Source organism: uncultured Kocuria sp., assembly GCF_947500125.1.
Lineage (GTDB): Bacteria > Actinomycetota > Actinomycetes > Actinomycetales > Micrococcaceae > Kocuria.
Genome location: NZ_CANMRA010000022.1, coordinates 1 through 56,710, shown reverse-complemented (window position 1 = coordinate 56,710; position 56,710 = coordinate 1). Strand labels below are relative to the sequence as shown.

Genomic DNA, 56,710 nt, shown 5'->3' with positions numbered 1-56,710 from the left:
CTGATCAGCTGCTACACCCAGGACGCGGTCGGCAAGAACGTCGTCGTCACCGCGTCACCGGCACCGTGAGGCGGAGGCGCCGCCCCCGCGCCGTGCCGCGGCTCAGCGCAGCCCCACCGGCCGTTCCAGGGCGAGGCCCAGGAGCTCGTCGATCAGCTCGGCGTAGCCGAGTCCCGAGGCCGCCCACATCCGCGGGTACATCGAGATGGGCGTGAACCCGGGCATGGTGTTGATCTCGTTGATGACCACCCGGCCGTCCGGGGTGTAGAAGAAGTCGGCCCGGCACAGACCTTCCCCGTCCAGCGCCTCGAAGGCGATCACGGCGCCGCGGCGGATCGTCTCGATCGCCTCCTCCGGCAGGTCCGCGGGGCAGCTGAGCCGCGCGGAGGCCTGCGAGACGTACTTCGCCTCGAAGTCGTAGAACGCGTGCTCGTCGACGATCTCGATCTCGCCCGGCATGGAGGTCCGGGTGGCGCCGGTGCCGCGGCCCTGGAGCACGGCGCACTCGATCTCCCGCCCCACGATCCCCGCCTCGACGACCAGCTTGCGGTCGTGCTCGCGGGCGGTCCCGATCGCGGCGTCCAGCTCCTCGGCACCGTCCACCTTCGTGATGCCGAAGGAGGACCCGGCGCGGGCCGGCTTGACGAACACGGGAAAGCCCAGCTCGGCGATGCGCTCGCGCACGGCGTGGGGGTCCGTCGTCCACTGCCGGTCGGTCACCACGGTGTAGGGCCCCACCTCCATGCCCGCCGCCTCGAAGGCGAGCTTCATGAAGTGCTTGTCCATCCCCACCGCGGAGGCCGTGACGCCACAGCCCACGTAGCGCAGGTCGGCGAGCTCGAGCAGGCCCTGCAGGGTGCCGTCCTCGCCGAACGGGCCGTGCAACAGGGGCAGGACCACGTCGATGTGCCGGTCCCGGCTGACGGTCTGCCCGCAGGGACCGTCCTGGCGCACGATGAGCTCGCTCTCCCCGACCTTCAGCGGCAGGCTCACGAGCTCGTCGCCCACGGGCAGCTCGGCGATCGGGTTCGCGTCCAGCAGGGCCTCGAGCTCCTCCTGCGGGCAGAGGAACCACTCGCCGGAGGTGGCGATGCCGACGGTCACCACGTCCCACTTCTCGCGGTCGATGGCGCGCAGGACGCCACGGGCCGTGATGAGGGAGATGGAGTGCTCGCTGGAGCGCCCGCCGAACAGCACGGCGACGCAGGGGCGGGGGGTCATGGGGCGGTCCCTTCGGATTTGATCTCTCGGCCCAGCAGCAGCTGAGCCACGTCGTCGATGGTGATCTCCTCGCGGAGGATGGCCACGACGGCCTCGGTGATGGGCATGTCCACGCCGTGGCGGCGGGCCAGGGCGAGCACGGCCGGGGCGGACTTGATGCCCTCGGCCGTCTGGGTCATCTCCTCCTGCACCTCCTCGGGGGTCAGGCCCAGGCCGAGGAGCCGGCCCGCGGTGCGGTTGCGGGACAGCGGCGAGGAGCAGGTGGCCACGAGGTCCCCCAGCCCGGCGAGCCCGGAGAGGGTCTCCAGCCTCCCGCCCAGGGCGAGCGCGAGCCGGGTGGTCTCGGCGAGACCGCGGGTGATGATGGAGGCCTTGGAGTTCTCCCCGAAGTGGCGGCCGTCGGCGATGCCCACGCCGAGGGCGATGACGTTCTTGACGACGCCGCCGATCTCGGTGCCCACCACGTCCGTGTTCGTGTAGGGCCGGAAGTAGCGGGTCCGGCAGGCGTGGGCCACCCAGCTGGCCAGCTCCGTGGCGGGCGCCGCCACGACGGAGGCCGTGGGCTGCTCCTCCGCGATCTCCATGGCCAGGTTGGGCCCGGAGAGCACGCACGTGCGCTCCCGCCAGTGCTCGGGGCCCAGGCCGGTGGCCCGTCCCAGCTCCTCGGCGACCACCTCGCTCATCCGCAGCCCCGTGTCCCGCTCGAGCCCCTTGGCGAGGGACAGCACCACGGCGTCCCGCCCGAGGTGCCCGGCCACGGCGGCCAGCTGGGCGCGCAGGGACTGGGCGGGCACGGCGAGGACCACGAGGTCCGCCCCGTGCACCGCGGCGGCGAGGTCGGCGGTGATCTCCAGGCGCTCGGGCAGCCGGATGCCCGGGACGTAGCGGTCGTTGACGCGGGTGCGCGCGGTGTGGTCCATCGCCGTGCCGCTGCGGCCCCACAGCGCCACGGTCCGCCCGAGCGGCTCGTGACGGTCGTGGGCGGCCTCCCGGGCGCTGTCGGCGAGGATCTTGGCGAAGGTCGTGCCCCACGACCCGGCGCCGAGGACGGCGATCCTCCGCGGCCCGGCGGCGGGCAGCGCGCCGGGGGACGGAGCGGTGGTCTCGGGCTTCGTCACGGGCGGCCTCCTCGGCGGCGGTCCCAGAGGGCGGCCGGCGCGTCCGTCCCGCGCAGCACCGCGAGCTCCCGGGCCACGGCGCGCATGACGGCGTCGGTGGCGTCCTCGAGCCGTGCCGCGTCGCGGCCCACCGGACGGGTCAGGTCGGGGACGTCGTCCCGCCACGGCGCGAGGTCCACGGGCGGCCCGATCCGCACGCGCACGTCCTTCCGGGGGAAGAGGCGGACGGTGCGCCGGCCGGTGGAGCGGTCGTGGTCGAGGACCTCCTGGTCCCCCCAGTGCGCCACCGGGACCACGGGGGCCCCGGTGGCGAGGGCCAGGCGTGCGGCCCCCGTGTGCCCGGTCATCGGCCACCGGTCGGGGTCACGGGTGAGGGTCCCCTCGGGGTAGATCACCACCGCGCCGCCGGAGGCCAGTTCGGCGCGGGCGGCCGTGAGCGCCGCCGCGGCGTCCGCCGTGCCGCGCAGCACGGGGACCTGGCCCGTGGCCCGGAGCACCGCCCCCACGCCGGGGGCGCGGAACAGCGACTCCTTCGCCAGGAAGCGCGGCATGATCCCGTTGTCGTAGAGCGTGATGGCGACCGTCAGGGGATCGAGCTCGGTGAGGTGGTTGGGCACCACGATGAACCCTCCCGCGGCGGGCAGGTGCTCCTCCCCCGTCCAGCGCAGCCGCGCCACCAGCCCGTAGGCGGGTTTCACGACGCCCGCGAGCACGCGGAAGAGGCGGCGGTTCGAGGTGCGGCTCATCGGCGGGCCCGGCTCACTCGCCGTCGAGCTCGAACGACGCCCCGAGCCCCGCCAGCTTGTGGGTGAAGTGCTCGTAGCCGCGCTCGATGAGCTCCACCCCCGTGACGTGGGACGTGCCCTCGGCGGCCATGGCCGCGATGAGGTGGGAGAAGCCGCCGCGCAGGTCGGGGATGTTGATCTCCGACGCCTGCAGCGGGGTCGGCCCGGAGATGACGGCCGAGTGCACGAAGTTGCGCTGCCCGAAGCGGCACGGCACGGAGCCCAGGCACTCGCGGTGCAGCTGGATCGTGGCCCCCATCCGGTTGAGCGCGGCCGTGAAGCCGAAGCGGTTCTCGTACACGGTCTCGTGCACGATGGACACGCCCGAGGCCTGGGTCAGGGCGACCACCAGCGGCTGCTGCCAGTCGGTCATGAACCCGGGGTGCACGTCGGTCTCGACGATGAGCGGGTTGAGGTTCCCGCCGGGGTGGTAGAAGCGGATGCCGTCCTCGGTGATGTCGAGGCCGCCGCCGATCTTGCGGAAGGTGTTGAGGAAGGTCATCATGTCGGACTGCCGGGCGCCGGCCACGAAGATGTCGCCGCCGGTGGCGAGGGCGGCGGAGCCCCAGGACGCCGCCTCGATGCGGTCGGGCATGGCCCGGTGCCGGTAGCCGGTGAGCTCGGGGACGCCCTCGATGCGGATCACCCGGTCGGTCTGGACCGTGATGATGGCGCCCATCTTCTGCAGGATCGCGATGAGGTCCATGATCTCGGGCTCGGTGGCGGCGCCGCGCAGCTCGGTGTGGCCGTCGGCGCGGGTGGCGGTGAGCAGCACCTGCTCGGTCGCGCCGACCGAGGGGTAGGGCAGCTCGACCTTGGCGCCGTGCAGGCCGTGCGGCGCGCTCATCCGGATCCCGGACTCCAGCTTCTCGACGCGGGCGCCGAAGTGGCGCAGCACGTCGAGGTGGTAGTTGATCGGCCGGTCGCCGATCTTGCACCCGCCGAGGTCGGGGATGAACGCCTCGCCGATGGCGTGCAGCAGGGGCCCGCACAGCAGGATCGGGATCCGGGAGTCCCCGGCGTGGGCGTCGATGTCCGCGTGCCGCGCCGTGGTGACGTTGCAGGGGTCCAGGGAGAGTCGGCCGTCCTCGCGCCCCACGTCGACCCCGTGCAGCGCCAGCAGGTTCGTGACGACCTGGACGTCCTTGATCTCGGGCACGTTCGCCAGGACGGACGGCGTGGAGCCCAGGAGGGCGGCCACCATGGCCTTGGGGACGAGGTTCTTGGCACCTCGCACGGTGACCTGCCCGGACAGGGGGACCCCGCCCGTGATGTGCAGTGCGCTGCTCATGACCTTCCGATCTGCTGTTGCCGGGCCACCCCCGAGCGGGAGCGGCACCCGTACAGTGTAGGTTCCCCGGCGCGGGCCCCCGCACAAGGGCGGACGTCGTGCGTGTCCGGGACAGCACGACGGCCCGGCGGGGCCGTGGAGGGCTCCGCCGGGCCGTGCAGGCCGTGGCGAGGTCAGGTGCGGGCGGGCAGCGTGGTCGGCTTGAACGCGGGGCGCCCGGCCTCGAACGCGACGATGTCCTCCTCGCGCTGGAGGGTGAGACCGATGTCGTCCAGGCCCTCCATGAGGCGCCAGCGCGTGTAGTCGTCGATGGTGAACGGGACGGTGACCGTGTCGCACGTCACGGTGCGCGACTCGAGATCCACCTCGATCTCGGTGCCCGGGTGCTCCTCGATCAGCTTCCACAGCAGCTCGACGTCCGCCTGGTCCACCTGCGCGGCCAGCAGGCCCTGCTTGCCCGAGTTGCCGCGGAAGATGTCCGCGAACCGGGAGGAGATCACGGCCTTGAAGCCGTAGTCGCGCAGCGCCCACACCGCGTGCTCGCGGGAGGAGCCGGTGCCGAAGTCGGGCCCGGCCACCAGCACGGAGCCGTGCCGGTACGGCTCCCGGTTGAGCACGAAGTCCTCGTTCTTGCGCCAGGCGGCGAACAGGGCGTCCTCGAAGCCGGTCTTGGTGATCCGCTTGAGGTAGACGGCCGGGATGATCTGGTCGGTGTCCACGTTGGACTGGCGCAGCGGGACGCCGACTCCCCGGTGGGTGGTGAACTTCTCCATGGCAGGGCCTTTCTGGGCTTCGGGTCGAGGGCTCAGGCGCCGGCGGACGCGAGGTCGGACGGGGAGGACAGCGTGCCGCGCACCGCGGTGGCCGCGGCCACCACGGGCGAGACGAGGTGGGTGCGCCCCCCCTTGCCCTGCCGGCCCTCGAAGTTGCGGTTCGACGTCGAGGCGCACCGCTCGCCGGGGGCGAGCTGGTCCGGGTTCATGCCCAGGCACATCGAGCAGCCCGCGAAGCGCCAGTCGGCGCCGAACTCCTTGAACACCCGGTCCAGGCCCTCGGCCTCGGCCTGCAGCCGCACCTTGGCGGAGCCGGGCACCACCATCATCCGGACGTTCTCGGCCTTGGTGCGGCCCTTGACGATCTCCGCCGCGGCCCGCAGGTCCTCGATCCGGGAGTTGGTGCAGGAGCCCAGGAAGACGGTGTCCACCGGGATCTCTTTCATCGGGGTGCCGGCGGCCAGGCCCATGTACTCCAGGGCCCGGCGGGCGTTGGCCTTGTCGTTCTCGTCCCCGATGTCCTCGGGGTCGGGGACGGACTGGGACAGCGGGACGCCCTGGCCGGGGTTGGTGCCCCAGGTGACGAACGGCTCGAGCTCGTCCGCGTCGAGGAAGACCTCGGCGTCGAAGACGGCGTCCTCGTCGGTGCGCAGGGTCCGCCAGTACTCGACGGCCGCGTCCCAGTCGGCGCCCTGCGGCGCGTGCGGGCGGTCCCGGACGTAGTCGAACGTGGTGTCGTCGGGGGCGATCATGCCCGCGCGGGCGCCGGCCTCGATCGACATGTTGCAGATGGTCATCCGGGCCTCCATGGACAGGGCGCGGATGGCCGAGCCCCGGTACTCCAGGACGTAGCCCTGTCCGCCGCCGGTGCCGATCTTCGCGATCACGGCCAGGATGATGTCCTTGGCGGACACCCCCGGGCGCAGCGTGCCCTCGACGGTGATGGCCATGGTCCGGAAGGGGGCCAGCGGCAGCGTCTGGGTGGCCATCACGTGCTCGACCTCGGAGGTGCCGATGCCGAAGGCCAGGGCGCCGAACGCCCCGTGGGTGGAGGTGTGGGAGTCGCCGCAGACCACGGTCATCCCCGGCTGGGTGAGGCCCAGCTGGGGGCCCACCACGTGCACGATGCCCTGCTCGGCGTCCCCGAGCGGGTGCAGGCGCACGCCGAACTCGGCGCAGTTGGCCCGCAGGGTCTCGATCTGCTTGCGGGACGTGTCGTCGGCGATGCGGGAGAAGATGTCCTGCGTGGGCGTGTTGTGGTCCTCCGTGGCGATCGTCAGATCGGGACGGCGCAGCGGGCGGCCCGCCAGCCGCAGGCCTTCGAAGGCCTGCGGCGAGGTGACCTCGTGGAGCAGGTGGAGGTCGATGTAGAGCAGATCCGGCCGGCCGTCCTCGCCCTTGCGCACGAGGTGGTCCGCCCACACCTTCTCGGCGAGGGTGCGTCCGCCCGCGGCTCCGGAGGCGGTGGCCGACGTCGCGGCGGAGGTCGTGGTGGGGGTCGAGGACTGGTAGTCCGGCATGGCGGATCCTTCCGTGCTGCCTGTGCAACGTGTTTCCTCCATGGTCGGCGCACGGCTCGCGCCGGGCCAGCTTTCCGGCTTGCTTCTCACATTCTGAGACGGCAGTATCAGTGCATGGACACATCTGGACACATGGACCCGTCCGGCGCCCCGCTCGGCACTCCGCTCGGCGGGCAGGGCACCGGAGAGGCCCTGGCGCTGGCCGCGGCCACCGCGCCCAGCGGGGTGGGGGTGGTCGACAAGGCCGCGATGATCCTCGACGCCCTCGAGGCCGGGCCGGCGACGCTCGCCCAGCTGGTGAGCGCCACGGGGCTCGCCCGCCCCACCGTGCACCGGCTGGCCGTGGCGCTGGCCCACCACCGGTTCGTGGGCCGGGACATCCAGGGCCGGTTCGTGCTCGGCTCCCGGCTCGTGGAACTGGCCTCCGCGGCCGGCGAGGACCGTCTCATCGCCGCCGCCGGCCCCGTGCTGGTGAACCTGCGCGACGCCACCGGGGAGTCCGCGCAGATCTTCCGCCGCCAGGGCGACTGGCGCGTGTGCGTGGCCTCGGCCGAGCGGCCGATCGGGCTGCGGGACACGATCCCCGTGGGCACGCAGCTGTCGATGAAGGCGGGCTCCGCCGCGCAGGTGCTCGTCGCGTGGGAGGACCACGACCGGCTCCTCGAGGGCCTGCGCCACGCACGCTTCTCCGCGACGGTGCTGGCGGGGGTGCGCCGCCGAGGCTGGGCACAGTCGCTGGGCGAGCGGGAACCGGGCATCGCCTCCGTCTCGGCGCCGGTGCGCGGGCCCTCGGGCCGGGTGATCGCCGCGGTGTCGATCTCCGGGCCGATCGAACGGCTCACCCGGCAGCCGGGGCGGCTGCACGCCGAGGTCGTGGTGCAGGCCGCGCGCCAGCTCACGGAGGCCGTCCGGGCCACCGCCCCGTAGCCGGCCTCCGGCGGCCGCCGCCCAGCCGGGCACGGCGGCCGCGCGGTGGGACCCGCCGTGCCCGGGGGCCGGGACGGTGCCCGGGGCCGCAGCCCCGGGAGGGACCGGTCCTGCGGGCGCGGACGACGGCGGAGGACGTGAGCGCCCTCCCGGCGCGCTCCGTGCCCCTCGGCCCGGGGAAGACCCCCTTGTCCCCGGATACCCGCGCGAGTACCGTGAGCGCCATCCGGCCGATGATCCACCAGGAGGTGGTGGCCATGGAGGGCTCGGTCCCGGTCCTGCTGATCGCGACCGACGACCCGATCTCCCGGGAGATCCTGGGGGACGAGCTGCGCCGACGCTACGGCGCCGACTACGAGGTCGTGGTCTGCGGCTCCCACGCCCACGCCCGGGCGGTGCTCCAGGGGCTGCGGCACTGGGGCCGCACGGTGGCTCTCATCGTCGGGTGCTACGGTCCGGCCGACCGCGGCGGCCTGGATCTCCTGCGGCGCGCCTACGCCGACCACCCCGCCGCCAAACGCGCCGTCGCGGTCATCTGGGGCGACTTCGCCAGCGGTCCCGCCGTGTTCAGGGCGCTCGCCCAGGGCCACGCCGACCTGCTCGTCCTGCGTCCCGAACGACCCCGCGACGAGGAGTTCCACGGCGCGATCACCGACGCTCTCGACGACTGGCACCTGGCCCAGGGCGCCGGGTTCGTGGCCGTCCGGATGATCGGGGAGCAGCGCGACGACCGGGCCCGCTCGCTGCGCGACACCCTCGTGCGCAACCACATCCCGGTGGGCTTCGATGCGGCAGACTCCCCGGCGGGGCAGCGGATGCTGGCGGGGCTGGGCCTGCACGACCCCGAGCTGCCGGTCCTGGTGCTGGAGTTCACCTCGCCGCCGACCGTCCTCGAGAACCCCAGCGACCCGGAGATCGTCGAGGCGTTCGGGCTGAGCCGACCGCTCCCGTCGGACACGGTCTTCGACGTCGTCATCGTCGGGGCCGGCCCCGCCGGCCTCGCGGCGGCGGTGTACGCCTCGTCCGAGGGCCTCTCCACGATGGTGGTGGAGAAGCAGGCCGTGGGCGGCCAGGCCGGCACCAGTTCGCTGATCCGCAACTACCCCGGCTTCTCCCGCGGCGTGAGCGGTGCCCACCTGGCCTTCCGGTCCTTCCAGCAGGCCTGGGTCTTCGGGACCGAGTTCCTGTTCATGCGGCAGGCGGAGAGCCTCGGGGTCGACGGGTCCGTGCGCACGGTGACGACGTCCGACGGCGGGGTCGTGCGGGGCCGCACGGTCGTGGTGGCCACCGGCGTGGACTACCGCCGCCTCGGCGTGCCGCAGCTCGAGGAGCTGGTGGGCCGGGGCGTCTTCTACGGCGCCGCGGTCTCCGAGGCGCCGTCGCTGGCCGGTCAGCGCGCCTGCGTGGTGGGCGGCGGCAACTCGGCCGGGCAGGCGGCCCTGCACGTCGCGCGCTACGCGAAGCACGTCACGCTGCTGGTGCGGGGACCCTCGCTGGCGGCCAGCATGTCGGACTACCTGATCGCCCAGCTCGAGGCGACCCGGAACGTGAGCATCCGCTACGGCACCGCGGTCGTGGGCGCCCGCGAGCTGGACGGGTGCCTCGCCGCCGTCGAGGTCGCCGCCACCGGGGGCGCCGAGGGCGGGTCCACCGAGGAGCTCGAGGCGGCGGCGCTGTTCGTGCTGATCGGCTCGGCGCCGCGGACGGCGTGGCTGCCCGGGGCGGTGGAGCGCGACAGCGCCGGCTTCCTGCGCACGGGCGGCACCCGGGCGGACGGGGACGCCGTGTCCAGGGAACCGGCCGTGCCGCCGCTGCTCCTGGAGACGACCATGCCGGGCGTCTTCGCGATCGGCGACGTCCGGGCCGGCTCGATCAAGAGGGTGGCGACCGCCGTCGGGGACGGCGCCACCGTGATCGCGCTCCTGCACGGCTACCTGGCCGAGCACCCGCCGGCCGGCCCCGAGGCTGCCCCCGAGCAGGCGGCCGGCGATGCCCTCCCGGGCTGACGCCGCGCCGCTGCTCCCGGCGATGCGGAGGCTGCTCCTCGTCGCCGCGTTCCTGGTGTTCCTCGCGGGGCTGCTGCTGTTCGTGTTCCCGCTGCGCACGGCGGACTGGTTCGCCTGGACGGTCGACCCGCCCATGACCGCGGTCTTCCTGGGCGCGGCGTACTGGTCGAGCGCGGTCCTCGAGGTGGCGGGCGCCCGCTCCGCCGCCTGGGACCGGGCGAAGCTGGCCGTCTGGCCGGTGTTCGTCTTCACGGCACTGACCCTCGGCGTGACCCTGCTCCACCTCGAGCGCTTCCACCTGTCCCCGGACCACCCGTTCCTCGCCCGGTTCGCCACCTGGGCGTGGTTGGCCATCTACGCCGCCGTGCCCGTCGCGATGCTCGTCATCGGCCGGGTCCAGACGCGGTCCAGGCTGCCGGCCGCCGCGTCCGTGGCGGAGGCCCGGGCGCCGCTGCCGCCCGGTCTGCGGCTGCTGCTGGCGGGGATCGCCGCCGTCCTGCTGCTGACCGGTGTCGCGCTCCTGGTCCTGCCCGCGCAGAGCGCCGCGCTGTGGCCGTGGCCCCTGACCGCGCTGACGGCGCGGGCGGTCGGGGCCTGGCTGGTCGGTCTCGGCTGGGCGGCCGCGTACGCCCTGGCGGGCGGCGACGTGCGCACCGTCCGCCCGCTCGGACTGAGCGCCCTCGTCTTCGCGCTCCTGCAGGGCGTCGCCCTGCTGAGACACGGCGACGCCCTGGCGTGGACGGGCGCGCCCGCCATCGGCTACGCGGCCGTCCTGCTCGCCGTCGGCGCCGCGGGCGGATGGATCCTGGCGCTCCGCCCGGCGGCCGCTGAGAGCGGCGTGCCCGCGGGGCGGGCGCCGTCCCGGTGATCCGCGGGGCGGGTCGCGGTCGGCGGCCGCGCCCGGGGCTCAGCGGCGCAGGACGGCCAGGGCCTCCCGGAAGGCGGCGAAGGCGGCCAGCTCGGCCCGCACGGGGTCGACGACGGTGCGCCGGCCCGCCTCGGCCACCGACGCGCGCAGCCGGCGCCGCACCGATCGCTCCCGCATCCGGGCGCCGAAGCCCGCGAGGATCCGGCCGGTCAGGGCCGTGAAGATCCCGAGCACCACCCCGGCGAGGACGAGCAGCGTGGGCACGGGCAGCGGGAAGCCCTCGACGTACGGGGGCGGCGGGACGGGGATCTGGAACCACTCGAGCAGGAACAGGCCCAGGAGCCACACCAGGCCCGCCACCACCGCGAGCATCGCGAGCCACTGGACGACGTCGAGGACGATCCACCACCAGGAGATCCGCCCGGCCCGGAAGTCCGTGCGGGCGACAGCCTGGTCGATTGCGTCCGGCAGCCTCTGCTCGTGGGTGCGGGCGGCCTGGCGGACCGACCGGGTCCACGGCTCGGCGGCCCCGTCCGCGGCGTCGTGGGCGAACGTGCGCACCGCGGAGTCGGCCGCCGCCCGCTGGGCGGCGCCCATGGGCGGCAGGGACGTGCGGTTGACCTCCGGGTTCACGGTCCCGCCCCGGTCCAGGTTCAGCCGCCGCATCGGGTCCTTGCGGAACTTCAGCAGCCAGCGGGTCGCGATCCACCCGGTGTGGCCCGCGGCGTGCAGGGCGTAGGACCTCCCGGCGGCCCGGGCGATGCCGGGCACGTTGGCGGCCTGGGCCAGGCCGTCGGTGAGCCGCTCCTGCGCCGCCTCGGTGATCCCGGCCGGCGCCCCCTCCCCGGAGGCCTCGGCCAGGCGCGCGGCGGCGTCGTCGACGTCGGCGTCGAGCCGGGCGCCGGCGGCGGCCTTGGAGTCGGCCACCTGGCGGATCCGGGCGCGCAGGGCCTCGACGCCCTCCCCGGTCACCGCGGAGACGGCCACCGGCTTCGACAGTCCCGTGCTGGGCAGCCCGTCCCGGGCCACGAGCTCCTCCAGGGAGGCCATCACGGCGGGGACCTCCGCGGGCGGCAGCCGGTCCACCTGGTTCATCACCACCATGGTCACGGCCCCGTGGCGGGCCAGCGGGGCGATGAAGTCCTGGTGGATGACCGCGTCGGCGTACTTCTGCGGGTCCACGACCCACACCACGACGTCCACCATGCCGACCAGGCGCTGGACGATGGTGCGGTGGTGCAGGCTCACGGAGTCGAAGTCCGGCAGGTCGAGGAGGATCAGCCCGCCGGGCCCCTCCGCCGCGGGCCCGCCCGTGAACCGCTCCTTGACGCGCGTCCACCGGCCGGAGTCCCCGTGCGCCGTGGGCAGGGGCGTGTCGACGTGGTGGCGCTGGGAGACGTCGAGCCAGTCGAGCAGGGCCTCGCTGCCCGGCTCCCCCCAGACGGCGGCCAGCGGTTCCGAGGTGGTGGGGCGGCGGGCTGCGGCCCGGGCGATGTCCCGTCCCACGACCGCGTTGAACAGGGTGGACTTCCCGGACCCGGTCGCCCCGAAGAAGCCCACCACGGTGTGGTCGGCCGACAGGGAGCGCCGTTCGGCGGCGAGGTCCAGGACCGTCCGGGAGGCCCCCACGGCCTCCTCGTCGAGTCGTCCGGAGGCCAGCTCCGTGGCGCGCGCGAGCGCCGTGAGCCGCTCGGAGAGGGTCGGGGCCGCCTGCCGGGCGGGGCTCACCGGCTCTCCCCCAGCGTCCGGCCGGCGGTGCGGATGCGCTCTGCCACGGCGGCGAGCTCGTCGGCCTCCGGGTGCCCGTCCAGGACGTCGAGGCGCCGCAGGAACACGGACGCCTGCTGGTCCATGAGCGTGGAAATCCGGGACTCGAGGTTCTGGCGGGCGTCCTCGGCCATCCGCCGCACGGCGTCCTCCCCGAAGACCGCCTCGAGCAGCTTGGTGCCCACCACACCGGAGCCGCCGGCGATGCCGACCTCCAGACCGGTGAGCCCGCCCGTCATGGAGAACACACCGATCATGAGGACCACGGTCAGCGCGTTGACGCCCAGGGACATGGCCCGCGCCTTGGTCCGCTTGTCCGCCCCCTCGCGCTGGATCAGCGCCATGAGGTCGCCCTGCCAGGCGCGCACCTGCTCGGCCGTGCGCTCGCGGAAGTCGGCGGGCAGGGAGCCGAGATCCGACCCGCCGAGCAGCACACGGCCCGCGGGCTCGTCCTGCCAACGGCGCTCGACGGTCTCGGAGGCGCGCGCGGCCTCCTCGACGATCACGGTCTGCAGCCCGGTCTCGATGGCCTCCTCGACCTCGACCTCGGGCGCCGGCCTCCCGCTGAAGAAGGCGGTGATCCGGTCCCGCATCCGGCCGATCCCGGCCTCGAGGTTGCGGAAGAACTCGCCGGTGCCCACGAAGTCCTGCCAGCGGGCGAGGACCTCTCCGCGCAGCAGGGTCCCGTCGCGGGTCGACTCGATGACGGCGGCCAGCGCCTCGTCGAAGGCGCGGGCCACGTCGTTGCGCAGCCGCGCCTCGACGCGCTGCTGGGAGAGCACCGCGGTGCCGGCCGCGCCGGTGCGCTCGGCGATGGAGCGCACCGCGCCGCCGAGGGTCCGGCGGGCGATCTCCGAGCGGGAGGCCGCGTTGTGCCCCAGCTCGGCGAGGAAGTCCGCGACGGGGGCGACGACGTGGGGCGGGAGCATGCCCGTCTCGTTGAGGGGCGACTCCGGGACCGTGAAGACCGGGGCGTCCCCCAGGCCCTGCTCCGCGAGCATCCGCCGGAGGTCCTCCTCGATCTCGGCCTCGAGCCCGTGCGGCACCCGGTCGAGGACCACGGCCACCGTGATGTCCCGCTGGGCGGCCTCGACGAGCAGCCGCCACGGGACGGCGTCGGCGTAGCGGTTCGCGGTGGTCACGAACAGCCACAGGTCGGCGGCGGCGAGCAGCTGGCCCGCGAGCCGGCGGTTCTCGTCGGAGATCGAGTCGACGTCCGGGGCGTCGAGCAGGGCGACGCCCTCGGGGATGCGCGGCTCGGCCAGCAGCACGAGCGCCTGGCCGTCCGCGGTGCCGGGCAGCGCGGACGGGGAGGCGGTGTCCGCGGCGGTCGAGCCCGCGGGGGTGACCTTCTGCGCGTGGATCCGGCTCAGGTGCGGGAGCACCCGCTGGGTCGAGAACGCCTCGGCGTCGCGCGGGTGGTGGATCAGGATGGGCTGCCGGGTGGTCGGGCGGATGGCGCCGGAACGGGTCACGGGGTGCCCCACGAGCGCGTTGACCAGGGTCGACTTGCCGGCGCCCGTGGACCCGCCGACCACCGCGAGCAACGGCGCGTCGAGGGAGCGCACCCGGGGCAGGACGTAGTCGTCGAGCTGGGCCACGGCGCGGTCGATGTCCTCGCGCTCGCGCAGCACGTCGCTCGTGGACAGCGGGAGGCTCGACGCCGCGAGCAGCGCCCGCGCGTCCTCGAGGGCGCTCAGGATCTCTGTCTGGTCGGTCACAGGGCCATTGTGCCAGTCAGCCTGCTGTGCACCTACGCGCCGCCGGGCGCCGGGGCTCACGCCATGCGGACGGCGATCTTGCCGCGGACGTGCCCCTCCTGGCTGAGCCGGTAGGCCTCCACGGCCTCGGCCAGCGGCACGCTGCGGGCGAGCTCGATCCGGAGCGCGCCCCGGTCCACCAGCCGGCCCAGCTCGGTGAGGTCCTCGGCGGAGGGACGCACCCACATCCACGTCCCGCCGTGGGCCTCGACGGCGTCGTCGGCCACGGAGGCGTGCCGTCCGCCGTCCTTCAGGACGGCGAGCGTCTGCTCGACGACCCCGCCCACGAGGTCGGCCACGACGTCCACGCCGTCGGGGGCCAGCTCCCGGACCCGCTCGGGCAGCCCGTCCCCGTAGGCCACGGGCTCCGCGCCGAGACCGCGCAGGTAGTCGTGGTTGGCCTCCGACGCCGTGCCGATCACGCGGGCGCCGCGGGCCACGGCGAGCTGCACGGCGTAGCCGCCCACGCCCCCGGAGGCGTTGTGCACGAGCACGGTGTCCCCCGCGGCGACCTCCAGACGGCCGAGGAGCTGGTAGGCCGTGAGCCCGGCCAGCGGCAGAGCGGCCGCCCGGTCCCAGTCCACGGCGGCGGGCTTCGGCGCGAGCAGCCGGGAGGGCAGGGCGACGTACTCGGCCATCGTGCCGCCGTGCACCCAGTCCGTGCGGGCGTAGGAGATCACCTCGTCGCCGGGGGCCCACTCGGGCACGTCGATGCCGACGGCCTCCACGACCCCGGACACGTCCCACCCGGGCACCACCGGGAACTGGACCTCCATGAGCGGATCGAGGCCGCCGGACATGATGATCCGGTCCACGGGGTTGATCGCGGCGCTGCGCACCTTCACGAGCACCCAGCCCGGGGGGACCTTGGGCTCGGGGAGGTCGGTGAGCTCGAGAACTTCGGGGCCGCCGTAGCGGGCGTACGTCAATGCCTTCATGCTCGGCGCAACCGGCGGCACCGGGGGCGTATTCCCCGTGCGGTCTCAGCGGCGGGGCTCGCGCCCGTGGTCCTCGGCGTACGCGGCGAAGACCTCCTCGGGGGTCTCCCCCGTGCTGAGGAAGTCCTCCCGCAGCTTCTGCCCCAGCTGATCCAGGGCCAGTCCCAGCCGGCGGGCGCTCGTGCGCACCCGCGGCGCGGAGCACGCGGCGGCGCGGTCGCGCAGCTCGAGCGCGTAGGTCAGGTGCCGGGCCAGGGAGAGGTCCGGGTCCTCCTCCTGGAAGTAGTACGTCTCACCGTGCTGCGTGAAGTCGATCCGGGCCTTGGTCACCTCGGCGGCCAGGCCGTCCAGCACGCGGGTCGCCGTCACCGGGTCCTCGTCCGCGAGGCCCTCCGCGTAGTCCACGTCGGCGAGGGACTTCAGCTCGAGCGCGAGGGACCGCCGGCGGGACAGGGGCGGGTAGATCTGGGTGAACCACGTCAGGGCCGCGGTGAGCAGGGCGAACCCGGTCAGCGCCTCCAGCGGGGACGCCATCCGGATCCAGGGGTCGGTGGCCACGACGTCCCCGAAGCCCAGCGTCGCCAGCGTCACCAGGGAGATGTAGAGCGCGTCCAGGACGTCGGGGTAGGCGGCCGGGTCCACCCCGGGCGAGTACGCGAAGCCGCCGGGGACGTGCGGCAGGTAGACCAGGGCCCAGCCGACCCCCTGCAGGAGCACCCACAGGAGCACCACCGTGATCATCGAGCCCGGGCCCACGGCCGAGCCGAAGCGGTGCCCGGTGCGCCGCGAGAGCCACCAGACGGCGGCCTGCACCCTGCTGCCGATGGCCCCCGAACCGCTGGGGTGCAGCAGGCTGTGGTAGATGTCCCACAGGCCGACCAGGACGATCGCGATCCCGGTCACTGTCATCAGCACGTCCACGTCGTCGCTCCGTTCCCCTTGGCGCGTGTCCTCGTCCGGTGACCCTACCCGGTGCCCCGCGCCCGGGGCCGCTCTTGCTCCGTCCACCATCAGCAGGGTTACGGTGGACGTCCCGGGTCCCTGCCCGGTCCGTGACGGCGGCGGAAGGAGCCACATGGACATCAACCTGGTGCTGGCGCTCTTCGCCGGCGCCGTTCTGCTGCTCTCGGCGTTCTCGACGCTGCTGCAGCGGATCAGCCTCCCCGGCCCCGTGCTGGCCCTCGCGTTCGGCGCGCTGATCGGCCCCTTCGCCCTCGACCTCGTGCGGATCGAGGACTTCGGCCTGCCCCCGGGCACGCTGCTCGAGCAGGCGGCGCGGATCACCCTGGCCGTGGGTCTGGCGGGGGTCGCGCTGCGCCTGCCGCACGGGTACTGGCGGCGGGACGCGCGCTGGATCGCGGTCGTCATCGGTCTCGGCATGGTCCTCATGCTCGCCGTGGCCACCGGCGTGCTGTGGGCGGGCCTCGGCGTGCCGTTCCTCGTGGCGCTGCTGCTGGGAGCCGTGCTCACCCCGACCGATCCGGTGGTCACCACTCCCATCGTCACGGGGTCCCTGGCCGAGGACAGGATCCCGGAGCGGGTCCGGCACAACCTCTCGGCGGAGAGCGGGATCAACGACGGCCTGGCCTACCTCTTCGTGCTCCTCCCGGTGCTGCTGCTGAGCGAGCCGGACCGGGCCTGGCACGAGCTCCTGACCACGGTCCTGCTGTGGGAGGTGCTCGGCGCCGCCGCCTTCGGAGCCCTGCTCGGGTTCCTGCTGGGGCGGCTGTTCGTCCTCGTCCGCCGGCACGGGCTCATGGAGGAGAGCTCCTACCTGGCCTTCGTCGTGCCGCTGGCGCTCCTCGTGCTGGGGACCGGCAGGCTGCTGGGCACCGACGCCCTGCTGGCCGTCTTCGTGGCCGTCGCCGTCTTCGGCCAGGTGATCCCGCAGCGCGACGAGGCGCAGGAGGACAAGGTCCAGGACGCCGTCGCCCGGCTGTTCCTGCTGCCGGTGTTCATCCTGCTGGGCCTGGCGCTGCCGGTCGACGAGTGGGCGCGGCTGGGCTGGGCGGCCCCCGTGGTCCTCGGCGCCGCGGTGCTGCTGCGCCGGCTCGTCGCCCTGTGGGCGCTGCGGCCCCTGCTGCGGGGCGTGCACGACCGCTCCGAGACGTTCTTCCTGAGCTGGTTCGGGCCCATCGGGATCTCCGCCCTGTTCTACGCCACCCTGGCCGAGCGGCACACGGGCCACCGCGAGATCTTCGTGTACACGACCCTGGCCATCACCCTGTCCGTGCTGGTCCACGGGCTGTCCACGGCCCCGCTGAGCGCCTGGCTCCAGCACCGGGAGCCGGAGCGGAGACAAGAGAAGGAGACCGCCGCATGAGTCCCCCGCAGCGCTGCCCCGGGACGGCCACGACGGAGCGGGGGTTCCCCCGTGTGGTTTGACTCCTGGTCCGCCATCCTCCGCATCCTCCTCGTGGGCGCCGCGTCCTACACGACGCTCGTCGTGATCCTGCGCCTGTCCGGCAAGCGCACCCTCGCCCAGCTCAACGTCTTCGACTTCGTGGTCACGGTCGCCCTCGGCTCGACCCTCGCCACGATCTTCCTCAGCACGGACGTCTCCTGGGCCGAGGGGATCACCGCCCTCGCCCTGCTCGCCGCCCTCCAGCTGCTGGTGGCCTGGATCTCCGCGCGCTGGCCGCGGGTGCGCGGTGTCTTCACCGCCGAACCCGCGCTGCTGCTGGCCGGGGGACGGTTCCGCCACGACGCGATGCGGCGGAACCGGCTCACCGAGTCGGAGCTGCGCCAGGCCGTGCGGATGCAGGGCACCGGTGACCTCTCCCAGGTCGAGGCGGTCGTGCTCGAGACCAACGGCAAGCTCAGCGTCATCACGTCGAGCTCCTACGGGGACGGGTCCGCCCTCGAGGACGTCCGCGGGACCGAGGCCCTGGGCGACGACGACCGGCGGGGACCGGCACGACCGGAGGCATGAACGGCACCGTGCGAGGGGTCCGCCGGCCGGACGGACCCGGGGCGCTCACGGGCCGGGGCGGCCCTCCTGCTCGAGCAGCCGCAGCCGCTCCCGGTACTCGTCCTCGGTGAGTTCACCGGCCGCGTGGCGCTCCAGCAGTCCGTCGCGGGCCCGGCGCAGACCGAGCCGGGTGCGCGACCTGCGTCCCCAGCGGGTGTTCTGCCCGTAGCGGCCCACGACCCAGCGGAGGCCCCGCGCCGCGGTCCAGACCGCGGCGGCGAGCAGCAGCGCCCAGGACATCACCTCCCAGCCCTGGAAGGGCGTCAGTCCCATCACGACCACGGTCCCACCCGTCCCTCCGGCGTCGTCCGTCGCTCCCGCCCCCCGGCGTCCCGCTGCCGGTGCGCTCGGTGGCGGAAGCGTAGCAGTCGCCTCCGACGCCGGGCCGGTCCCGGCCGGGACCGGCCCGGCACGGTGCCGTCGGCGGGGTCAGCGGCCGAGCGCGCCGATCCCCTCGACGATCGCCCGGTGCACGCGGGGGTCACTCAGGGGCAGGAAGTGCCCGCGGGTGCCGAGCCGGACGTTGCGCGCCCCCTCGAGCCGGCTGCCGCCCGGGATGTGGGGGTCGAACCGGCCGTAGACGGACACGATGTGCCGGTTGACCTCCCGGCTGGTGGTCAGTGCGGTGAGCTCAGGGGAGTGGGGCAGGAACACCCGGATCGTCGGGAGGGGCAGCAGACGGGCGAGCACCGAACCGGAGAACGGCGTGTTGACCGCCACGAGGCCCTGGATCACGGTGCGCTCGTTGTGGTGGACCAGGAGGTGCTTGCCGATCAGCCCGCCCTTGCTGTGCGCCACCAGCACGCAGCGCTCGAGCCCCTCGCGCCGGATGTGCTCGTCGACCAGCGCCGCCATCTCCTCGAGGGTCCCGGTGTTGTACCTCAGGTCCTCCACCACGTGGACGTCGTGGCCGTGCTCCCGCAGGAATCCGGCCACCGGGAGCATGAAGGTCCACGACTCGTAGATGCCGGGGATCAGCACCACGGGGAGCTTTCCGGGCTCCCCCGGAGCCCGGTAGTGGGCGGGGTCCCAGCGGCCGAGGAGGCCGGCGGCCTGCCACCGGAGGGCGTAGGCGTAGTCCCGGGCCCAGGCCGCGAGATCCGCGCCCGCCCCGCCCAGCCGCCGCGCGGTCACGACGGACCGGCCGGACGGGGACCGGGGCGGCAGGCGGCGAGGAAGGGCGCGCACGCCGCGGCGAGCTGCCCGGGGTCGGTGTGCTGGACGTTGTGCGGGGCGCCGGGGATCTCGAGGAGGCGGGCGTCGGGGGCGGCCCGGGCCAGCCGGCGCGCCCAGTCCCGCCGGGCGATGGGGTCGCGGGCCCCGCGCACGACCAGTCCGGGGGGCGTGCAGCCCCGGATGTCCTCCTCGATCCGGTCGCGGAGCATGTGCCGGGCGGTGCGCAGGTAGCGGAGCGGTCCCATCCGGAGGTAGTCGCGGACGATGAGGGCGTTGGTCCGCGGCGGTTCGCGCAGGGTGTCCCGCAGCAGCCGCCACGCCTGGCGGAGCAGGGTGCGGGCGGTGGCGTCCACGGTCGGTCCCACCAGCACGTAGCCGGAGCACAGCCCGGCATGGTCCTTGACGGCGTCCACGACGATCTGGCAGCCCATGGAGTGGCCGACGACGACGGGGGCCTCCAGCCCCAGCGCCGCGACCGCTCCTGCGACGACCCGGCCGAGCTCGGGCACCGACAGGGCCCGGTCCGGTCGCGGCGCGGACCCGTAGCCCGGCAGGTCGAGGGCGTAGACGTCGTGCGTGGCCGCGAGCGCCTCCGCCAGGCCCAGGAAGTAGGAGCCCGAGACCCCGATGCCGTGCACGAGGACGACCGGGGGCAGCCCCCGGTGGAAGCTCCCCCGCACGACCACCGTGCAGGCTCCCACGTCGAGACGACGCCGCTCGAGCACGGGGTGCCGCCGGGCCCTCACCGGTGGGTCGCCTCGAGTGCCGTGCGCACGACGTCGTGCGGGTCCTGCCGCGCCGCGAAGGCCGCGCGCTGCCGCCGGGCCCCGGACCCGTCCCGCAGGACGCCGGCCACCACCGCCTCCACCTGCTCCGCCTCGCCCCACTCCGCGAGCACGGGGTGCACGAGGTCGAGCAGCTCGGCCACGACCTCCGCGGCGGGCGCGGGCGCGCCGGAGACCGGGCTGACCAGCGCGCCGCCGACCCCGGCGGCGCCGGCCTGCCAGGACCACGCGCGCAGCTGTCCCACGCCGGTCCGCGGAGCAGTGGCACCGCGCCGCCACTGCCGGGCGGTCGTCTCGACCAGGGCACGGGCCAGGGCCGCCAGCACCGCGGCGTGCTCGGCATCGAGGCACACGTCCGCGACCCGGATCTCCACGGTGGGGTACCGGGCGGAGAGCCTGGCGTCGAAGTACAGCATGCCGCGGTCCAGGGCCACCCCGGAGCGCAGCAGGGCCTCGCACCGGCGGTCGTACTCCTGGGGCGTGCCCAGCAGCTCGTCGGGCCCGGCCGTGGGCCAGCGGGTCCACGTCTGGTACCGGTAGCTGCTGTACCCGGTGTCCTGGCCGTACCAGAAGGGCGAGTTCGCGCTCAGCGCCAGGAGCACCGGGAGCCAGCCGCGGATCCGGTCCAGCACGGCCACGCCCTCGCCCCGGTCGGAGATCCCCACGTGGACGTGCAGCCCGCACGTCAGCTGCTCGTCGGCGACCAGGCCGAAGCGCTCGCGGAGCCACTCGTAGCGGGGATGCGGCACGAGGTGCGGTCGGGTCGGGAACACCGGTGAGGCCAGGGCCACGACCCGGGCGCCGGCGCGGCGCGCGGCGGCGTCCAGCAGTGCCCGGCCTGCGCGGATGGCCGCGAGCTGGTCCGCGAGACCGGTCACCGGTGGGCTCGCGACCTCGATCTGCTCCTGCTGGAGCTCGGTGAAGACCCGGTGCCCGGACCGCGCGGGGTGCTCGTCCTGGTCGCGGACCACGCTGCGGCTCACCGCCGCGGGCTCGAGGGTCCCGGCGTCCACGAGGAGCAGCTCCTCCTCCACGCCGAAGGTGCGGGTGGGGCCGGTGGGCCCTGCGGGGGACGGGTGCGGGATAACGGTGATCACCACCATCCGGGACGGGCTGGAGCGGTGCGGTCGGGCACGGTGGGAGTGCCCGCCGTCGTCGCCGGGGAACTCCCGGCTCACTCCGGAGCGTAGCACCGGGCGCCGGTCGGGCGGCCCGGCGCACGGCGGCCGTGGCCGCCTCTTGACGCGGAGGACGCGGCGAGGTTCGCTGGAGGCTCCAGGAGGGGAGTATCCCCCCGCGCAGCGTCGTCACGACGGTCCCTTCGCAGGATCCGGCGCGCGGGCCCGGAACGGGCCGGGAGAGACCTCCGGTCCGGAACCGGAGGGTGGCTGGTGTCGATGGACGTCCCGTTCTGGGGGTGGGCCGCGGTGGTCGGCGGCATCGTGGCGCTGCTGGCCGTGGACCTGCTCGCCCACCGGCGCCCGCACGCGATCGGGCTGCGCGAGGCCGCGGTGTGGACCGCGATGTGGGTGGCCTGCGGGACGGGATTCGGGGTCATCGTCTGGGTCCTGTTCGGGGCGCAGGCGGGACAGCAGTACTTCGCGGGGTACCTGATCGAGAAGTCCCTCTCCGTGGACAACGTCTTCGTCTGGGCCGTCCTCCTCAGCTACTTCGCCGTCCCCCGCGCCTACCAGCACCAGGTGCTGTTCCTGGGCGTCTTCGGCGCGCTGGTGCTGCGCGCCGGCTTCATCGCCGCGGGCGCGGCGCTGATCCACGCCTTCGAGGGCGTGCTCTACCTCTTCGCCGCGTTCCTCCTCTACACCGGGTGGCGGATGCTCCGGCAGCGCAACGCGCGCCTGAACCCGGATCAGTCGAGGGTGCTGCGGCTCTTCCGCCGGTGCGTGCCGATGACGGAGGTCTTCTACGGGCAGCGGCTGGTGGTGCGCGTCGGCGGGGCGCTGCGGGCCACGCCGCTGCTGGCGGTCCTGGTGCTGATCGAGGCGACCGACGTGGTCTTCGCCGTCGACTCCATCCCGGCCGTCTTCGCGGTCACCGACGACGTGTTCATCGTCTTCACCGCCAACTCCTTCGCGGTCCTGGGGCTGCGGGCCATGTACTTCCTGCTGGCGGACCTGATGCACCGGTTCGTCCACCTCCGCGCCGGGCTGGCCCTGGTCCTGGTGTGGGTGGGCGTCAAGATGACGCTCAAGGTCGACCTGGTCGACATCCCCACGGGTCTCTCGCTCGCGGTGATCACGGTGATTCTCGGCGTGTCGGTCGGGACGAGCCTGCGCGCCACCCGCGGCCAGGGGCGGCGGGCGCCGGAGTGCGCGCAGGCCCCGCCGTTCCGGACCGCGACCGCCGCGGAGCTCGCGGCCCTCCAGCCCCTCCGGGCGTCCCGCCCCGCTCCGCCGGACCGGGGCGAGGACGGCCGGGGCGACCGCTGACACCCCGCGCCGGACGCGGGCGAGCTGCTGCACTGCGCGGTGCCGGGCCGCCCGGCCCGGCACCGGGCACGGCCCGGTGAGCCTCCCGGCGCAACGTTGCCGCGACCACGGGCACGGGTGCGAAGATTGGCGGCAGTGCACACGACATCCTTCAGCGCGGCCCACCGTGGGGCCGGGGATGAGGAACAGGACGGCGGGACCCATGAACGACCACCCCACGCGAGACCGGCCCGCGGCGGCCACCGGCGGGCTCGACCCCCGCCGGTCGGCCGGGCGCCTGGTCGCCGTGGACGCCGCGCGGGGACTGGCTCTCGTCGGGCTGACGGCCGTCCACTTCCTGCCGCAGTCCTACCCCGACAACGACCGGCCGACGCTGTCCTGGCTGCTGTTCGCCGGGGACTCCGCGGCGCTGTTCGCCCTGCTCGCCGGGGTCAGCCTCGCCTTCTCCACCGGCGGGCGCAGGCCCCGCCGGGGCCGGGACCTCACCGCCGCCCGCGCCGGGATGGCGGTGCGCGCGCTGCTGATCATGACGGTCGGCCTGACCGTGGCCTACCTGATGCCGGAGGACCCGCCGGCCGTCAGCATCCTGGTCCACTACGGGCTCTTCTTCCTGCTCGCGCTGCCCTTCCTCGGCCTGCGCGCGCGGACCCTGTTCCTGTGCTCCGGGGCCTTCCTGCTCCTCGGGCCCTTCCTGATCCACTGGCTGGGCGATCTGGTCCCCGAGCACAGCGCCGTCAACCCGACCTTCGCGCAGGTGGTCACCGAACCGGCCGGGCTGTTCTGGCAGCTGACGCTGACCGGCACGTACCCGGCCGTGACGTACATGGCGTACCTGCTGGCCGGACTGGCGCTCGGCCGGCTCAACCTCAAGAGCCTGCGCCTGCAGTCCCGGCTGCTGGCGGTGGGGCTGGGCCTCGGGGCCCTCGCCAAGCTCGTCTCCTGGGTGCTCCTCTACGGCATGGACGGCTACAACGTCCTGCTCTACAGCATCGTCTCCCTGACCCGGGCGGACCTGGACCACATCATCGTGTTCGGCGGCGACGGACCGCTGCCGACCTCCTCCCTGTGGTGGCAGGCGCTCTCCGCCCCGCACGCCAACACGCCCCTCTCGGTGGCGTGGAGCCTCGGCGTGAGCATGGCCGTGCTCGGCGCCCTCCTGCTCGTCGGGCGCGAGTTCGGCAAGTGGCTGCTGCCGCTCACGGCCATGGGAGCGATGACCCTGACCCTGTACACGGCCCAGCTGGTCCTGCTCTCCACCGAGGTCCACTACAGCAGTCCCCTGCTCTGGTTCCTCGCCTGCCTCGTCGTCTCCGCTCTCGTGGCGCTCGCCTGGCGGCACGCGTTCGGGAGGGGCCCGCTGGAGCGGGTGGTGTCCGCGGCAGCGCACGCGACCACCCGCGCCGTCGCCGACCGCGGGACCCCCCGCGGCCCGGACACCCCGCGGAAGCCCCTCGGGTAGCGCTTGCGGTGGTCCTCCGCGGCGCACTGAGCACCGCAACACGGCCCCGGCCGGTCCTACGCCGCGCCGGATCCGTTAGCGTGACAGCAGCGCCGCCCGGCGCCGGCAGGCGGAGCGCCTGCCTGCCGTGGACCTCAGGAGGAACTATGCCGAAACCCGTCGTCAGCAAGGCCAGCACCGTCTGGACCGGCGATCTCTTCAACGGCTCGGGCACCACCAGCCTGGGCGGCTCGGGCCTGGGCCCCTTCGAGGTGGACTGGGACACGCGCGCGGAGAGCGGCGCCGGGCCCCGGACGAGCCCCGAGGAGCTCCTGGCCTCCGCGCACGCCACCTGCTACGCCATGGCGTTCTCCAACATGCTCGCCCAGAACGACACCCCGCCCACCCGCCTGGACTCCTCCGCCGAGGTCACCTTCGTGGCGGGCGAGGGCATCAAGGGGGTCAGGCTGATCGTCGAGGCGCAGGTGGAGAACATCTCCCAGGAGGACTTCGCGCGCATCGCCGAGGAGGCCAAGTCCGGCTGCCCGGTCTCGCAGGCACTGTCCGTGGACATCACCCTGGACGCCTCGCTGGCCTGATCCGGTCCCGGCCCCGCCGGCCCCGGGGAGGACCCGGGGCCGGCGGGGCCCACCGATCCGTTCCCCACGCTCCGCCTCCACGGCGTCGCGGCCGGCTCCCCTCGGGGGCGCCCGTCCCTGACGACGGCGCCCCCCGGAGCGGCGGCTCGGCCGCACCCGCGCGCGGATCCGGGCACGGACAGGCATCCGCTGCCCGCCGGGGGTGCCGCCGGGAACGGCCTATCGGCCCGGTGCCGTCGGACCGTGTGCGGTCAGCGCACGGTCGAGGTCCTCGGCCAGCAGATCCGTGTTGACGGCCGTGCCGGTCTTCAGCCCCGCGGCCGCCGCCGCGAGGACCTGGGCGTGGAGGTCGGTGACGTTGCCCGCCACGTAGACCCCCGGCACGTCCGTGCCGCCCGTGGGCGCGGAGGGCACGCAGCTGCCGACCGCGTGCCCCTTCTCCTCCTCCTCGGCCGTGCGCAGCCCCAGGGAGTCGATGAGGCCGGAGCGGACCGTGAACCGCGGCACGACCACCACGGCCCGGCACGGCACCAGGTCCCCGGACGCGAGCCGCAGCCCGGCGATCCGGTCCCCGGACACCTCCACGCGCGCCACCTCGCCCGCCACGCACGCGATGCCCAGAGCCGACAGCTGCGCCCGTTCGTCGTCGTCGGGATCCGGGGCGGTGTGCTGCACGAACGTGACGTCGTGGCTCCACTGCCGGAACAGCTGCGCCTGCTGCACCCCCGTGGGACCCGTGCCCAGGACCGCCAACGGCTCGTCGCGCCACTCCCAGCCGTGGCAGTAGGGGCAGTGGATCACGTCGCGTCCCCACCCCTGCGCCAGGCCGGGGAGGTCCGGCAGCTCGTCGGTCAGACCGGTGGTGATCAGCACCCGGCGCGCCCGCACGGACCGTCCGTCCTCGAGGGTCAGGACGAACCGCACGTCCCCGGGGCCCTCCCCCGCGGCGCGCGCGGAGGCCACGGTGCCGTCGACGACGTCGGCCCCGTAGCGGGCGATCTCGGCCCGCCCGTCGGCGAGCAGCGCTCCCGGGGCGTCGCCGTCCCGGCCGAGGTAGTTGTGCACGTGCTCGGCCGGGTCGTTGCGCGGGGCCCCGGCGTCCACCACGAGGACGGTGCGCCGGGCACGGGCCAGGCACAGCGCTCCCGCGAGGCCCGCCGGACCCCCGCCGGCGACGACCACGTCGTAGCTCTCGTTCATCCTGCGCTCCCTCGTGCCGGGGACGGTCGCGGCGACGGTCCGTGCCGCCCTGCCAACGTAGCAGTGCGGGCGGGACAATGTAAGCCTGCTTAGTGCCTGCGGTGGTGCGGGGACGACGAAGTCCCCCGGACCGTGCGGTCCGGGGGACTTCTCTCGTGGTGACCCCAGCGGGATTCGAACCCGCGTTACCGCCGTGAGAGGGCGGCGTACTAGGCCGCTATACGATGGGGCCCTGCCGAACCGGTCCGCGGCTTCCCGCGACCGGCCTCGTACACTGTACCAGGTCCGCGGCCGTGCTCCGGACGCCCGCGCGCCCTCCGGAGAGCGGACACGAGAACACCCCCGGACCACACGGTCCGGGGGTGTTCAGCGGTGGTGACCCCAGCGGGATTCGAACCCGCGTTACCGCCGTGAGAGGGCGGCGTACTAGGCCGCTATACGATGGGGCCGTACTGATCCGATGGAGCAGTGCTGGGATACCAGGACTCGAACCTAGAATGACGGTACCAGAAACCGTAGTGTTGCCAATTACACCATATCCCACTGTCGTCCCCGGCCCGGCGGTTTCCCGCGGCGACCGGCGCAACGCAAGAAAACTATACCGGCCTTCCGGCGGGGCGGCAAATCGGGCTCAGCCGCCGTAGCGCTCCTCGAGCTCGCGGTCGATCCCCCGGCGACGGGCGATCCCCGCCAGCACCCGGAGGACCGGTCCGAGCCAGCGGTAGAGCCCGGGCAGGTTGATGTCGGTCCACTGGACGAGCAGGGCCGTGCGCAGCAGGCTCCGGGGCCGGCCGTCCCGCCGGACCCGCCCGTCCCGGGCGAGCCCGTACAGGACCACCAGACCCTTCTCGAAGCCCTCGTGGGCAGGACGCACCTCGACCACGAACCGGGCCGGTGCCCCGGCCGTGTTCTTCCAGCGGAACAGGTGGTCCTGGGGCACCTCGACCTCTCCCCCGGCGCCGAGGTCGCGCACGACGTGGCCGACCTGCACCCGCAGCGCGCCCTCGATGACTCTCAGTCGCATCCCGAACCGGCGGTGGTAGTGGGCGAGCACCTCTCCCCCGGGATCCACCTCGACGTGCAGCAGGGCGTGCTCGCCCCCCGTCTCGGCGCCGGTCCGCAGCCACGTGACGGCGTCCCGCTGCACGGGATTGCGGTGCTGCGGGCGCCCCGCGCGCATCGCGTCGATCTGGTCGTCGGTCCGGTCCATGGTGATCGCCCCCGTGCTCCAGGCTACGCCGGAGCGAGCCGGTGCGCGCAGATGACGTCCACGACGACGACGGTCCGGCCCACCGCCCGCAGGAGGTGCGCCGGACCGTCGTCGTCCGGGCGGGCGCTCAGCCGAGCTGGGCGGCGAGTGCGCACAGGCGGGTCAGGGAGGAGTCCTTGCCGAGGATCTCGAGGGACTCGAACAGCGGCGGGGAGATCCGCCGCCCGGACACGGCGGTGCGGACGGGGCCGAAGGCCAGGCGCGGCTTGATGCCCAGCCCGTCGACGATGGCCTCGCGCAGCGCTGCCTCGAGCGCCGCGGAGCTCCACTCCTCGAGCGGCTCCAGGGCGGCGAGCGCGGCCCGGAGGACCTCGCCGGCGGAGTCCTTGAGCTGCTTGCGGGCGTCGTCGGCGACCTCGATCTCGTCGTCGCCGGCGAAGAGGAAGGACAGCAGCTCGGGGGCCTCGCCGAGCAGGTTCATCCGCTCCTGGACCAGCGGCGCCGCCCGGTCGAGGATCTCCCGCTCGCGCTCGTCGAGGGTCTCCCCCAGCACGCCGCCGGCCTGCAGGTACGGGACGAGCCGGTCGCGGAAGTCCTCGGGGCCGAGCCTGCGGACGTGGGTGCCGTTGATCGCGGTGGCCTTCTTGAGGTCGAACCGCGCGGGGTTGGCCAGGACGTCGTGGACGTCGAAGTGCTCCACGAGCTGCTCCACGGTGAAGACGTCCTCGTCCGCGGACAGGGACCAGCCCAGCAGGGCCAGGTAGTTGAGCAGGCCCTCGGGGATGAACCCGCTGTCCTTGAGGTGGAAGAGGCTGGACTCGGGGTCGCGCTTCGACAGCTTCTTGTTGCCCTCGCCCATGACGTAGGGCAGGTGGCCGTATTCGGGCACGTACTTCGCGAAGCCGATCTCCACCAGCACGCGGAACAGGGCGATCTGGCGCGGCGTCGAGGAGAGCAGGTCCTCGCCGCGCAGCACGTGGGTGATCTCCATGAGGGCGTCGTCCACGGGGTTGGTGAGGGTGTACAGCGGCTGGCCGTTGGCGCGCACCACCACGTAGTCCGGGATGGACCCGGCCCGGAAGACGATCTCGCCGCGGATCATGTCTTGGACCACGATGTCCTCGTCCGGCATCCGCAGCCGCAGCACGGGCTCCCGGCCCTCGGCGCGGAACGCAGCGATCTGCTCCTCGGTGAGGTCGCGGTCGAAGTTGTCGTAGCCGAGCTTGGGGTCGCGGCCGGCCGCGCGGTGGCGGGCCTCGACCTCCTCCGGGGTGGAGTAGGCCTCGTAGACGGCCCCGTGCTCCCGGAGCCGGGTGGCCACGTCCCGGTAGACGTCGAGGCGCTGCGACTGCCGGTACGGGGCGTGCGGGCCGCCGGTCTCGACGCCCTCGTCCCAGTCGATCCCGAGCCAGGCCAGCGCCTCGAGCAGCTGCTGGTAGCTCTCCTCCGAGTCGCGCAGGGTGTCGGTGTCCTCGACGCGGAAGACCATGGTGCCGCCGGTGTGCCGGGCGTGGGCCCAGTTGAACAGGGCGGTGCGGATCAGCCCCACGTGCGGGGTGCCCGTCGGGGACGGGCAGAAGCGCACGCGCACGGGCGAGGACGTGGCGGGGGTGGTGGCCGGGGTGGCGGGCGTGTCGGTCATGGCTCTTCCGTGGATCGGTCGGGGTGCGGGGCGGGGGTGTGCGGTGGGGCGGGGCGCGCCGGGGCTCGGGGAGGTCAGCGGCGCAGGACGGTCGGCAGGACGCCGATGCCCTCGACCTCCACCTCGATCCGGTCGCCCTCGTCGACGATGCCGACGCCGGCGGGCGTGCCCGTGAGGATGACGTCGCCGGGCAGGAGCGTGAACGCCTGGGAGACGTAGGAGACGAGGAACGGGACGTCGAAGACCATGTCCCGGGTGTTGCCGTCCTGCTTGGTCTCGCCGTTGACGCGGCTGCGCACGGCGAGGGCGGAGGTGTCGAGCTCCGTCTCGATCCAGGGCCCGAGCGGGCAGGCGCCGTCGAAGCCCTTGGCGCGCGCCCACTGGCCGTCGGTCTTCTGCACGTCACGGCCGGTGAGGTCGTTGGCGGCGGTGTAGCCGAAGACCACCTCGGGCACGCGCTCCACCGGGACGTCCTTGCACATCCGCCCGATGACGACGGCGAGCTCGCCCTCGTAGGAGACCTGCTCGGTCCACGAGGGCAGGGTCACGGGGTCGCCGGGACCGGCCACGGAGGTGTTGGGCTTGAAGAACAGCATCGGAGAGGTAGGCAGCTCGTTGCCTAGCTCCGCCGCGTGGTCGGCGTAGTTGCGGCCGACGCACACGATCTTGGAGCGCGGGATCACGGGGGCCAGGAGGCGGACGTCGGCGATGTCGTGGCGCTGCTGGGTGGGGTTGATCCCGGTGTAGAAGGGGTCGCCCGCGAGGACGGTGACCGTCTCCTCGCCGGCGGCGCCCTGCACCGCGCCGAAGTGGATCTCGTTGTCGACCGTGAACCTGGCAATTCGCATGGGACCAGGCTATCCCACGGCCTGCGGGAGGACGCGCGGCCCCCGTTGGCGCCGCCGGGGGCCGCGGGAGCTCAGACCAGGCGGGTCAGCCAGCCGTGCGGGTCCTCGGCGCGGCCGGTCTGGATCTCCAGGAGCTGCTTGCGGATGTCCATGGTGACCTCGCCGGGCCGGGCCCCCTCGTCCCCGATGGTCTCCTCGGTGGAGACGAGCCGGCCGATGGGCGTGATGACGGCGGCGGTCCCGCACGCGAACGCCTCGGTGATGGTCCCGGCCTGCCAGCCCTCGCGCCACTCGTCGAGGGTGAAGCGGCGCTCCTCGACGCTCATCCCGCGGTCCTCGGCGAGCTGGATGATCGAGCGGCGGGTGACGCCCTCGAGGATCGTGCCGGTGAGCTCGGGCGTCACGAGGCGGCCGTCCTCGTAGACGAAGAACACGTTCATGCCGCCCAGCTCCTCGACGGCGTCCCCGCGGTCGCGGTCCAGGAACATCACCTGCTGGCACCCGTGGGCGTCGCCCTCCATCTGGGCGATCAGGGAGGCGGCGTAGTTGCCGCCGCACTTGGCCGCTCCCGTGCCGCCGCGCCCGGCCCGGGCCCAGTCGCGGGACAGCCAGATGTCCACGGGCTTCACCGGGCCGCCGAAGTAGTTGCCGGCCGGGGAGGCGATCACCGAGTACAGCACCTGCCGGGACGGGCGCACGCCCAGGAACGCCTCCGTGGCGATCATGAACGGGCGCAGGTACAGGGACTCGCCGTCCCCGTCCGGCACCCACTGCTCGTCCACCGAGACGAGCTCCCGCAGCGAGTCCAGGAACACCTGCTCCGGCAGCTCCGGCAGCGCCAGCCGGCGGGCGGACCGGTTGAGCCGGGCCGCGTTGGCATCGGCCCGGAACGTCCACACCGAGCCGTCCGCGTGCCGGTAGGCCTTGAGTCCTTCGAAGATCTCCTGGCCGTAGTGCAGCACGGCCGCGGCGGGGTCCAGCACCAGCGGGCCGTACGGCTCGATCCGGGGGTCGCTCCAGCGCCCCGTGCCCTTCTCGACGTCCCCGAACCAGTCGATCTTCACCATGTGGTCGGTGAAGTTCGTGCCGAAGCCCGGATCGGCGAGGATGGCCGCCCGCACCTCCTCCGGGACCGGGTCCTGGCTGAGGTGGTGGGTGAAGGTGGTGGGCTGTGTGGTCACTGCGTCTCCCTGCGAGGTCGACCCCGTGGCGACCGGCACGCGGGGCTCAGCTGTTGATTCCGTGCCCCAGCCTATCCCCGGAGCACGGGCGGGTCGGCTCAGGCGAGGGCGGCGAGCACGCCGTCGCCCACCTGGGCGGTGGTGCGGGTCTCGTTGCCGTGCTCGGCGAGGTCCTTCTCCACCGCGGCCTCGATCCGGGCGGCCGGCCCGGGGTGGCCGAGGTGGTCCAGCATCATGGCGGTCGCGAGGATCGCCGCCACGGGGTTCGCCTTCTGCTGTCCCGCGATGTCAGGGGCGGAGCCGTGGACGGGCTCGAACATCGACGGCGCGGTGCGGTCCGCGTTGATGTTGCCGGCCGGGGCCAGGCCGATGCCGCCCGTCACCGCCCCGGCGAGGTCGGTGAGGATGTCCCCGAAGAGGTTGTCGGTGACGATGACGTCGAAGCGTGCCGGGTCGGTCGTGAGGAAGATCGTGGCCGCGTCCACGTGCAGGTAGTCGACGGTGACGGCGGGGAACTCGGCGCCGATCTCCTCGACGAGGCGGGCGTAGAGGCGGCCCGCGTTCACGAGCACGTTGTGCTTGTGCACCAGCGTGAGCCGCTTGCGCTCCCGCCCGGCGGCGAGCTCGAAGGCGTAGCGCACGAGGCGGCGCACGCCGTAGGCGGTGTTGAGGGAGACCTCCGTGGCGATCTCGGCGTCGGTGCCGCCGCGCAGCACCCCGCCGTTGCCGGCGTAGGGGCCCTCGGTGCCCTCGCGCACCACCACGAAGTCGATGTCCCCGGGGGCCGCCAGCGGGCTGGTGGTGCCGGGGAAGAGCTTGGACGGGCGGAGGTTGACGAAGTGGTCGAGGCTGAAGCGCATCTTCAGCAGCACGTCGCGCTCGATGATCCCGGACGGGACCCGCCGGTCGTCAGGGGCCGCTCCGACGGCCCCGAACAGGATGGCGTCGAAGGCGCGCAGCTCGGCCAGCGTCCGGTCGGTGAGGGTCTCCCCCGTCTCCAGCCAGTGCTGGGCGCCGAGACCGAACTCCTGCTTCTGCACGGTGACGCCGGCCGCGGCGGTCACGGCGTCGAGGACCTTCTCCGCCTCGGCCACGACCTCGGGGCCGATGCCGTCACCGGGCACGAGGGCGATCTTCAGGTGGGCGGGGGCTGCTGCGGCTGTCGGCTGGCTCATGGCCCCAGGATAGGAGCACCACGAGCCGTCCGACCACGGAGTGGACGGACGTCTCACATCGTGGACGGAGCGGTCGGCTCAGGCCTGCAGCGCGGCGGGCTCCTCGTAGCGCGGGAACACCGGCGCGGGCGGGGGCAGCTCCGTGCCGGCGACGAGGGGCGTGCCCAGGGCGGTGAACAGCCGGGCCTCGCCCTGCTCCTGGCCGAGCACGTCGAGCAGCCGGGCGGCGGCGTCCGGCATCACCGGCTGCACGAGGACGCCGACCACCCGCACCACCTCGAGCGTCACCCAGAGCACGGTGGCCATCCGCGCCGCGTCGGTCTTGCGCAGCTTCCAGGGCTCCATGGCGGTGAAGTACCGGTTGGCCTCGGCGACCACCCGCCAGATCCGCTCGAGCGCCCGGTGGAACTGCTGCTCCTCGAACTCGGCGCGCACCGGCTCGTAGAGCCCGGCCGCGGCGGCGAGCATCGCGCGGTCCTCGGCCGTGAGCTCGCCCGGCGCGGGGACCCGCCCCTCGCAGTTCTTGGCGACCATCGACAGCGAGCGCTGCGCGAGGTTGCCGAGGTCGTTGGCGAGGTCGGAGTTGATGCGGTTCTTGATCCCGTCGTGCGAGTAGCTGCCGTCCTGGCCGAACGGCACCTCGCGCAGCAGGAAGAAGCGCAGCGGGTCCAGGCCGTACTCGGCCACGAGGGCGTGCGGGTCGATGACGTTGCCCACGGACTTGGACATCTTCTCGCCCTGGTTGAACAGGAAGCCGTGGGCGAAGACGCGCCTGGGCAGGGGCAGCCCGGCGGACATCAGGAACGCCGGCCAGTACACGGCGTGGAAGCGGGCGATGTCCTTGCCGATCACGTGGGCGTCGGCCGGCCAGTACCGCCGGAAGGTCTCGGCGTTGGTGTCCGGGAAGCCCACCCCGGTGAGGTAGTTGGTGAGGGCGTCCACCCACACGTACATCACGTGGTCCGGGTTGCCGGGCACGGGCACGCCCCAGTCGAAGGTGGTCCGGGAGATCGAGAGGTCCTCCAGGCCCGAGCGCACGAAAGAGGCGATCTCGTTGCGGCGGGTCTCGGGGAAGACGAATCCCTCCTGCTCGTAGAGGGCCAGCAGCCGGTCCTGGTAGGCGGAGAGGCGGAAGAAGTAGGACTCCTCCTCGGTCCAGGTGACCTCCGTGCCGGTGCCCGTCGAGCACCGCACCCCGTCCTCGCGGACCTCGGTCTCGTCCTCGCCGTAGAACGCCTCGTCGCGCACGGAGTACCAGCCGGCGTACTTGCCGAGGTAGATGTCCCCGGCCTCCTCCATCCGCCGCCAGATGGCTGCCGACGCCGCGTAGTGGTCGGCGTCCGTGGTGCGGATGAAGCGGTCGTAGGAGATGTTCAGGGCGTCGTCCATCTCGCGGAAGCGCGCCGAGTTGCGGTCCGCGAGCTCCCGGGCCGTGAGGCCCTCCTTCTCCGCGGTCTGCTGCATCTTCTGGCCGTGCTCGTCGGTGCCGGTCAGGAAGCGGACGTCGTAGCCGTCCAGCCGCTTGAACCGGGCCATGACGTCGGTCGCGACGACCTCGTAGGCGTGCCCGATGTGCGGGGTGCCGTTGGGGTACGCGATGGCCGTGGTGATGTAGTACGGGGTGCGGTGGGAGGAAGTCACGGCCTCCACTCTACCGACCTCCGGGATCGTGCGGGGTCGGGCGCCCCGGTGCCAGGATGGGTCGCGACAGCGAGCACCGACATCCCAGGAGGCCACCGTGCGCAGCGAGCTCTTCGCCCAGGACCACTTCGAACGCCCGAGCCAGGAGCGCTGGACCCGGCAGTCCGACCGGATGCTGCGCGTGGGCCTGGGCCCCGACGTCGTCGCCACGAAGGGCGCCATGGTCGCCTACCAGGGCGGGATGGCCTTCCGGCACGAGGGCTCCGGCTCCGTCGGCAAGCTCATGAAGAAGATGCTGACCAGCGAGGACGCGCCCATGATGCGGGTCTCGGGCGAGGGCGAGGTGTTCTTCGCCCGGCAGGCGCGCCACGTGTTCACGGTCCTGCTCGAGGGCGAGGCCATCACCGTCGGCAGCGCGTCCCTGCTGGCCTTCGACGACACCCTGTCCTGGGACATCCGGCGGGTGGGCGGGGCGGGGCTGATGGCCGGCGGGCTGTTCAACCTGGAGCTCTCCGGCCACGGCGTGCTCGCCCTGTGCTCGGACGGGCCGCCCATGATCCTCGACTGCTCCGTCCGGCCCACCTATGTGGACCCGCAGGCGGCGGTCGCGTGGTCGGCGAACCTCGTGCCGGGAATCCGGAACGACCTGTCGATGGGCTCGCTGCTGCGCGGCGGCTCCGGCGAGGCGTTCCAGCTCGCCTTCTCCGGCCCGGGCTTCGTCGTCGTCCAGCCCTCCGAGGGCGTGCCCGCGGTCCGGCAGGGCTGAGCCCGGTCACCGCCGGGGGCGCGCGGCGCCCAGGCGCCCGCGGGTGAGGGCGACGACGAGCAGCGCGGCCCCGGCGTAGGTGCCGAACAGGACGAGGTCCACGGTGTCCAGCAGCCCGGTGTGCACCGGCTCCGCGCCGAGCAGGACGAGGTGGTCCTGGGCCGGCGTGAAACTCGCGTGCAGCAGGACGCACAGCAGCACGCTGCCGGTGCGGTTGTACAGCGGGGTGTAGAAGAACGCGAGGACGAGCGGCACCACGAAGCCCAGCGGCCCGTACAGCGGGACGTGCCACACGCCCCACAGCAGCCCCAGGAGCGCGGTGGCCCGCAACGGGCCCAGCCGCTCCTGGAGGCGGGGCAGCGCGAAGCCGCGCCAGCCGGGCTCCTCGAGGCCGCCGCCGAGCACCGCCACGAAGGCGAGGCCGGCCAGGTAGGCGGGGGCCCGCTCGAGCGCCAGGGACCAGTCGACCTCGCGGCCCAGCGCCACCAGCACCGCGTTGACCACGGCGTACAGCAGCACCGGCAGCCCCAGCGCCCAGGCCCACCAGCGGGCCGGGGCACGCCACCGCGCGATCGCGCGGGCCCAGTCCCGGACCGGATCCCCCGCCAGCACCGTGACGGCCCACGCCGCCACCAACGGCCCGAACCCGCCGAGCACGAGCAGGACCGCGCCGCCCGCCCCGAGCACGAGGGGCGCCCACCACGCCCAGGACCACGCGTACGCCAGCGCGAAGAAGGCCACGAGCTGGTGGCGCCCGATCCAGCCCCGCACGCCCCTTCCGGGCGCCTGCTCGCGTGCACTGACGTCCGCCATGCGGACCACCCCCGGGATCGCGGCCACCGTGTCCGCCCCCAGGGTAGGACCCCGGACGCGGCGAGGGGCCGCGTCCGCACGGAATGCTCGGCGCATGACGTGCGGACGCGGCCCCTCGGCCGGTGCCCCCGGCGTGCTTCGCGGCGGTGGGGGCGGGTGCGGATCAGCGGGCCGCGGTGCCCTCGACGTAGTCGGCGTCCGGGGAGGTCCACGCGAAGAGCTTGCGCAGCTCCCGGCCGGTGACCTCGATCGGGTGGGACTCCTCCTTCTCGCGCAGCTTCTTGAACTCGGCGCCCCCGTTGTCCTGGTCCTCGATGAAGCGCTTGGCGAAGGTGCCGTCCTGGATGTCGGCCAGCACGGCCTTCATGTTCTCCTTGACCGCGGGGCTGATCACCCGGGGGCCGGAGACGTAGTCGCCGTACTCGGCGGTGTCCGAGATGGACCAGCGCTGCTTGGCGATGCCGCCCTCGACCATGAGGTCCACGATGAGCTTGAGCTCGTGCAGGACCTCGAAGTATGCGATCTCCGGCTGGTAGCCGGCCTCGGTCAGGGTCTCGAAGCCGTACTGGACCAGGTGGGACATGCCGCCGCACAGGACCGCCTGCTCGCCGAAGAGGTCGGACTCGGTCTCCTCGGTGAAGGTCGTCTTGATGACGCCCGCGCGGGTGCCGCCGATGCCCTTGGCGTAGGACAGGCCCAGCTCGAGCGCCTTGCCGGAGGCGTCCTTCTCCACGGCCACGAGGGCGGGCACGGCGCGGCCGGCCTCGAACTCGCGGCGCACGGTGTGGCCCGGGCCCTTCGGGGCGACCATGACGACGTCGACGCCCGCGGGGGCCTCGATGTAGCCGTAGCGGATGTTGAACCCGTGGGCGAAGAAGATGGCGTCGCCCTGCTCCAGGTTCGGGGCGATCGACTCGGCGTAGACGTGACGCTGGACCTGGTCCGGCGTCAGGATCATGATGACGTCGGCTTCCTTGACGGCGTCCGCGACGGTGAGCACCCGCAGGCCCTCGGCCTCGGCCTTGGCCCGGGAGCGCGAGCCCTCGGCGAGGCCGATGCGCACGTCCACGCCGGAGTCGCGCAGGTTCAGCGCGTGGGCGTGGCCCTGCGAGCCGTAGCCGATGACGGCCACGGAGCGGTCCTGGATGATCGAGAGGTCGGCGTCGTCGTCGTAGAAGATCTCTGCCATGGGATTGTCTCCTTGAAGCATGGGTGGGCGCGGCGGGTGCACCGCCGCGAGGTGGTTGGGGTGTCTGTGGGCCGGCGCCCGCGTCCACCGCCGCCCGGGGGCGTCAGTGGCGCAGGGCGCGGTCGCTCATCGACTTGGGACCACGTCCGAGGGCCAGCGTACCGGCCCGGACGATCTCCCGGACGCCGAAAGGCTCCAGGATGTCCAGCAGCGCCCGGAGCTTCTCCGGGGCGCCGGTGGCCTCGATGACGAGCGACTCGGTGGAGACGTCGACAACGGTGGCCCGGAACAGGTCCGCGGCTTGGGTGACCTGCAGACGGGTCGCGGCGTCGGCGCGGACCTTGACCATGATGTGGTCGCGCTGCACCGACGAGTCGGGGGTGAGCTCGACGATCTTGATCACGTTGATGAGCTTGTTCAGCTGCTTGGTGACCTGTTCGAGCAGCTCGCCCTCGGCGTCCACCACCACGGTGATGCGGGAGACGCCGTCGAGCTCCGTGGGTCCCACGGCGAGCGAGTCGATGTTGAAGGCGCGGCGCGCGAACAGTCCGGCCACCCGGGTCAGCACGCCCGGCTTGTCCTCGACCAGCACGGAGAGGGTGTGTCGGCTCATGGGTCAGTCCTCCTCGTCCCAGTCGGGGGTCATGTTGCGGGCGATCTGGATCTGGTCGTTGGACACGCCAGTGGGCACCATCGGCCACACCATCGCGTCGGCGGAGACCACGAAGTCGATCACCACGGGGCGGTCGTTGATCTCGAGGGCCTGCCGGATGACGTCGTCCACGTCCTCGTCCCGGGTGCAGCGCAGGGCGGCGCACCCGTAGGCGTCGGCGAGCTTGACGAAGTCCGGCACCATGATGCTGTCGTGGCCCGTGTTCAGGTCGGTGTTGGAGTACCGGCCGTCGTAGAACAGGGTCTGCCACTGGCGCACCATGCCCAGCGAGGAGTTGTTGATCACCGCCACCTTGATCGGGATCTTGTTGATCGTGCAGGTGGCGAGCTCCTGGTTCGTCATCTGGAAGCAGCCGTCGCCGTCGATGGCCCAGACCACGCGGTCGGGCTGGGAGACCTTGGCGCCCATCGCTGCGGGGACGGCGAAGCCCATGGTCCCCAGCCCGGCCGAGTTCAGCCACTGCCGAGGCCGCTCGTACTGCACGAAGTGGGAGCTCCACATCTGGTGCTGGCCCACGCCTGCGACGTAGACGGCCTCGGGGCCGGTCAGGGCGGAGATCCGCTCGATGACGTGCTGCGGCGACCCGAGTCCGTCGGCCGGCTTGGGGTAGCCCAGCGGGTAGGTGGCCTGCAGGCTGCTCAGCGCCGTCCACCACGAGGAGAGGTCGGGGCTGCCGCTGCGCTCGAACTCCTGGCGCACGGCGCTCACGAGATCCGGCAGGATCTCCTTGACGTCGCCCACGATCGGGACGTCGGCGGTGCGGTTCTTGGAGATCTCGGCGGGATCGATGTCCGCGTGGATGATCTTGGCCGTGGGGGCGAAGGTCTCCAGGTGGCCCGTGACCCGGTCGTCGAAGCGCGCGCCGAGAGTCACGAGCAGGTCCGCCTGCTGCATCGAGTACACGGCCGGGACGGTGCCGTGCATGCCGGGCATCCCGAGGTTCTGCTCGTGGGAGTCCGGGAACACCCCCCGTGCGGTCAGCGTGGTCACCACCGGCGCGCCGGTCAGCTCGGCCAGGTCCATGAGCTCGGCGGCCGCGTCGGCGCGCATCGTGCCGCCGCCCACGTAGAGCACGGGCCGCTGGGCCGCCGCGATGAGCCTGGCGGCCTCCCGGATCTGCTTGGCGTGCCCGCGCGTGACGGGCCGGTAGCCGGGCAGGTCCATCCGGGGCGGCCAGGAGAACGTCATGGAGTCCTGCTGGGCGTCCTTGGCGATGTCCACGAGCACCGGGCCGGGGCGGCCGGTCGACGCCAGGTGGAACGCCTCGGCGAGCACGCGCGGGATGTCCTCGGCGTGCGTCACCAGGTAGGAGTGCTTGGTGACCGGCATCGTCATCCCGACGATGTCCGCCTCCTGGAAGGCGTCGGAGCCGATCACCTTGGACGAGACCTGCCCGGTGATCGCGACCATCGGGATCGAGTCCATGTGCGCGTCCGCGAGGGCCGTGACGAGGTTCGTGGCGCCGGGGCCGGAGGTCGCGATGCACACGCCCACGCGGCCCGAGGCGAGGGCGTAGCCCTCGGCGGCGTGACCGGCGCCCTGCTCGTGGCGGACCAGGATGTGGTTGATCTTGTCCGAGTCCAGGAGCGGGTCGTAGGTCGGCAGGATCGCGCCGCCGGGGAGGCCGAAGACGTCGGTGACCCCGAGCTCCTCCAGCGCCCGGATGACCGCCTGGGAGCCGGTCATCTCCGTGGGAGCCACCGTGTTGCTGGGGCCCATGACGGACGGGACGGCGGGGACGGACTTCTCCGGGGCCCCGGGGGGCCGGTGGTCGGCGGCGGTCTCCGCGCGCTTGGTGGCCATCAGCGCTGGGCTGATCGGCTGTCCCTTGCTCATGTCAGCAGTCCTTCTGGTCTGGGTGGTTCTGTTCCGGCTCGGCAGTCGCTCCGCCGTGGGCGCCGGGCAAGAAAAAAGGCCCTCGCTGCACCGGGAGGTGCGACAGGGCCCGTGCGCTCGACCGGTCGTCGGCTCAGGCCCCGCGTCCGACGAGGACGCGTACCGTGAGCTGGACGACACCGTGGCTGAGTTGCATGCTCCCATGCTCTGCCGCCCGCCCGGGCGTGTCAATCTTCGGACGCCGTGTCCCACGATGTGAGACAGGGCACGTTGGGAGCTAGCGGTCCCCGGGCTCGGGGACGTCGAGCCGGCCCTCCTGCTGCAGGAACAGGGGGCGCTCCCCCGCGGCGATGCGCTCGAGCTGGGTCTGCAGCAGCCTCCGCACGCGCGGCCGGTACGAGGTGCAGGAACCACCGGTGTGCGGGGTGAGGATCGACCCGGGGGCGCGGAACAGCGGGTGGTCGCCGGGGAAGGGCTCGGGCTCGACGACGTCCAGCGCGCAGCGGAGCCGCCCGGACACCACCTCTTCGGTGAGCGCGGGGGTGTCGACCACGCGGCCGCGGCCCACGTTGACCACCAGGGCGTCGTCGGGCAGCAGGGACAGCACGCCGGCGTCGACGAGGCCGTCGGTCGCCGGGCTCGCGGGCAGGGCCACCACGAGCACGTCCGTATCGGGCAGCAGGGCCGGCAGCTCGTCGACGCCGTGCACGGGGCCGCGCCCGTCGGTGCGGGCACGCGAGGCCACGCGCGTCACCTCGACCTCGAAGGGGAGGAGCCGGTCGACCACGGCGGAGCCGATCTCCCCCGCCCCCAGCACCAGGACGCGGCTGTCGGCCAGGCTGCGGGTCGCGAAGCGGCGCCAGATCCCGTCGTGCTGCTGGAGCACGGCGCGGTCGAGCTCCCGCTGGGCGGCGATGATCAGGCCCAGGGCCAGTTCGGCGGTCCCGGCGGCGTGCACCCAGCCCGCGGTCGAGAGCGCGAGATCGGGCCCGATGGCCTCCGGCACGCCGTCGAAGCCCGTGCTCTGCAGCTGCACGAGCCGCAGTCGCGTCGCGCCCGGCAGGGCCTCGATCCAGCGGCCGGCGAAGTAGGGGGTGACCGCCACGTCGATCTCGTCGGCGCGGGCCCCGACCGGATCCCCGGCCATGTCCCACAGCACGTAGCGGAAGCCCGGGACCCGGGTGCTCAGGTGGTCCACGAGCTCCTGCTCCGGGAGGGAGACCACGCGGAGCTCGGAGAGGGGGACGGAGCAGGTGGACGGCGCGGGAGTCTGTGCGGAGGCCATGACGGCCATGGTAGACGCCGCGGCCGCCGGGACGGGGGGTCGCGGAATGGACAAGCCGGGCCGAGGTGGTAGAGTACTTTCTCGTTGCGAGGCGGGACACGGCGGAAGCCGACCGGCGCGATTCGGCCCCCGGGCCGAGGGCGTGCTAACGTTCTTGCCGCACCACCAGCGCCTCTAGCTCAATTGGCAGAGCAATTGACTCTTAATCAATGGGTTCTCGGTTCGAGTCCGAGGGGGCGCACCACGGAAGGGCCCCACCGCAGAACAGCGCGGTGGGGCCCTTCGTCGCCCCACGACGCCCGGTCGGAGCCCGGCCCGAGCCCGTCGGGCCGGGCCTGCACCCGCCCCCGGCGCACCACCGCCGGGCGGGCGCGGCCCGCCCGTGCGCACGAGTCACCGGGCACGAAAAACCCCCGGGGTCGTCGCCGCACCCCGGGGGTCTCCCCGCGCGAGGCCACGACCTCGTGACCTCGCTCGCCTGCACTCTCACCGGGGTCCTCGCCCCCCTGGTGACCCGGCTCCCGTCCCGCACCGGCGGGCACCGTGGGCCGGGTCAGGGAACGACGTCCTCCTGACTGCCGGTCTCGGCGATCTCGCGAGACTCCTCGGGAGTGGTGGCGTCGGCGGAGCCGGCGTCGGTGACGGTTCCGTCCGACTGGACCCGCAGCTTCCAGCGGGCGCCTCCCAGCGTGGTGATGATGTCGGCCAGGGTGCGGCGCAGGTTCTCGTCCGTGAGCAGCCCGTGGTCCACCAGCTCGTCCTCGAGCTGGGTGGCGGCCTCCAGGATGCGCTCGCCCTCCTGGGTGATCGACACGAGATGGCTGCGGCGGTCACGGACGTTCTTGGACCGGGTGACGTGGCCGTGCAGCTCGAGCCGGTGCAGCGTCTTGCCCATGGTCTGGGCCTGCACCCGGACGCGGTGGGCCAGCTGGGCCTGGGTCATGCTCCCCGCCGTCTTCAGCACGTCCAGGGCCATGACGCCCGCGTGGGTCACCCCGAGCGTGGCCAGGCGCTCGTTCCACGCGTGCTCCACGAGCCGGGCCGCGGTCGAGAGCAATCGGTTGGTCGGCCATTGAGTGGTGAAAGGCATGCAAAGCAGTCTACCGACCCGGAACACGGAATACAGCACCATGCTAAGCAAACTTATGAGCATTTCTCTGCGCGTGAACGCCCGGCGGGGCGTGCCGGACCCCGGCGGACCGCGCGATTCCGGGCGCGGGCGCCGGTAGTGTTCGTGGTCCGCGGCCGTCCCGCGGCACCGGCACCACCACCGACACGGCCACCGACACGACGGAGGAGCATCCCCATGGCAGCACGTCTCGAACCGGGCCGGCAGGCCCCCGACTTCGCCCTGCCCGACGCCCGGGGCCGGACCGTCTCGCTCGCCGACCACCGCGGTCAGCGAGTGGTCGTCTACTTCTACCCGAAGGCGTCCACCCCCGGCTGCACCACGCAGGCCTGCGACTTCCGGGACAGCCTGGAGCGATTCGCCGCGGACGGGTTCGCCGTGCTCGGCATCTCCCCCGACGGGCCGGAGGCCCTGGCCCGGTTCGCCGAGAACGAGTCCCTCACGTTCCCCCTGCTCTCCGACGCCGACCACCGGGTCGCCGAGGCGTACGGGGCCTGGGGCGAGAAGAAGAACTACGGCAAGACCTACGAGGGTCTGGTGCGCTCCACCGTGGTGGTCGGCCCCGACGGCGACGTGGAGCTCGCGCAGTACAACGTGCGCGCCACGGGCCACGTGGCGAAGCTGCGCCGCGACCTCGGCCTGGAGGGCTGAGGCTAGGATGGACGAGGGGCCCGGACGGGCCCCTCGGCGCGAGTGGTGGAACTGGCAGACACGCAGGATTTAGGTTCCTGTGCCCTGACCGGCGTGCGGGTTCGAGTCCCGCCTCGCGCACCCGACGGTCCCCGGGCTCCGCCCGGGGCCCGCCCACGACGACCCCCACGACCGATCCGGCGAGGCAGCGAAGGACCCATGGCGCCCAGGCGAATCCCCCGCACCGCGGCCGCGCTCGTCGCGGGGCTCCTCGCCCTCGGGGGGTGCGCCCCCGGGGGCGACGACGCGCCCGGCGCCCCCACCGCCTCCCGGTCCGTGCCCAGTGCGGAGTTCGTCTTCGCCAACGCCGCCGCCGCTCCCACCCTGGACCCGGCGACGGTCAACATCCTGGAGACCTCCCGGATCGGGGCCCAGATGCTGGAGGGGCTCGTCTCCGCCGACCCTTCCACGGGGGAGGCGGTCCCGGCCCTCGCGAGCTCGTGGCGGCGCTCCGAGGACGGGCTCTCCTACACCTTCGACCTCCGCGGGGGCGTGCGCTTCCACGACGGCACCGACCTGGACGCGGCGGCGGTGTGCGCGAACTTCGAGCGCTGGGAGGCCCTGGCCGCCGACGGGGCGCGGACCCCGTTCGCCACCGTCTTCCGCACCGCCGCCCCCGGGACCGAGCCCCTCTACGAGGGGTGCACCGCGGCGTCGTCCTCCTCGGTGGAGCTCTCGCTGACCGCGCCGCACACCCCCCTGCTCCGGGCGCTGACACAGCCCGCGTTCGGGATCGCGTCCCCCGCGGCCCTGGCGGCCGGCACCCACGAGACGCACCCCGTGGGCACCGGCCCCTTCCGCTACGAGTCGGGGGACGGGGAGAACGTGGTGCTCAGCGCGAACCCGGACTACTGGGGCGAGCTGGGGGACATCGGCCGCCTCGAGTTCCGCACGATCGCCGAGCCCGAGCTGCGCTACGTGGCGCTGCGCCTGGGCCAGGTGGACGGCTACGACCAGGTGGGCCTGGACTCCTTCGCACCGCTCGCCCGCGAGGGCGTCCAGGTCCTCCAGCGCGACCCGTACTCCGTGTCCTACCTCGGCATCAACCAGGACATCGCGCCCCTGGACGACCCCGACGTGCGGGCCGCGATCGCCTCCGCCGTGGACCGCGGCGCCATCGTGCGCGAGCACTACCCCGACGGCACCCGGGTGGCCGACCAGTTCCTGCCCGCCCGGTTCGCGATGGACGGGACCGACCTGCGGATCCCCTCCTACAACCCGCAGCGGGCGCAGGAGCTGCTGGAGGCCTCGTCCTACGCCGGCGAGCCGCTGCGGTTCTACTACCCGCGCAACACCTCCCGCACCTACATGCAGGAGCCCGAGAAGATCTACGCCGACATCGCGGCCCAGCTCGTGCGCGCGGGGTTCGTGATCGAGCCCGTCCCGGTGGAGTGGTCGGACGGCTACGTGGCGCAGGTCCAGGACCCGGACGGCGACCACGCCCTGCACCTGCTCGGGCTCAACGGCGGATACCGCGACCCGGACTACTTCACGGCAGCGCTGTTCGGCGCCCCCCACGGCGAGTTCGGCGTGGACGCCGCGTCCCTGTTCGGCGCCGTCAACCGCGCGCCGGCGCTGCCCGACGGCGAGGACCGCTCGAGCGCGTACGCGTCCATCAACAACCGTGTCTCCCGCCTGCTGCCCGCCGTCCCGCTGGCCCACCCGATCTCGGCGGTCGCCGTCGGCGACTCCGTGACGTCGTTCCCCCTGAGCTCCACCGGCTACGAGGAGTTCAACCGGGTGGACCTCGACACCGCCGGGTGAGCACGGCACCCGGCGCGCGCCCGGGCGCATTCGGGGATCGTCCGGGCGTGGCGATAGTCTGATCCCGACCATTCACCGGCGCAGCGCCGGGCATTCAACGGGAGCATCGACTGTGACATCACCTCAGGCAACGGAATCGACCGACGTCCTCCTGATCGGCGGCGGCATCATGAGCGCCACCCTCGGCGTGTTCCTCAAGGAGCTCGAGCCGCAGTGGGACATCACGATGCTGGAGCGCCTCGACCAGGTGGGCGCGGAGAGCTCCAACGTCTGGAACAACGCCGGCACCGGGCACTCCGCGCTCTGCGAGCTCAACTACGCCCCCCAGGCCGCCGACGGATCCGTGAGCCCCGAGAAGTCGCTCGGCATCAACGAGCAGTTCCAGCTCTCCCGCCAGTTCTGGGCCGCCCTCGTGGCCGAGGGCAAGCTGCAGGAGCCCAGCACCTTCATCAACCCGGTGCCGCACATGTCGCTCGTCTTCGGCGACGCCCACAGCGACTACCTGCGCCGCCGCTGGGAGGCGCTCCAGCCGAACAAGCTCTTCGAGCGCATGGAGTTCACCGAGGACCGCGAGAAGATCGCCGAGTGGGCTCCGCTGACCATGCACGGCCGCGGCGCCGGGCGCGTGGCGGCGTCCTGGTCCCCCGAGGGCACGGACGTCGACTTCGGGGAGCTGACCCGGCAGCAGGTCGCCCACCTCCGGGCCCGGGGCGGCGAGGTGCGCTACGGCCAGCAGGTCGTGGACCTCGACCGCCAGGGCGACGGCACCTGGGTGGCGAAGGTCAAGAACCGCCTCAACACGGAGGGCGACCGGCTCGTCCGCGCGAAGTTCGTGTTCGTGGGGGCCGGCGGCGGCGCCCTGCCGCTGCTGCAGAAGTCGGGCATCCGGGAGGCCAAGGGCTTCGGCGGGTTCCCGGTCTCCGGCCTGTGGCTGCGCAACTCCGACGAGGACGTCGCCGCCCAGCACAACGCCAAGGTCTACGGCCAGGCCTCCGTGGGCGCCCCGCCCATGTCCGTCCCGCACCTGGACACCCGCTACGAGCACGGGCGGCGTGCGCTGCTGTTCGGCCCCTTCGGCGGGTTCAAGCCCAACTTCCTGAAGCAGGGCTCCTTCCTGGACCTGCCGCTGTCCGTGCGCCCGCACAACCTCTACCCCATGACCCGGGCGGGCCTGGCCAACCTGGACCTCGTCAAGTACCTGCTGAGCGAGCTGGCCAAGTCCAAGGGCCAGCGGGTCGAGGCGCTGCAGCAGTTCTACCCGACCGCCGACGGCTCGCAGTGGGAGCTGATCGAGGCCGGGCAGCGCGTGCAGGTCATGAAGCGGGACAAGCAGAAGGGCGGCGTGCTGCAGTTCGGCACCGAGCTCATCGCCGCCGCGGACGGCTCCATCGCCGGGCTGCTCGGCGCCTCCCCGGGCGCCTCCACCGCGGTGCCCATCATGCTCAACCTCCTGGCGAAGTCCTTCCCGGCGCGGATGCCCGGGTGGGAGCCGCGGATCAAGGAGCTCATCCCCTCCTACGGCGCGAAGCTCAACGACAACCCGCAGCTCGCGGACGAGGTCATGGGCCGCACCGCCCAGGTGCTCGGCATCAACTGACGCCGCCCCCGACCGGCACCGCACCGCACGCCGCGGCGCCCACGGCACGAGGCCCCGGACCGACCGGTCCGGGGCCTCGTCGTCGTCTCCGCCCCCTCGCCCGCTGCCCGGCCCCGGAGACCCGGTGACCTGTCGGTAGGCGGCGGTACGCTGAGGGGCGTGCGTCCCGGCTCCGGCCGGGACGCCCTCGCCCGTCCCTCTCCAAGGAGCACGAGTGTTTCTCCTCGCCCGCGCGTCGATGGCCAACCGAGCCCTGATCGTGCTCATCACGCTGTTCGTCGCCCTCTTCGGGGTGCTCAGCATGCGCTCCATGAAGCAGGAGCTCATCCCGTCCCTCGAGATCCCCGCCATCAGCGTGGTCTCGGCGATGCCCGGCGCGTCCGCGGAGGTCGTCGACGAGCAGGTGGGCCGGCCCCTGGAGCGCGCGCTCAACATCGTGGAGGGCCTCGAGAGCTCGACGTCCACCTCACGCGCCGGTCTGTCCAACATCCAGCTCGGCTTCGAGTACGGCACCGACCTGGACCGGGCCCGCAACCAGGTGGAGCGGGCGATCTCCAACGTCCGCACCCAGCTGCCCGACGACGTCGAGCCCACCGCGTTCGCCGGCTCCGTGGCGGACTTCCCCATCGTCTTCCTGGCCGTGTCCTCCGACGAGGACCTCAGCCCGCTCGCGGCCGACCTGGAGCGGCTGACCGTCCCGGACCTGCAGAAGATCGAGGGCGTGCGCTCCGCAGAGGTCAGCGGCGCCCCCGACCAGGTCGTCTCGATCCTGCCGGATCGGGCCGACCTCGCCCGGGCCGGCGCCACGCCCGCCGACATCCGCACCGCCCTGGAGGAGAGCGGCGGGCTCGTCCCCGTGGGCACCGTGGACGACGGCGCCACGACCCTCCCCGTCCAGGCCGGCTCCCCCCTCGACTCCCTCGAGGCCGTGGAGAACGTCCCGCTGCCCCTCCCGGAGGACGCCCCCGACGGCGCCGAGCCCACCACCGTCGGCGCCGTGGCCACCGTGGAGCTCGGCGAGCAGGAGCAGACCTCGATCACCCGCACCAACGGGGAGCCGACCCTCGCCCTGTCCGTGACCAAGACCCCGGACGGGGACACCGTGGGGATCTCGCAGGCCGTCGAGGAGATGATCCCCGGGCTCGAGGAGGACCTCGGCAACGGCGCCGAGATCACCGCGGTCTTCGACCAGGCCCCCTACATCGAGCAGTCGATCGAGGACCTCACGGTCGAGGGCCTCCTCGGTCTCGCGTTCGCGGTGCTCGTCATCCTGGTGTTCCTGGCGTCGCTGCGCTCGACGCTGGTCACCGCGATCTCCATCCCCCTCTCCCTGCTGGCCACGTTCATCGGGATCAACGCCCTGGGCTACTCGCTGAACCTCCTGACCCTGGCCGCGATCACCCTGTCCGTGGGGCGGGTCGTGGACGACTCGATCGTGGTGATCGAGAACATCAAGCGCCACTACGGAACCGTGGACCTGAGCACCGACCCCGCCAACGCGAAGCGCCGGGCCATCCTCACCGCCGTGCGCGAGGTCGCGGGGGCGATCACGGCCTCCACCCTCATCACGGTGGCGGTGTTCGTGCCCATCGCGTTCGTGGGCGACGTGACCGGTGAGCTGTTCCGCCCGTTCGCCCTCACCACGACCATCGCGCTGCTGTCCTCGCTCGTGGTGTCCCTGACCATCGTGCCCGTCCTCGCGTACTGGTTCCTGCGGGACCCCCGCCTGGTCCGGCGCGGCCACCGGGCACCGGCGGACCGCCCCGCCCCCTGGGCCGGCCCCACGACCGGCACCCCCGCGGGCGCGCCCGCCGGGACGCCGACGCGGCTGGCACAGGGCTATCTCCCGGTGCTGCGCGGCACGCAGCGCCACCCGTGGGCCACCCTCGGCGTGAGCGTCCTGGTCCTGGGCGGGACGGCCGCCCTGCTTCCGGTGCTGCCGACCAACCTGCTCGGGGACACCGGGCAGAACACCATGACGATCGACCAGGACCTGCCGCCCGGCACCGCCCTCGAGGTGACCTCCGAGCAGGCGAGCCGCGTCGAGGAGGTGCTCGACTGGACAGAGGGCATCGAGGACGTGCAGGTCACCATGGGCCCGGGCGGCGGCTTCTCCGCGTTCCTGCCCGGCAGCGGCACCAACAGTGCCACGTTCTCCGTGACGACGGACGCCGCGGTGGACCAGGAGCGGCTGCGCCGCACCGTCGGCGAGCGCCTGGACCGGCTGGACGGCGCCGGGGAGTTCTCGGTGCAGGGCGCCCAGGGCTTCACGAGCAACGACGTCGAGATCTCCGTCACCGCCACGGACCAGCCGACGCTCGCGGAGGCCGACGAGGCCGTGGTCCGGGCCATGCGGGAGCTCGGCTCCGCCGGGCAGGTCACGAGCAACCTGGCCGCGACCCAGCCCACCGTCGTCGTCACGGTCGACCGGGCGGCCGCCGCAGGGCGCGGCCTGAGCGAGGAGGAGGTCACGGGGGCGCTCGCCGGCACCGTGAACCCGCTCCCCGCCGGGTCCATCGACCTGGACGCCGACTCGGTGGCCGTGACCATCGGCGAGGGCCGCGCCGTGGAGGACGTCGAGGCGCTGCGGGCCCTGCCCGTGCCGGCGGCGGGCGGGACCGTCCGGCTCGACGAGCTGGCCGAGGTCGAGGAGGCGCTGACGGTCGAGACCATCACGTCGAGCAACGACCAGCGCACCGCCACCGTGGCGGTCACCCCCGCCGGCGACGACCTCGGCGCCACGAGCACCGAGGTCCGGGAGGCCCTCGCGGACCTGGACCTGCCGCAGGGGGCCTCGGCCGAGCTGGGCGGGGCCGCCACGGAGCAGGAGACCACGTTCCGGCAGCTGGGGCTCGCCGTGCTCGCCGCGATCGCGATCGTCTACGTGGTGCTCGTGGCCACGTTCAAGTCGCTGGTCCAGCCGCTGATCCTGCTGATCTCGATCCCCTTCGCGGCCACGGGCGCGGTGCTCGCGCTGCTCGGCTCCGGGGTGCCGCTGGGCCTGGCGTCGCTCGTGGGCGTGCTGATGCTCGTGGGCATCGTGGTGACCAACGCTGTCGTGCTGATCGACCTCATCAACCAGTACCGGGGCGGGGAGCACCGGATGGTCCTGGAGGAGGCCATCGAGAAGGGCGCGGCCCGCCGGCTGCGGCCCATCGTCATGACGGCCCTGGCGACCATCCTGGCGATGACGCCCATGGCGCTGGGGATCACGGGCCAGGGCAGCTTCATCTCCCAGCCGCTGGCCGTGGTGGTGATCGGCGGGCTGATCTCCTCCACCCTCTTGACCCTCGTGCTCGTGCCGGTGCTGTACCGGCTCGTCGAGGCGCGCAAGGAGGAGCGGCACCGCCGCCGGGAGGAGCGGATCGCGGCACTGACCGGGTCCGGGGCGGGAGCGGCCCGCCCGCCGCGCGGAGCGTGACGCCCGTCACCGTGCGCTCTTTCGTGGACGTTTGCTATAGAAAATACAGCCGGGCGCGTGGTGCCCTGCTGCGCGCAGGAGCCCCGGGAGCTATCATCTGCGCAGGTCACGTCGGGAATCGTGGACGCCGTGCGGGCGGGGCGCCGCGCGCCCGGACGGAGCATCCCCCGAAAGGGGGGACACCCGGGCACCGCACGCCGATGTAACCGGGTCGTAGCATTAACGTGTGCCCCGCAGAGAAACAGATCGTGTGCAGAACAGCGCCGACGCCTGGGAGGCCCTCTTCAGGGCCCAGGTGACGGTCATGCGGCGCCTCCAGCGCCAACCCGAGTTCGCGGAGCTGTCCGCCCGCGAGTACGACGTCCTGTTCAACCTCTCCCGCTCCGACGAGGCCGGCATGCGCCTCAACGAGCTCAACGAGTACGTGCTCCTCACCCAGTCCAGCCTCAGCCGGATGCTCGAACGCCTCGAGCTCAAGGGACTGGTGCACCGCTGGCAGGACCCGCAGGACCTGCGGGGGCTGCGGATCCGGCTGACCGACCGGGGCCGGCAGATACAGGTGCAGATCGCCGAGCAGTTCCGGCTGCACGTCCACGAACTGATGTCCGCGGGACTGGACCCGGAGGAGCTGCGCATCCTCACCCGTCTCGCCGACCGCCTGCGGGAAGCCGTCAACGACCTGTGAATCGAGCCCCCTGGCCGTCCTACAGGGGGAGGACGACCCGGGCCTCCGGGTCCTCGCGCCCGGGCGCGGAGGACTCCGCGGACACCCGCATCTCCCCCAGCGTGATCTCGCCCTCGAGGGTGGTCAGGAACGCCGTCTCGGCGGCGTCCGCACCCGTGGCGATGCGCACGAACTCCGTGCGCGGGGCGAGCCCGGTGGCGTCGAGGACGTACCAGGCGCCGTCGTGCCACGCCTCGACCACCGCGTGGAAGTCCATGGGCGAGAGCCCGGGCGCGTAGACCGACACGAGCCGCGCCGGCACCCCGAGGCCCCGCAGCAGGGTGATGAGCAGGTGCGCGTAGTCCCGGCAGACGCCCCGCCGGGTGAGGAACGTGTGCACGGCGGTGTCGGTGGCCGTCGAGGACCCGGCCACGTAGTCCAGGTGCTCGTGCACCCAGTCCCGCACCCGCTGGAGCGTCGCGTAGCCGCCGCCCCGCGCCCCGGGGAAGAGGGCGTCCGCGGTGCCGGCCATCTCGTCGAACGGGCAGAACCGGCTCGGACGGGTGTAGCGGACGAAGTCGACGCTCTCCGCCGGCGGCGGGGGGCCCGCCGCGCCGTCCAGCTCCAGCGCGTAGGACACCGTGCACCGCGCGCCGCCCGGCACGCGGGCCAGGTGCAGCCGGGTGCCGTGCAGGTCCTCGGCCTCCTCCAGCTCCACCTCCGCCCCGTCGACGCGCAGGCTCAGGCGCTCGCCGGGACGGCTTCCGCCGCCGGTGCGGGCGGCCGCGACGGAGAGGACCGCCAGGTGGTCGGTCTCGGACGCGAAGTCGACCTCCGCCGAGACGGTGCGCCGGGTGGTGGGCACGGATGGCCTCCTGGTGTGGTGGGTTGCGGGGCGGACCGGTGGCCCGCCCGATCCATTGTCGCCCACCGGCGCGATCGTCAGTACACTGATGCACGAGACATCCCCCACACGCCCCGCCGCCGGCCGGAGTCCGCGCACCGCAGCCGGCGCCCCGACCGCGAAGGACGCAGCATGGCCCAGGACACCACCCAGGACAGCCGCTCCAAGGAGCGCACCGCACCGGACCCCGAGGACTCCCGCAAGCCGGACAGCCCCACCGAGATGAGCAAGCCCTCGTGGGGCTACGTCGTCAAGCGCGCGCTCTCCGAGTTCTCCAAGGACGACTGCACCGACCTCGCCGCGTCGCTGACGTACTTCGCGGTGCTCTCCCTCTTCCCCGCGCTGCTGGCCATCGTGTCCCTGCTCGGTGTGTTCGGCCAGGGACAGGCCACCACGCAGGCGATCACGGACTTCCTCGCCCAGTACGCACCGGCCGAGCTCGTGACCCTGCTCGAGGGCCCGATCAACAACCTCACCACCAGCACCGGTGCAGGAATCGCCCTGTTCACCGGTCTGCTCGGCGCGCTGTGGACCGCCTCCGGCTACACGGGGGCCTTCGGCCGGGCCATGAACCGCATCTACGAGGTCGAGGAGGGCCGGCCCGTCTGGAAGCTGCGGCCGATGAACATCCTCGTGACGCTCATGCTGGTCCTCATCGTGGTCCTGATCATGCTCATGGTGCTGCTCTCCGGCGGCATCGCCCAGTGGGTGGGCGACCTCGTGGGCCTCGGCACCACGGCCGTGACGGTCTGGAACATCGCCAAGTGGCCGGTCGTCGTGGTCCTCGCGATCATCCTCATCGCGGTGCTCTACTACTTCACGCCCAACGTGCAGCAGCCCAAGTTCCGCTGGATCAGCATGGGCTCGATCGTCGCCCTGCTCGTGGCGGCCGTGGCGGCCGCGGCGTTCACGTGGTACGTGATCAACTTCGCCTCCTACAACGCGACCTACGGCATCATCGGCTCCGTCATCATCCTGCTGCTGGGGCTGTGGATCATCAACAACGTGCTGCTGCTGGGCGCGGAGATCGACGCCGAGGTGGAGCGCGGCCGCCAGCTGCAGGGCGGGATCAAGGCCGAGGAGACCATCCAGCTCCCGCCGCGCGACACCCGGCAGGTCGACAAGAAGGAGAAGAAGGAGGAGAAGCTCGTCGACCGGGGCCGCAAGCTGCGCCTGGAGCACGAGCACCTCGACTACTCCTCCGACGACTCCGGCAACGGCTCCGACCAGAACTCCGACCAGAACTCCGACAAGAACTCGTAGAAGAACCCTGGAAGAACCCCGCCAGGGTCTCCCCCCACGGTCGCCGGCAGGGCTGAGCACCGCCCCTCGGTCCGGGTTGCGGGCGCGCCCGGAGCCGCTGGAACCCGGCGGTGAACCCGACGGCGTACCCGTGGTGCTGATCCACGGGTACGCCGTCGCTGCGTCCCACCGCTCCCCCGGTGTCCTTCCCTAGACTGGGGAGCGGTGTTCCGGACCGGAACCGTCACGTCGTCCGAAGGAAAGGTCCCACTCATGCACGAGGTCAGAGCCGTCGTCGTCACGGCGAAGAACGCACCAGCCACCCTCGAGACGATCCTCGTCCCGGACCCCGGTCCCGGGGAGGCGCTCGTGGACGTCCTCACCTGCGGGGTCTGCCAGACCGACCTGCACTACAAGCAGGGTGCGGTGGGCGACGACTACCCCTACCTGCTGGGCCACGAGGCGTCGGGCGTGGTCGCGGCGGTCGGCGAGGGCGTCACCGAGATCGCCGTCGGGGACAAGGTCATCCTCAACTGGCGGGCGGTGTGCGGCGAGTGCCGGGCCTGCCGCAGGGGCGAGCCCTGGTACTGCTTCGACACCCACAACGCCACCCAGAAGATGACGCTGGCCGACGGCACGGAGCTGTCCCCCGCCCTGGGCATCGGCGCGTTCGCCGAGAAGACGCTGGTGGCCGCCGGGCAGTGCACCAGGATCGAGGGCGAGCTCGAGGACCACCAGTACGCGGCCGTGGGCCTGCTCGGCTGCGGGGTGATGGCCGGCATCGGCGCCGTCCTCAACACCGCGAACGTCCGGCGCGGGGAGTCCGTGGCCGTGATCGGCTGCGGCGGGGTCGGCACCGCCGCCGTCGCCGGGGCCGCCCTGGCCGGGGCCACGACGATCATCGCCGTGGACCTCGACGACGACAAGCTCGCCACCGCGCAGCGGTTCGGCGCCACCCACACGGTGAACTCGAAGGAGCAGGACCCCGTCGCGGCCGTCCAGGAGCTCACGGGCGGGCACGGCGCCGACGTCGTGGTCGACGCTGTGGGCATCGCCGCGACCTTCCAGCAGGCCTTCGAGGCCCGCGACCTCGCCGGGCGGATGGTCCTGGTGGGCGTGCCCGATCCGGGCACCACGTGGGAGATCCCGCTGGACCAGGTCTTCGGCCGCGGCGGGGCCATCAAGTCCGCCTGGTACGGCGACACCCTGCCCTCCCGGGACTTCCCGATGCTCGTGGACCAGTACCGGGCCGGCCGGCTGGACCTCGACGGGTTCGTCACCGAGCGGATCGGGATCGAGGACGTCGAGCCCGCGTTCGAGCGGATGACCGCCGGCAAGGTGCTGCGCTCCGTCGTGGAGATCGACCGATGAGCCCCGTCGACGGCCACGACGGCGAGCCCCTGCCCGACCAGGAGCGGGCCCACCCCGCGGACCACGGCGCGGTCCCCGAGCGGCGCGCCGACGGCGCCGGCCGGGCCCGCATCGACCGGCTGGTCACCTCCGGGACGTTCTCCCTCGACGGCGGGACCTGGGAGGTCGACAACAACGTGTGGATCGTGGGCGACGACGACGAGTGCGTCGTCATCGACCCGGCCCACGACCCCGCCGCGGTGGTGGAGGCCGTCGCCGGGCGGACGGTGACCGCCATCCTGCTCACCCACGCCCACGACGACCACATCCGGTCCGTCAAGGAGGTGTCCGGACAGGTGGGCGGGCGGATCCACCTGCACCCGGACGACACCATGCTGTGGGAGCAGGTCTATCCGGCCACGCCCTTCGACGCCGGGATCGCCGACGGCGAGGAGTTCTCCGTGGCCGGGACCACCCTGACCGCGCTGCACACCCCGGGCCACTCGCCCGGTTCCGTGTGCTTCTGGGCGCCGGGTCTGGGCACGGGCGGGGTGCTGTTCTCCGGGGACACCCTCTTCCAGGGCGGGCCCGGGGCCACCGGCCGGTCCTGGTCGGACTTCCCCACGATCGTCGACTCCATCCGGGACCGGCTGCTCACCCTGCCGGACACCGCGGAGGTGCTCACCGGTCACGGGGACCCCACCACGATCGGCGCGGAGGTCCCCCACCTGCAGGAGTGGATCGACCGGGGCCACTGACCACCCCACCCGCCGGGCCCCCGGCCCGGCGGGTGCCCGGCGGGGCCGCTCAGAGGTCGCGGGGGTCGCTGCGCCGCCAGCGGTGCACGAAGGCCAGGGCGGTGGCCAGCAGGGCCGCCGCCGAGATCACGGGCACGAGGGCCGCGCTCCGGTAGCCCCAGGACTCCCCCGACCACCCGGACAGGGCGAGGCCCCCGGTCAGCCCCACGCTCATCATGGCGGTCATGACCGTCGTCAGGGCCGTGACCCGGGAGGTCGGTGCCACGAGCCGCGCGATCTCGTAGACCGCCACCAGGCACGGGCCGGTGGTCAGCCCGGCCAGCGCCAGCACGACGACCATCCCCACGGAGTCGTCGGGGATCGTGAGGAGCATCGCCGCGAGCACGGCCCCGGCGGCCGCCGCCACCCAGCGGTTCCACAGCCGGAGCTCCTCGCTGCGGGCGGACGCGGCCACCGCCGCCAATGCCGAGGTGAGCCCGGAGACCGCGTACAGCCAGCTGACCGAGACCACCGCGTCCACGGCGGTCGCGAAGACGACGACCGCGCCCAGGGTCGACCCCACGAGGGCCCCCAGCGCGGCCATGCCCAGCACGGGGAGCGTGCGGAGCCGGCGCGCCCTGCGCCGCCGCCGGCGGGCCGCCCGGGTCGGCGCGGCCGCGACGGACGGCAGGAAGCCGATCGGACCCCGCGGCAGCCGCGCGGAGCAGTGCAGCAGGAACACGGTGGTGCCCACGAGCGTGAGCGTGGCCGCGAGCACCAGCACGGCGACCGGCCCGAGGGTCACCGCCACGAGGCCGGTCACCGCGGCGGCCAGGACGGTGCCCAGGGAGTCCATGACGCTCTCGTGGCGCAGCGCGGTGTCGAACAGGTCCTCCCGGGAGTCCCGGGACAGCAGGGACCACCAGCGCAGCCGGCACGCAACGCCCATCTGCGGCAGCACGAGCCCGGCGAGCAGGCACGGGAGCAGCAGCTGGGCCGGGGCCGCGTCGCTGTCCGCGGCGAGCTCCGGCAGCCGGCGCACGAGCCACCACACCACGAGCGGATTGACGAGGGTCAGCAGCACCAGGCCCACCTGGCGCCGGCGCCACGAGGCGGCCGCGCCCATGGCGAGCCCGCACAGGGCCGAGCCGAGCGTCACGGCCGCGGCGCAGAACGCGCCGAGGGCCGGGGAACCGGAGATCAGCGCCACCGTGGTCAGCACGCCGAGCGGGACCATGGTCTGGGGCAGCCGCACGAGCAGGGTGAGCACGGGGTACAGGGCGCCGCTGACGGCGGCGAGCTCCCGGGAGTCGGCCAGGGGCGAGCGGGAGGCCGTGCCGAAGCCCCCGAGGGGTTCGGCGGCGCGCACACTGCTCACGAGGTTCCTCCGCTTCCTGCCGACGGCGGCCGGGCAGGCACCAGCCTAGCGGCGCCGTGCGGACGATGACGGAAAGCGTCGGCCCCGCCGGTGGGCGGAGCCGGCGGCCCGTCCGGACACGGCTGGGGCCGCCGGCTCAGCCCTCCCGGTCCGACGGAGTCGACGCGGCCGGTGCCGTCCCGGTCGCGGCCGGCTCATCGGCGCCGCGGCGCGGGCGCGCCAGGTCCACCGAGCGGTGGACGAGACCGGCGACGAGACCGCCGAGCAGCGGGGCGACCCAGAACAGCCACAGCTGGGCGAGGTGCGTGGCGCCGGAGACCACGGCGGCGCCCGTCGAGCGGGCAGGGTTCAGCGATCCGCCGTCGAACGGTGCGGTGATGGTGAGCAGGACCGCGAGGGCGGCCCCGATGGCCACGGGGGCGAGCACCGCGTTGGCCCGCGGCGCGGTGGAGCCCAGCACCACGAGGGCGAACAGGGCGGTCGCCACGAACTCGACGAGCAGCACCGTGGCCCACCCTGCCTGGGAGGTGGAGTTCTCCCCGAAGCCGTTGGAGACGGCGCCGAGCACCTGCGCCGTGGTCGAGGAGTCGAGCAGCGTGACGAGCACCGCCCACAGCACGCCCGCGGCGGCCAGCGCGCCGAGCACCTGGGCCACCACGTAGCCGATCGCCGACCGGGCGGGGGTGCGCCCGGCCACGACCGCGGCGAGCGTCACCGCGGGGTTGAAGTGCCCTCCGGAGACGTGCCCGAAGGCGACGATCGCTGCGACCAGGCCGAGGCCGAAGCCGAGCGCGGAGTCGATGACCTCGGTGGCGAACATGCCCGTGCCCAGCCCGGCGAAGACCAGCAGCGCCGTGCCGCCGAACTCGGCGGCCCACTGGGCAGGCGCGGACACGGCGGCCGGCGCACCGGCGGGCGCGGTCTCCTTCCGCGCCGCGACGGGCACGGGTGCCGCGAGGCCCTCCGTGCCGGGGGCGGTGGGCGCGCCGTCGTGGACGGCGCCGTCGGCGCCGTCGGCGCCGGGGCGCGCGGTGGTGCCGGGAACGTGGTGACTCATGGAGTTCTCCTCAGGGGTCGGGACCGCACGGTGGGGGTGCCGTGCCGGTGCTGGCGCCGGGCGCCCGTGCCATGCAACCACAGCAGCCTGAAGGGCGGTTGAACCCGCCCGGGACGTGTCGCCCGCCGACTACACTGACCGCATGCCCGCCCCCCTCCTGTCCCCCGACACCGGCCTCGACCCCGCCTGGCCCGAGTACGCCGACTCCGTGCGCGCCGTCCTGCTGGGCGGAGCCCTCGGGGACGCGCTCGGCGCCCGCGTGCCGTCCGGCGGTGAACCCCGTCCCGGGGGGACCGGCGCGGACACCCCCGGCGCCCTCGGCGGCCCCGGGACCGCCGGCGGCCCGGCCGCGGCGCTGCAGGTCTCCGGCGGCACCCAGCTGACCCTCTACACCCTGGACGCCCTGCAGGAGGTCGTCGAGTGGGCCAACCAGGGCCAGGCCGCCGACGAGACCGCGTGCCTGTGGCTGGCCTATCTGCGCTGGCTGCGCACCCAGGACGAGCCCCACCCCGCCGAGGCGCCGCGGCCCCTGCCCCGCCGGATCGACGAGGACGAGGTCCTGCACGCCGTGCGGGCGCCCGACGGGACGGTGCTGGAGGCGCTGCGGTCCGGCCGGATGGGCGAGGTCGAGCGTCCCGTGCTGCCGGACGCCGGGGGCGCCGGAGCGGTGCAGCGCTCGGCCCCGTTCGGTCTCCTCCCCCACGTCGGCTGGCGCACGCTCGCCCCGCTGGCCATCAACGGCGCCGCGCTCACCCACGGGCACCCCGAGGCGCAGACCGCGGCGGCCGTCCACGGCTTCGTGGTCCACGCCGCCGTGCGGGCCCGCCGGGAGGGCCTGCCGCGGCCGGTCGCCGCGGCCGTGGCCGCCGCCCGGGAGACGGCGGGGAACCTCACGCGCCCGGTGGCCGGGACCCTCGCCCGGCTCGAC

General features: G+C 73.5%; 49 protein-coding genes and 5 tRNA genes (1 of these 54 cut by a window edge). 21 read left to right on the top strand and 33 right to left on the bottom strand.

What is annotated here, in order from left to right; translation table 11 throughout:
* Positions 1–69 carry the final stretch of a class F sortase gene (locus tag Q0817_RS14165; RefSeq protein ID WP_298589433.1) on the top strand. It extends 534 nt beyond the left edge of the window, so only the last 69 of its 603 coding nucleotides appear in the window; its start codon lies off the left edge, out of view; its stop codon occupies positions 67–69.
* A gap of 33 nt (positions 70–102) precedes the next feature.
* Here the strand turns inward: Q0817_RS14165 and Q0817_RS14160 are convergent, their stop codons facing one another.
* The 6 genes from Q0817_RS14160 to leuC form a co-directional block, all read right to left on the bottom strand.
* Positions 103–1,221 (bottom strand): D-alanine--D-alanine ligase family protein, encoded by a 1,119-nt coding sequence (locus tag Q0817_RS14160; protein WP_298589430.1) that lies wholly within the window; start codon positions 1,219–1,221, stop codon positions 103–105.
* Complete coding sequence (locus Q0817_RS14155) at positions 1,218–2,339, bottom strand: NAD(P)H-dependent glycerol-3-phosphate dehydrogenase (protein ID WP_298589427.1); 1,122 nt, start codon at positions 2,337–2,339, stop codon at positions 1,218–1,220. Before Q0817_RS14155 ends, Q0817_RS14160 begins: the two co-directional genes overlap by 4 nt.
* A complete protein-coding gene (locus Q0817_RS14150) occupies positions 2,336–3,085 on the bottom strand; it encodes a 1-acyl-sn-glycerol-3-phosphate acyltransferase (RefSeq protein WP_298589424.1) in 750 nt (249 codons plus the stop codon). The genes Q0817_RS14155 and Q0817_RS14150 overlap by 4 nt, the downstream gene beginning before the upstream one ends.
* A 13-nt stretch (positions 3,086–3,098) precedes the next feature.
* A complete protein-coding gene (gene murA / locus Q0817_RS14145) occupies positions 3,099–4,415 on the bottom strand; it encodes a UDP-N-acetylglucosamine 1-carboxyvinyltransferase (RefSeq protein ID WP_298589419.1) in 1,317 nt (438 codons plus the stop codon).
* A 173-nt stretch (positions 4,416–4,588) separates the two neighbouring features.
* Positions 4,589–5,188, bottom strand: a complete 600-nt coding sequence (gene leuD, locus Q0817_RS14140) for a 3-isopropylmalate dehydratase small subunit (protein WP_298589416.1) — start codon at positions 5,186–5,188, stop codon at positions 4,589–4,591.
* A 32-nt stretch (positions 5,189–5,220) separates the two neighbouring features.
* On the bottom strand, positions 5,221–6,708 hold the full coding sequence (gene leuC / locus Q0817_RS14135) for a 3-isopropylmalate dehydratase large subunit (protein ID WP_298589414.1): 1,488 nt from the start codon (positions 6,706–6,708) through the stop codon (positions 5,221–5,223).
* 114 nt (positions 6,709–6,822) lie between these two features.
* Between leuC and Q0817_RS14130 the strand changes: the two genes are divergently transcribed.
* The 3 genes from Q0817_RS14130 (at position 6,823) to Q0817_RS14120 (ending at position 10,509) form a co-directional block, all read left to right on the top strand.
* Positions 6,823–7,635 carry an IclR family transcriptional regulator gene (locus Q0817_RS14130; protein ID WP_298589411.1) on the top strand — a complete coding sequence of 271 codons (813 nt, stop codon included), beginning with the start codon at positions 6,823–6,825 and terminating at the stop codon, positions 7,633–7,635.
* 215 nt (positions 7,636–7,850) lie between these two features.
* Positions 7,851–9,641: an FAD-dependent oxidoreductase gene (locus tag Q0817_RS14125; RefSeq protein ID WP_298589409.1), complete on the top strand. Its 1,791-nt coding sequence runs from the start codon at positions 7,851–7,853 to the stop codon at positions 9,639–9,641.
* The gene (locus Q0817_RS14120; RefSeq protein ID WP_298589405.1) at positions 9,625–10,509 is read left to right on the top strand and encodes a hypothetical protein; all 885 of its coding nucleotides are present in this window, start codon (positions 9,625–9,627) and stop codon (positions 10,507–10,509) included. Before Q0817_RS14125 ends, Q0817_RS14120 begins: the two co-directional genes overlap by 17 nt.
* 39 nt (positions 10,510–10,548) lie before the next feature.
* On the opposite strand, the gene Q0817_RS14115 is transcribed toward Q0817_RS14120, so the two are convergent.
* From Q0817_RS14115 to Q0817_RS14100, 4 genes are read right to left on the bottom strand one after another with little or no spacing between them, the layout of a single operon-like run.
* Positions 10,549–12,237, bottom strand: coding sequence for a GTPase (locus Q0817_RS14115; RefSeq protein WP_298589402.1), 1,689 nt, complete (start codon positions 12,235–12,237; stop codon positions 10,549–10,551).
* Positions 12,234–13,997 carry a dynamin family protein gene (locus Q0817_RS14110; RefSeq protein WP_298589399.1) on the bottom strand — a complete coding sequence of 588 codons (1,764 nt, stop codon included), beginning with the start codon at positions 13,995–13,997 and terminating at the stop codon, positions 12,234–12,236. The genes Q0817_RS14115 and Q0817_RS14110 overlap by 4 nt, the downstream gene beginning before the upstream one ends.
* A 56-nt stretch (positions 13,998–14,053) precedes the next feature.
* Complete coding sequence (locus tag Q0817_RS14105; RefSeq protein WP_298589396.1) at positions 14,054–14,974, bottom strand: NADP-dependent oxidoreductase; 921 nt, start codon at positions 14,972–14,974, stop codon at positions 14,054–14,056.
* Positions 14,975–15,019: 45 nt separating this feature from the next.
* Positions 15,020–15,883, bottom strand: a complete 864-nt coding sequence (locus Q0817_RS14100) for a potassium channel family protein (RefSeq protein WP_298589393.1) — start codon at positions 15,881–15,883, stop codon at positions 15,020–15,022.
* A 166-nt stretch (positions 15,884–16,049) separates the two neighbouring features.
* Here Q0817_RS14100 and Q0817_RS14095 point away from each other — a divergent pair, with 166 nt between their 5' ends.
* Positions 16,050–17,297 carry a cation:proton antiporter gene (locus Q0817_RS14095; protein ID WP_298589390.1) on the top strand — a complete coding sequence of 416 codons (1,248 nt, stop codon included), beginning with the start codon at positions 16,050–16,052 and terminating at the stop codon, positions 17,295–17,297.
* A 51-nt stretch (positions 17,298–17,348) separates the two neighbouring features.
* Entirely contained in the window at positions 17,349–17,906 is a 558-nt protein-coding gene (locus tag Q0817_RS14090) for a DUF421 domain-containing protein (RefSeq protein ID WP_298589388.1), read from the top strand.
* A 45-nt stretch (positions 17,907–17,951) separates the two neighbouring features.
* Here Q0817_RS14090 and Q0817_RS14085 read toward each other — a convergent pair whose 3' ends face one another.
* The 4 genes from Q0817_RS14085 to Q0817_RS14070 all read right to left on the bottom strand — a co-directional run bounded on the left by Q0817_RS14085 (position 17,952) and on the right by Q0817_RS14070 (position 21,003).
* The gene (locus tag Q0817_RS14085; RefSeq protein ID WP_298589385.1) at positions 17,952–18,218 is read right to left on the bottom strand and encodes an SHOCT domain-containing protein; all 267 of its coding nucleotides are present in this window, start codon (positions 18,216–18,218) and stop codon (positions 17,952–17,954) included.
* A 156-nt stretch (positions 18,219–18,374) separates the two neighbouring features.
* A complete protein-coding gene (locus Q0817_RS14080; protein WP_298589382.1) occupies positions 18,375–19,079 on the bottom strand; it encodes a triacylglycerol lipase in 705 nt (234 codons plus the stop codon).
* On the bottom strand, positions 19,076–19,867 hold the full coding sequence (locus Q0817_RS14075) for an alpha/beta fold hydrolase (RefSeq protein ID WP_298589379.1): 792 nt from the start codon (positions 19,865–19,867) through the stop codon (positions 19,076–19,078). Before Q0817_RS14075 ends, Q0817_RS14080 begins: the two co-directional genes overlap by 4 nt.
* On the bottom strand, positions 19,864–21,003 hold the full coding sequence (locus Q0817_RS14070; protein WP_298589376.1) for a glutamate--cysteine ligase: 1,140 nt from the start codon (positions 21,001–21,003) through the stop codon (positions 19,864–19,866). Before Q0817_RS14070 ends, Q0817_RS14075 begins: the two co-directional genes overlap by 4 nt.
* Positions 21,004–21,303: 300 nt before the next feature.
* Between Q0817_RS14070 and Q0817_RS14065 the strand changes: the two genes are divergently transcribed.
* From Q0817_RS14065 to Q0817_RS14055, 3 genes are all read left to right on the top strand, one after another.
* Positions 21,304–22,353 (top strand): TerC family protein, encoded by a 1,050-nt coding sequence (locus Q0817_RS14065; protein ID WP_298589468.1) that lies wholly within the window; start codon positions 21,304–21,306, stop codon positions 22,351–22,353.
* A 202-nt stretch (positions 22,354–22,555) separates the two neighbouring features.
* Positions 22,556–23,812: a heparan-alpha-glucosaminide N-acetyltransferase domain-containing protein gene (locus Q0817_RS14060; protein WP_298589373.1), complete on the top strand. Its 1,257-nt coding sequence runs from the start codon at positions 22,556–22,558 to the stop codon at positions 23,810–23,812.
* A 146-nt stretch (positions 23,813–23,958) separates the two neighbouring features.
* On the top strand, positions 23,959–24,390 hold the full coding sequence (locus Q0817_RS14055) for an OsmC family peroxiredoxin (protein WP_298589370.1): 432 nt from the start codon (positions 23,959–23,961) through the stop codon (positions 24,388–24,390).
* Positions 24,391–24,609: 219 nt separating this feature from the next.
* On the opposite strand, the gene Q0817_RS14050 is transcribed toward Q0817_RS14055, so the two are convergent.
* The 10 genes from Q0817_RS14050 to metG all read right to left on the bottom strand — a co-directional run bounded on the left by Q0817_RS14050 (position 24,610) and on the right by metG (position 33,287).
* On the bottom strand, positions 24,610–25,590 hold the full coding sequence (locus Q0817_RS14050; RefSeq protein ID WP_298589367.1) for an NAD(P)/FAD-dependent oxidoreductase: 981 nt from the start codon (positions 25,588–25,590) through the stop codon (positions 24,610–24,612).
* 156 nt (positions 25,591–25,746) lie between these two features.
* Positions 25,747–25,822, bottom strand: a tRNA-Glu gene (locus Q0817_RS14045).
* A 141-nt stretch (positions 25,823–25,963) separates the two neighbouring features.
* Positions 25,964–26,039, bottom strand: a tRNA-Glu gene (locus Q0817_RS14040).
* A 22-nt stretch (positions 26,040–26,061) separates the two neighbouring features.
* Positions 26,062–26,133 (bottom strand) — tRNA-Gln (locus Q0817_RS14035).
* An 88-nt stretch (positions 26,134–26,221) separates the two neighbouring features.
* The gene (locus Q0817_RS14030; RefSeq protein ID WP_298589364.1) at positions 26,222–26,800 is read right to left on the bottom strand and encodes a cupin domain-containing protein; all 579 of its coding nucleotides are present in this window, start codon (positions 26,798–26,800) and stop codon (positions 26,222–26,224) included.
* Positions 26,801–26,927: 127 nt separating this feature from the next.
* Entirely contained in the window at positions 26,928–28,442 is a 1,515-nt protein-coding gene (gltX, locus tag Q0817_RS14025; protein WP_298589361.1) for a glutamate--tRNA ligase, read from the bottom strand.
* Positions 28,443–28,516: 74 nt separating this feature from the next.
* Positions 28,517–29,290 (bottom strand): fumarylacetoacetate hydrolase family protein, encoded by a 774-nt coding sequence (locus Q0817_RS14020; RefSeq protein ID WP_298589357.1) that lies wholly within the window; start codon positions 29,288–29,290, stop codon positions 28,517–28,519.
* A gap of 71 nt (positions 29,291–29,361) precedes the next feature.
* The gene (locus Q0817_RS14015) at positions 29,362–30,471 is read right to left on the bottom strand and encodes a branched-chain amino acid aminotransferase (protein ID WP_298589354.1); all 1,110 of its coding nucleotides are present in this window, start codon (positions 30,469–30,471) and stop codon (positions 29,362–29,364) included.
* A gap of 98 nt (positions 30,472–30,569) precedes the next feature.
* Positions 30,570–31,646, bottom strand: coding sequence for a 3-isopropylmalate dehydrogenase (locus Q0817_RS14010; RefSeq protein ID WP_298589350.1), 1,077 nt, complete (start codon positions 31,644–31,646; stop codon positions 30,570–30,572).
* 78 nt (positions 31,647–31,724) lie between these two features.
* Positions 31,725–33,287, bottom strand: coding sequence for a methionine--tRNA ligase (metG, locus tag Q0817_RS14005; RefSeq protein WP_298589347.1), 1,563 nt, complete (start codon positions 33,285–33,287; stop codon positions 31,725–31,727).
* A 97-nt stretch (positions 33,288–33,384) separates the two neighbouring features.
* Here metG and Q0817_RS14000 point away from each other — a divergent pair, with 97 nt between their 5' ends.
* Positions 33,385–34,053 (top strand): AIM24 family protein, encoded by a 669-nt coding sequence (locus Q0817_RS14000; RefSeq protein ID WP_298589345.1) that lies wholly within the window; start codon positions 33,385–33,387, stop codon positions 34,051–34,053.
* A gap of 6 nt (positions 34,054–34,059) precedes the next feature.
* Here the strand turns inward: Q0817_RS14000 and Q0817_RS13995 are convergent, their stop codons facing one another.
* From Q0817_RS13995 to Q0817_RS13975, 5 genes are all read right to left on the bottom strand, one after another.
* Positions 34,060–34,866 carry a CPBP family intramembrane glutamic endopeptidase gene (locus tag Q0817_RS13995; RefSeq protein ID WP_298589342.1) on the bottom strand — a complete coding sequence of 269 codons (807 nt, stop codon included), beginning with the start codon at positions 34,864–34,866 and terminating at the stop codon, positions 34,060–34,062.
* Between the two features lie 163 nt (positions 34,867–35,029).
* Positions 35,030–36,055, bottom strand: coding sequence for a ketol-acid reductoisomerase (gene ilvC, locus Q0817_RS13990; protein ID WP_133410868.1), 1,026 nt, complete (start codon positions 36,053–36,055; stop codon positions 35,030–35,032).
* Between the two features lie 103 nt (positions 36,056–36,158).
* Positions 36,159–36,668, bottom strand: coding sequence for an acetolactate synthase small subunit (gene ilvN / locus Q0817_RS13985; RefSeq protein WP_017833218.1), 510 nt, complete (start codon positions 36,666–36,668; stop codon positions 36,159–36,161).
* Positions 36,669–36,671: 3 nt separating this feature from the next.
* On the bottom strand, positions 36,672–38,564 hold the full coding sequence (locus tag Q0817_RS13980) for an acetolactate synthase large subunit (protein ID WP_298589331.1): 1,893 nt from the start codon (positions 38,562–38,564) through the stop codon (positions 36,672–36,674).
* Positions 38,565–38,841: 277 nt separating this feature from the next.
* On the bottom strand, positions 38,842–39,849 hold the full coding sequence (locus Q0817_RS13975) for an NAD(P)-dependent oxidoreductase (protein ID WP_366139879.1): 1,008 nt from the start codon (positions 39,847–39,849) through the stop codon (positions 38,842–38,844).
* A 168-nt stretch (positions 39,850–40,017) separates the two neighbouring features.
* Here Q0817_RS13975 and Q0817_RS13970 point away from each other — a divergent pair.
* Positions 40,018–40,093: transfer RNA gene (locus Q0817_RS13970), tRNA-Lys, on the top strand.
* A gap of 309 nt (positions 40,094–40,402) precedes the next feature.
* On the opposite strand, the gene Q0817_RS13965 is transcribed toward Q0817_RS13970, so the two are convergent.
* Positions 40,403–40,939, bottom strand: a complete 537-nt coding sequence (locus Q0817_RS13965; RefSeq protein WP_298589326.1) for a MarR family winged helix-turn-helix transcriptional regulator — start codon at positions 40,937–40,939, stop codon at positions 40,403–40,405.
* Between the two features lie 216 nt (positions 40,940–41,155).
* On the opposite strand from Q0817_RS13965, the gene bcp reads away from it, so the two are divergent.
* From bcp to Q0817_RS13935, 6 genes are all read left to right on the top strand, one after another.
* A complete protein-coding gene (bcp, locus tag Q0817_RS13960) occupies positions 41,156–41,629 on the top strand; it encodes a thioredoxin-dependent thiol peroxidase (RefSeq protein WP_298589323.1) in 474 nt (157 codons plus the stop codon).
* Positions 41,630–41,665: 36 nt separating this feature from the next.
* A tRNA-Leu gene (locus Q0817_RS13955) sits at positions 41,666–41,749 on the top strand.
* Between the two features lie 78 nt (positions 41,750–41,827).
* A complete protein-coding gene (locus Q0817_RS13950) occupies positions 41,828–43,432 on the top strand; it encodes an ABC transporter substrate-binding protein (protein WP_298589320.1) in 1,605 nt (534 codons plus the stop codon).
* Between the two features lie 112 nt (positions 43,433–43,544).
* Positions 43,545–45,029: a malate:quinone oxidoreductase gene (locus Q0817_RS13945; RefSeq protein ID WP_298589317.1), complete on the top strand. Its 1,485-nt coding sequence runs from the start codon at positions 43,545–43,547 to the stop codon at positions 45,027–45,029.
* Positions 45,030–45,243: 214 nt separating this feature from the next.
* On the top strand, positions 45,244–48,450 hold the full coding sequence (locus Q0817_RS13940) for an efflux RND transporter permease subunit (RefSeq protein WP_298589314.1): 3,207 nt from the start codon (positions 45,244–45,246) through the stop codon (positions 48,448–48,450).
* Positions 48,451–48,700: 250 nt separating this feature from the next.
* The gene (locus Q0817_RS13935) at positions 48,701–49,135 is read left to right on the top strand and encodes a MarR family winged helix-turn-helix transcriptional regulator (protein WP_298589311.1); all 435 of its coding nucleotides are present in this window, start codon (positions 48,701–48,703) and stop codon (positions 49,133–49,135) included.
* Between the two features lie 19 nt (positions 49,136–49,154).
* Here Q0817_RS13935 and Q0817_RS13930 read toward each other — a convergent pair whose 3' ends face one another.
* The gene (locus tag Q0817_RS13930) at positions 49,155–49,979 is read right to left on the bottom strand and encodes a transglutaminase family protein (protein WP_298589308.1); all 825 of its coding nucleotides are present in this window, start codon (positions 49,977–49,979) and stop codon (positions 49,155–49,157) included.
* Positions 49,980–50,150: 171 nt separating this feature from the next.
* Between Q0817_RS13930 and Q0817_RS13925 the strand changes: the two genes are divergently transcribed.
* From Q0817_RS13925 to Q0817_RS13915, 3 genes are all read left to right on the top strand, one after another.
* Entirely contained in the window at positions 50,151–51,281 is a 1,131-nt protein-coding gene (locus Q0817_RS13925) for a YihY/virulence factor BrkB family protein (RefSeq protein WP_298589305.1), read from the top strand.
* Between the two features lie 252 nt (positions 51,282–51,533).
* On the top strand, positions 51,534–52,631 hold the full coding sequence (locus Q0817_RS13920; protein WP_298589298.1) for an S-(hydroxymethyl)mycothiol dehydrogenase: 1,098 nt from the start codon (positions 51,534–51,536) through the stop codon (positions 52,629–52,631).
* Complete coding sequence (locus tag Q0817_RS13915; RefSeq protein WP_298589295.1) at positions 52,628–53,368, top strand: MBL fold metallo-hydrolase; 741 nt, start codon at positions 52,628–52,630, stop codon at positions 53,366–53,368. Before Q0817_RS13920 ends, Q0817_RS13915 begins: the two co-directional genes overlap by 4 nt.
* A 49-nt stretch (positions 53,369–53,417) precedes the next feature.
* On the opposite strand, the gene Q0817_RS13910 is transcribed toward Q0817_RS13915, so the two are convergent.
* Positions 53,418–54,725, bottom strand: a complete 1,308-nt coding sequence (locus tag Q0817_RS13910) for a hypothetical protein (protein ID WP_298589292.1) — start codon at positions 54,723–54,725, stop codon at positions 53,418–53,420.
* Positions 54,726–54,861: 136 nt separating this feature from the next.
* The gene (locus Q0817_RS13905; RefSeq protein ID WP_298589289.1) at positions 54,862–55,782 is read right to left on the bottom strand and encodes an aquaporin; all 921 of its coding nucleotides are present in this window, start codon (positions 55,780–55,782) and stop codon (positions 54,862–54,864) included.
* A gap of 142 nt (positions 55,783–55,924) precedes the next feature.
* Here Q0817_RS13905 and Q0817_RS13900 point away from each other — a divergent pair.
* The coding region (locus Q0817_RS13900; protein ID WP_298589286.1) for an ADP-ribosylglycohydrolase family protein at positions 55,925–56,710 on the top strand (786 nt) is incomplete at its 3' end.

Excerpts from the sequence above, each read along its gene's own strand:
- Q0817_RS14160 (WP_298589430.1), bottom strand. The coding sequence starts at position 1,221 with ATGACCCCCCGCCCCTGCGTCGCCGTGCTGTTCGGCGGGCGCTCCAGC.
- Q0817_RS14150 (WP_298589424.1), bottom strand. The coding sequence starts at position 3,085 with ATGAGCCGCACCTCGAACCGCCGCCTCTTCCGCGTGCTCGCGGGCGTC.
- murA (WP_298589419.1), bottom strand. The coding sequence starts at position 4,415 with ATGAGCAGCGCACTGCACATCACGGGCGGGGTCCCCCTGTCCGGGCAG.
- leuD (WP_298589416.1), bottom strand. The coding sequence starts at position 5,188 with ATGGAGAAGTTCACCACCCACCGGGGAGTCGGCGTCCCGCTGCGCCAG.
- leuC (WP_298589414.1), bottom strand. The coding sequence starts at position 6,708 with ATGCCGGACTACCAGTCCTCGACCCCCACCACGACCTCCGCCGCGACG.
- Q0817_RS14130 (WP_298589411.1), top strand. The coding sequence starts at position 6,823 with ATGGACACATCTGGACACATGGACCCGTCCGGCGCCCCGCTCGGCACT.
- Q0817_RS14120 (WP_298589405.1), top strand. The coding sequence starts at position 9,625 with ATGCCCTCCCGGGCTGACGCCGCGCCGCTGCTCCCGGCGATGCGGAGG.
- Q0817_RS14105 (WP_298589396.1), bottom strand. The coding sequence starts at position 14,974 with ATGAAGGCATTGACGTACGCCCGCTACGGCGGCCCCGAAGTTCTCGAG.
- Q0817_RS14100 (WP_298589393.1), bottom strand. The coding sequence starts at position 15,883 with ATGACAGTGACCGGGATCGCGATCGTCCTGGTCGGCCTGTGGGACATC.
- Q0817_RS14095 (WP_298589390.1), top strand. The coding sequence starts at position 16,050 with ATGGACATCAACCTGGTGCTGGCGCTCTTCGCCGGCGCCGTTCTGCTG.
- Q0817_RS14085 (WP_298589385.1), bottom strand. The coding sequence starts at position 18,218 with ATGGGACTGACGCCCTTCCAGGGCTGGGAGGTGATGTCCTGGGCGCTG.
- Q0817_RS14065 (WP_298589468.1), top strand. The coding sequence starts at position 21,304 with ATGGACGTCCCGTTCTGGGGGTGGGCCGCGGTGGTCGGCGGCATCGTG.
- Q0817_RS14060 (WP_298589373.1), top strand. The coding sequence starts at position 22,556 with ATGAACGACCACCCCACGCGAGACCGGCCCGCGGCGGCCACCGGCGGG.
- Q0817_RS14055 (WP_298589370.1), top strand. The coding sequence starts at position 23,959 with ATGCCGAAACCCGTCGTCAGCAAGGCCAGCACCGTCTGGACCGGCGAT.
- Q0817_RS14050 (WP_298589367.1), bottom strand. The coding sequence starts at position 25,590 with ATGAACGAGAGCTACGACGTGGTCGTCGCCGGCGGGGGTCCGGCGGGC.
- Q0817_RS14030 (WP_298589364.1), bottom strand. The coding sequence starts at position 26,800 with ATGGACCGGACCGACGACCAGATCGACGCGATGCGCGCGGGGCGCCCG.
- gltX (WP_298589361.1), bottom strand. The coding sequence starts at position 28,442 with ATGACCGACACGCCCGCCACCCCGGCCACCACCCCCGCCACGTCCTCG.
- Q0817_RS14020 (WP_298589357.1), bottom strand. The coding sequence starts at position 29,290 with ATGCGAATTGCCAGGTTCACGGTCGACAACGAGATCCACTTCGGCGCG.
- Q0817_RS14010 (WP_298589350.1), bottom strand. The coding sequence starts at position 31,646 with ATGAGCCAGCCGACAGCCGCAGCAGCCCCCGCCCACCTGAAGATCGCC.
- Q0817_RS13995 (WP_298589342.1), bottom strand. The coding sequence starts at position 34,866 with ATGGCGGACGTCAGTGCACGCGAGCAGGCGCCCGGAAGGGGCGTGCGG.
- ilvC (WP_133410868.1), bottom strand. The coding sequence starts at position 36,055 with ATGGCAGAGATCTTCTACGACGACGACGCCGACCTCTCGATCATCCAG.
- ilvN (WP_017833218.1), bottom strand. The coding sequence starts at position 36,668 with ATGAGCCGACACACCCTCTCCGTGCTGGTCGAGGACAAGCCGGGCGTG.
- Q0817_RS13980 (WP_298589331.1), bottom strand. The coding sequence starts at position 38,564 with ATGAGCAAGGGACAGCCGATCAGCCCAGCGCTGATGGCCACCAAGCGC.
- Q0817_RS13975 (WP_366139879.1), bottom strand. The coding sequence starts at position 39,849 with ATGGCCTCCGCACAGACTCCCGCGCCGTCCACCTGCTCCGTCCCCCTC.
- Q0817_RS13965 (WP_298589326.1), bottom strand. The coding sequence starts at position 40,939 with ATGCCTTTCACCACTCAATGGCCGACCAACCGATTGCTCTCGACCGCG.
- bcp (WP_298589323.1), top strand. The coding sequence starts at position 41,156 with ATGGCAGCACGTCTCGAACCGGGCCGGCAGGCCCCCGACTTCGCCCTG.
- Q0817_RS13950 (WP_298589320.1), top strand. The coding sequence starts at position 41,828 with ATGGCGCCCAGGCGAATCCCCCGCACCGCGGCCGCGCTCGTCGCGGGG.
- Q0817_RS13925 (WP_298589305.1), top strand. The coding sequence starts at position 50,151 with ATGGCCCAGGACACCACCCAGGACAGCCGCTCCAAGGAGCGCACCGCA.
- Q0817_RS13920 (WP_298589298.1), top strand. The coding sequence starts at position 51,534 with ATGCACGAGGTCAGAGCCGTCGTCGTCACGGCGAAGAACGCACCAGCC.
- Q0817_RS13915 (WP_298589295.1), top strand. The coding sequence starts at position 52,628 with ATGAGCCCCGTCGACGGCCACGACGGCGAGCCCCTGCCCGACCAGGAG.
- Q0817_RS13905 (WP_298589289.1), bottom strand. The coding sequence starts at position 55,782 with ATGAGTCACCACGTTCCCGGCACCACCGCGCGCCCCGGCGCCGACGGC.